The organism is Secundilactobacillus mixtipabuli (assembly GCF_002217925.1).
Taxonomy (GTDB): Bacteria; Bacillota; Bacilli; order Lactobacillales; family Lactobacillaceae; genus Secundilactobacillus; species Secundilactobacillus mixtipabuli.
Genome location: NZ_BCMF01000004.1, coordinates 1 through 57,671, shown reverse-complemented (window position 1 = coordinate 57,671; position 57,671 = coordinate 1). Strand labels below are relative to the sequence as shown.

Sequence of the window (57,671 nt, the reverse complement as noted above, 5' to 3'; positions counted from 1 at the left end):
CGGCCGGTTCATTTCACTCACGGCCATTGTGAGACCGAAAGCTAAAAAACCAAGGGAAGTAACGGCAAAGCCTGCCCGCCAGTTTAGCTTGTGCTCATCGGTCTTGATCCGTCTGGTCACCAAGAGGCCGACGATGATCACTAAATCAAGCCAGAAGAAAAGATCGTGGAAGCTGGTTAAGGCCACTGAACTGCCACTGAGCCCTTGATTGACTTTGTTGTATCCCAGCATCGTTGCCACAGTCATAAAGTCGGTAAACTCGCGGTAGTAAATGACATTGAGATAAAGCAGGACGGTATTGAGAATATCTAGTACAAGAATTGACGTGTAAAACAGTCGCGTACGTTTGATGTAAAGCGCTAGACTGTAGAAAATGATTGCAGTAGGTATTGGATTTAAGATATAGAGAATGAACTGCAACGGATCGTTTAAAGTTACCCGAAAATCAACGAAGTACGCTAGCAGTGTTTTTAACCAAAAACAGACCAGTAACAGGGTTGCGAAACCCAGCCGTGTATCCGTTTTTTGCCATAAGCGCTTTATGAACTGCAAAATAATGACTCCTTTTAACGATGTATTAATGTTCATTAGTTTAGCAGACTTTCAGGGGTTATGCCGAATTAGAAGCAAAATTTATTAAAATGTAAGAAGTCGAGCAGCTTCGTTAGCGCTTCCATTTTTGTCCTTTAGTTCGTTTCAGATGGTGATATACTGGAATTAACTAAAGAAATGAGGTGTCAATCAATGACTAAACTCAATTTGTACGTTGTGCGTCACGGACAAACCTATTTTAATATTTACAATAAATTACAGGGCTGGAGTAATTCGCCGTTGACTCAAAAGGGAATCGATGGTGCGGTTGCCACTGGTAAGCGGCTCGCTAACATTCACTTCGACGCGGCTTATTGCAGTGATACGACCCGGGCAATGGATACTGCTAAATTAATTTTGAAAGAAAATCAAGCTTCTGAGATTAAAGCACCGCAAACGGCGATGTTCTTTAGAGAAGAGTTTTATGGTTATTACGAAGGTAACGATATGGCCCAAGCTTGGTACTTAGCCGGGGCACCTCATGGCCTGCCAACGTTTAAGGACATTGTAACCAAGTATTCAATTGGCAAAGCCAAAGATTATCTGAAGGAAGCCGATCCGTTCCATCAAGCCGAAAATAATGACGAGTACTGGGCAAGAGTGGATCAAGGCTTTGATTTGATTCGGCACAATCCTGATTTGAAAGATGGCGATAACGTTTTACTGATCAGCCATGGGAACACGCTGTTAAGTTTGATGGAACGTTTTGGTGGCGGTAAGTACGACTTGACCGTGCGTCCAGCCAATGGCAGTTTGACTAACTTAACGCTGACGGATGATGATGTGATTGTGGAGAGCTATAACAAGTAAGAAATAGTGTTGAGCGTTTAGAGCATAAATACAAAAGGACGCCTGCCAGAATCCCATTTATTAGGGATTCTGGCAGGCGTCCTTCTGCGTTTGTTCTAGTTATCCGCCCAGCTCAAATCGCCATCATCACTGAAGTCAACGCCTTGCTTAGCGTAATAAGCCATGACTTCTGGCCGTAATGATTCAAATTTCGGTGGCAGTCCTAAGCTATTCCCCAACGTTAAGATGGGTTCGTCCAAGCTGAATCCTGGAGTAGGCGTTGCCAGTTCGATCCGGTTATCGCCTGGTTCGCGAATGTAAAGACTCTTGAACCAGCCACGATCGCGGTACATTTCAATATCCCAGCCCTGTTCTTCAGCCAAACTGTAATAACGTAACAGTTCAGCTTCGTCAGCAACCTTTAAGGCAACGTGGTCAATGGAGCCACGACCGAACCGCGTGATCTGGCTAAAGTCAGTTGTTGGCACGAGCTTGATTTGCTCAGCGCCTTCTAGCTCAACCACGTTGTTAGTGACAGTGAGGTTGAGCAGTTTTTCAAAGAAAGCTTGTGAGGCACTCACGTCTGGGACGTGCAGTTCAGTCCCGAGAAAACGGCTGATCTGATATTGCGGGTCGATGCCATTATTAGGGACGATTTGCCACTCTGTTAGTTGCTGATCAGTTTCAACCAGAGTAACCGGGATTTGATCGGGATCATCAAACTGAAGGCCATCGCTGGTTTCAGTCACCGTGATACCTGCATTAGATAAACGCTCATTCCAAAATGATTTGCTGCCCGTTGGAATTGCTAATCGAAAACCGTTAATAAAGTGGTTGCCATCGGTTCGGTGACCTAATAGGGGTAATACAAAGAAAGTAATAACGGAACCGGGTGTGCCTAAATAATCGCCGTAAAACAAGTGACGAATATGAATGTTTTCCTGATTAACAGAATTCTTGACCAGTCGCAAGCCTAGAATATGCGTATAAAAATGAATGTTTTGTTTAGCGTCTTTGGTTAAAAGTGAAATGTGATGTGTTTGCACGACTGTCGCCTACCTTCGTCTTATAATTGCCCCAAGTATAGCATAGTGATCCGCGATGTCTGAGTAATTCGCTTAGGGTATAATGGAGGACATATGAGGAGTGTGAATGATGAAAATTAAATCAGCAGATAACACCACTAGCCAGGTGTACGCGGATGCAGCCGGCATTCGTAAGGCTGTCTTTGTGAATGAACAGGGGATCTCAGCTCAGTTAGAATTTGATGGGCTGGATGATCAAGTGACCCATTACGTTGGTTACGTTGATGACCAGCCGGTGACGACGGCGCGAATCCGGCTTGACGGCCAAACGGCTCATATTCAGCGTGTCGCAACCTTAAAAGCGTTTCGGTATCACGGGTACGCCCTGGCACTATTAAAGCAGGTCATTGCACAAATAGACGCCAGCGTCAGTTTAGAACTAAACGCCCAGGCAACCGCGATTGGGTTGTATGAGCAGTTAGGTTTTAAGCAAACAGGGACCCCATTTGAAGAGGTCGGCATTAAGCACATCAAGATGGTTTTGAAACGTGCTTAGTGGGACGAAAAAAGCTTCATTACCAGTACTACTGGCAATGAAGCTTTTAGATTATGTGTGAATTAATTTTGATCAGTTGCGCTGAAATCAGTAACGTGTGCGTAACCAACAACGTGCCACCAAGGTGCATGAACTTTTTCAGTAACCACACCGCGGTTTTGGGCATCAATCATTTTACCGTTGCCAATGTATAGACCAACGTGGCTAATGCTGCGAGTGCTGTAACCGAAGAAGACTAAGTCACCTTTTTGAACGTTGGAACCACTAACATGCTTGTAAGCATTGTACTGTGCTTGTGCTGTTCGTGGAATGGTGATCTTGGCTGCTTTTTTGTAAACGTAGCCGGTAAAGCCGGAGCAATCAAATGCATAAGGACCAGTTGCGCCCCAAACATATGGCCGACCCAATTTACTCTTAGCTGTTGTGTAGACGGAACTGTAATCTGCGTTTGTACTTGCAGCGTGAGCAGTTGTTACTTGTGCGCCTGCAACCGCGAAACTAAAGAACGCTGCTACAGCAATCATACTTTTAACGATTAAATTCTTCATTGAATAACTAACCCCTAACTTATCCGGTTTTTATGTACAATAATTAGTGTACGTGTTAATTATTTCAGTTATGTAACAAAGTAATGTCAATGAGGTTAAACAATTATTTTTAAACTGTAATTTACGTAATAAATTCACAAATCGACTCAAATGGCTGATTATCTCAATAATTTAATCAGTGTTCTTTACTCGATAGGTGAAAATGTGGAATAATAAGGGAGCAAAACCTGAGAGGCGGTTATTAAATGAAGTATCGAATTCCTAATTTAGTTAACTTCGATAAATTTGTATTTCGGATCGGTGAATTAAGTCGAATGACTGGTGTCTCATCGCGTCAACTTCGTTACTGGGAGCAGCGCGATTATATCTCAGCCATCACTCGGGATGATCAAAACAAAGCACGCGTTTATGATTTTCACACCTTTATTCAGGTCAGTATTATTAAACGGCTGCAAGATGAGGGTTACCGGCTTCCAGCAGCGGTTGAGAAGATGCGGAGTATCCAAAAAGAAATCGCACTTTCGCGGGAATTCTTCAAGGCTGCATTTGATGGGGTTGAAGTTATCGATGGCCAGTTGTATTTAAACCTTGGTTACTTCGATAAAGCGAAGACTAAGGTCTTGTATGGCCGTTATGAAAATGGCGAAACAAGCTATGAAGTTCGGCCGGTTAATAAAGACTAACGAGGTTGTGTCATGAGTCTATATCGACAAATATTTCAATCAATTTTTTAATTAAAAATCGTTAGGATTATTCTTTGGTTCAACACTTCAATATAGACTAATCGTGCGTCAAAACTCAGATTCCGGCCATTTAAAGTAAAATATGCCTACCCCGACAAAGTTCGCCGGGATAGGCATATTTTACTTTAAATTCTGGAATCTACCGAGTTTTGTCACACACTCTAATTATCTAGCATGCCGCTTCAAATGAGGTCGCTTTGAAGGCAACGTGATCGTTAATTTACCAATGGCTGTCACAATGATTGGTAGGATAATATCAAAGATCGCCATTGCAAACACGATGATCAAGCCAGCTTGTGTCAGTGGTGCGAAGTTCGTACTGAACAAAACCAGGCAAATAATAATCGTGGTAAAGACTTGATAACGAATGATTTGACCAAGGGAGCTAACGCCTGGCAATAACCAATCCAGCATGCCGTTTTCTTTAAACCGGTAACTGATGGCGAGCTGAATTAGCAGACTGACACTGATCACTAGCAGGGGAACAAAAGCAATCAACGGCACCTGCCAGTTGAAACTTGGGTCGCCCGACATGAAGTGGTTGGTTAGCTGTGCTAATTGGGTACCACCCATGATAGCGAGTCCCAATGTCGTTAGCCAATAGATTGGTTGAAGAACCGAACCGCTTAAGAGTGCGACAATCAGGAAGGTAATCAGGCTAATGGTCAGGATAAGCCAACCGAGGTTTGCTTTCAGCGAATGCTCAATGGTGTCTTGGACCACTGGTTGCCCCGTATAAGCAACTTTAGCTTTACTGAGTGAAGTGCCTTGTAATTGCGTGTTAACTTCTGATTGCAGCTGTTTAATCGTTTTCGCATTGTTAGAAGTAGAAGCGGAGTTCTTCAGATAAACTTGTAGCTGAGTCGTTTTATAGTCTTGGCTAGTGTTGCTGAGCAACGATTGCTGGAACTGCACGCCAGTCAATTGCTCAGGAGTAATGTAGTAGACTTTAGCAGCATCAGAAGCCTGTAAAGCAGACAGATAGCTGTAGATATTGTTATAGGACTTGATCAAGCCCTTTAAGCTTGTGGTTGTTTTCTTTAAACTGCTTTGAACGGATGAAACTTGAGAAGCATAGTCTGAAACGCTGCTTTGAACGGCTTGGCCGTCGTTACCAGCAGCGGTGGCCTCATCGTTAAGGACCCGCATGTTACTGGCAACAGTTTGGAGCTGGCTGCTGACTAGGTTAAGTAACCGCTGGTAGTTTCGAACACGCGAAGAAGCTGAGGAACTCTGTGAAACACTCGCACGGCCGGCAACTTGTGAAACCTGTGACCGAACGGTGCTGGTATCATCTGACAACCGGGTTGCTTTTGAAACCAGACTGTCCAGTTTGTCAGCTGAATCGCTAAGTTTCACTTGGCTCAAGTCTGAACTGTTGCCTTTAAGATCTGATTGGAGCTGTGAAAGCTGATCCGTGGCACCCTTGAGTGTCATATTCATTTGACTTAATTGACTGTTAACGTAGTATTCATTCATTGGCTGGCCGTTGGGCTGTGTCAATGAAGTGACACCAGCAACACCGGGCATTGATTTTAATTTAGTAGTTAAATTATCAATCTGCAGTAATGCTTTTTCGTTGTCGACACGGTCTTTACTACGAACGTAGACCGTAACTGGCGTAGCTTTTCCTTCACCAAAGTGAGCGTTAAGGACCCGCATACCGGCGATGGCCTCGTTATTAGGCGTAACCGTCTTAGCAGCTGAGAAGTTCAAGTTATCCCGATACATAATGGCAAATGGACCAACAATGTAGAGGACAGCAATAATGGCAATGAATGGTTGCCAGAGGCCGAAACGAGCCATCCAGTTCCAAAAACGGTGTGGCCGTGAAGGCAAATCAACAGCTGGCCAGAAGAAGCGTTCGCCTAAAAGTTGCATGAAAATGGGTGCAATGGTGTAAAGCCCAATAACCGTAATGATCGTCACTAAGGCTAAACCGGACATTGCGCGCAGGGTTGAAAAACGAAAGGCGTAAAAACTGGCAAAGATGATGGTTAACGTGCCACCGAGAATCGCTAAGAAATTCCGAATCGAGTGAACGCTATGAGTGGTGGCGTCAGCTGGGTCTTGACCATCAGCGATGCTTTGTTTAAAGGCGTCAAAGAGGTAGTAGTGACCCAACGTGCCCAAAATCAAAGTTAGCAAAAGCGTTAATAATGGCAAATATTCAGAATATGGGAAGCTGGTATGACCGGCTAAGTTATTGATGAGTCCCAAGGACACGGCGTACATCATCAACATGGATAAAGTTGAGATCAGCGGTGCAATCAAGGACTTAAAAATAACCCCAATAATGAGTAGACTGAGAATGAACCCTAGAATTGCAGCCAAAGTTGTCACGTGGCTAATATTTTCGTTAGCCGCGTCGTTGACTAATTCAGGACTGGTCAGATAAGTTGATAGGCCAGCAGTTCGAATTTGGGACCGTAATTGTTTAGCGATGACCCGGGAGTTACCCTGATTTTGAGCAATCGCTAATTGAACGGTCTCTGTGGAGCCATCCTTAGAATAGAATTGACTTTTGGCCGTCGGGTTGGTGACCATGGTTTGAATGGACAAAATCCCATCAGCTTTTTCTTTTTCAGATAAACGCTGAACGGTTTTATCGATGCTGGCCTGTTGAGTTGCAGTCAGCTTACCATGAGGATTATTGAAAACCACTGTGACGCGGTTGGTACCCGAAAGGCTTCGTCCCCAAGTATTCTGCATACTTCGGGCGATCATTGGCTGGCTGTTGTTAGCCAGCTGTGGCTGACCCTTGGTTTGAATCAGATCAGAGGTGTTAGGCATCATGACGATAGCAACAAAGATTGCAATGAGCCAAAACAGCAATGAAAAGATTCGTTGGTTGTGTAACTGACGTATCCGCTCTTTCATTGAATAATATCTCCCTTAAAATGTCGCCTCAAAGGCGCATAACTATAACTACTATACTAACATAGCCGATAGGGGTTTGTATTTCAATTCCTAAAAATGAAATATTTAACAATTAAGCGCTTATTTTTAACGGAAAACGTTAACAAACTGAAATTGAATTCAAAATACTATTATTTCGGTCAAAGTTTGCTTATAATTAGGTTTCTTTAAATGAAGGGTGGCAGTGAATGTGTCGAATCAATATCAAAGTCCCTATGCCGGATTAAATACAAATCAGCGTTTTTCGATTGCGAAACAATTAGCTGGCGATTATCATTTAGATGTTAGCGAAGTTTTGTTTACCTATTTAAAGGTGGCGGAACCAATTCTTGCCAAAGCGCAGTCGACAAAACAAATCTCTTTAAAAAGTCAAAAACAAATCGATGAACAGTTTGAACAAACTTTAAAAAAGCTCAGTCAATCAAAGGAGCGGTGACAATATGTGTACGAGTATCTACCAAATTGCCTTGGATGGGACTCATGTGTTAGGCCGAACGATGGATTGGCACACCTTGGGTGCTGGCCCGGTCTTCGTGCCTCGGCAGTTTCAATGGCGTTCCGTTTATGACAACCAGGGTTATCAAAACAAGTATGCCATTATTGGCAGTGGCCGGCCTCACGATGATGAAATTGATATTTCGGATGGCATCAACGAGTTTGGCTTGAGTGTCCAGAAACTGACCTTTACTAATGGGGCTATCTTTGACCAGCAGCCTGACTTAAATAAGCACTCGATTGCACCATTTGAGTTGCCGTTATACCTGTTAGGGCACTACAAATCGATTGCGGACATTGAAGCTCACATCCATGAAATTCAGTTAATGAGCGGTGAGCACGCCTTTAAAACTTATGGCTATCCTGAGCTACACTATGTTGCTTCTGATGCAACTGGCCGGATCGTTGCCATTGAGACTTCGGCAAGACCGCTTAAAATCTACGAGAATCCGTTGGGTATCCTGACCAACGCCCATAATTTTGAACGCCAACTTAGCCAATTAAGAGATTACATGACGTTTACGCCCGCATTTGAGGCTGGTGAAGTCCCGTTGAATACGCCAAGAGTGACTACTGGCAGTTTTTCAGGGAAAAAAGTACCAGCTGGATCTTACACACCGGGTTCACGTTTTATTCGAGCTGCTTACTATAAAGAACGCACAGATCAGCCTGCCAATGAGACAGAAGGAATCATCAGTATGTGGCATCTATTAAACGGCGTTTGTGTGCCGAAAAGTCGAGCTTACCAGCAGAACTATTCGATTTATCGTGCTGCTACAGTCACGGATTCGCTTTCCTATTATTACGAGTCTTATAATCGATTGGGAACGGTTAAACTGCAGTTAACCAAAGCAATGCTTGAACGAACTGAGCCGGTGATTTATCAGGTTGCTGATGAATTACAGACAGTCAGTTTAAATTAATCAATTATTAATTCTTAGTCAAGACAATCGCATGTTAAACTAATTTTAGAGTCATAATTATTTTGATGAATGGAGACACATTTTTTGGCCAAGAAAAAACGCCGTACAAAAAAGAATAACTCACAGGGTGTGGCAACGATCATCTTTCTGTTAGCACTATTAGTAATTGGCGGTGGCATGGGCGTTCGTTATGTGATGAATCAGGTCATTGCTGACCGGCAAGTGCAAACGAGCCAGCCGGCGAATACAGAAACGCCTGAGCAGCGCCAGCAACACCGATTTATTAATTCGGTGGCACAGCCAGCGGTCAACGTGTATCAGGCTAATCATCAGGTTTTGCCTAGCATTGTGATTGCTCAAGCCATTGTTGAATCGAATTGGGGGCACTCCCAGCTCTATCAAGAGGCCAATAACCCGTTTGGCATCAAGGGTAGCTATAATGGGCACACGCGGTCCTTTCCAACAAATGAGTACATTAATGGTAAGGAGGAGCGGATCAACGCTAACTTCCGCGTTTATCCGAACCTTAAAGCAGCCATCTTAGACCATGACCAAGTGGTTGCCCAGCAGTTTTTGCCACCTCACGTGACGAACTATCGAACGGCGGCGAAGCTTTTGCAGCAAAATGGCTACGCAACTGATCCAACTTACGCCAAAAAATTAATCAACGTCATTAATACTTATACCTTAAACCGGTTTGATGGTTACTAAAAATTGGTGGTCCATCCTACTTGATACCGCGAATTGGTTTTTGTATGATACGATTGTGAAGATAACGAGGGGAGAGTTGCGCGGAATTGTTTGATCTGATTGGAAAACTTTATGGGCCCTTTTTTAGCCTGCATAATTGGGAAACGGTTATCAGCTCTGGAAGTGACTGGCTGGTCATCTTTTCATTAGTTCTGATTGAGTGTCTGCTTTCAGTGGATAACGCGGTGGTATTAGCGGCCCAGACACAGGCGCTGCCAACCAAGGAACTACGTGAAAAATCGCTATTCTATGGTATTTGGGGGGCCTATATTTTTCGCTTCCTGATTATTGGGATGGGTGTTTATCTGATTAATTTCTGGGAAATTAAGGTTCTGGGAGCCGGGTATTTACTCTTTTTGACCCTTCAGTATTTCTCTAAATCTCGTGTTAAGCATACGCGCAAATTAGTTTCCGATAAGAAGCGGCATATTCCGTTATTTTGGTCGGTGGTCATTCAAATTGAACTGATGGATATTGTTTTCTCAATTGATTCGGTTCTAGCTTCACTCGCCATTTCACCCAATCCAGTGATTGTGTTGATTGGTGGGATGATTGGGATTCTTGCCATGCGTGGGGTTGCCGAACTGATCATGAGGCTGATGCGGATCATTCCCGAGCTTGAACCCATGGCTTACGGATTGATTGGACTAATTGCGGTGAAACTCTTTATCAGTATTCCAGTCATTGACATTGAAATTCCTGCCGCTGGCTTTGGCCTGATCGTTTTAGCTGCGGTGGTTATCACATTGATCATTCATTTTTTGAGAAGAAAGGGGAGGCAAACAGCAGATGGCAGTCACAATAACAAAGGATAATTTAGCGACAGAAACTGCTTCGGGGTTAGTTCTTGTTGATTTCTGGGCCGACTGGTGCGCCCCTTGTAAGATGATGGATCCAGTCCTCGAACAGCTTGAAACCACGTATGGTGACCGGATCAAGTTTGGCAAATTGAACGTTGAAAATAACCAGGATTTGGCGATGAACTATAAAGTCATGAGCATTCCAAGTCTGGTTCTTTTCCGAGATGGGAAAGCCGTTGAAAAGGTCACCGGCGTTTACCCGAAGGAAAAATTAGCAAAGTATCTTGATAAAAAACTAGCAACCAATTAGGGGGCTTTTCAAATGAAATTAGGCTTTATCGGTACTGGTGTCATGGGTGGTGCGATTGCAGCACACTTACTTGATGCTGGTTATGAGTTAGTTGTTTACAACCGGACAAAAGCAAAGACGGATGCCTTAATCGCCAAGGGAGCGACATGGGCAGGCACACCAGCTGAAGTGGCTCAGCAATCAGACATCATTTTCTCCATGGTTGGTTACCCAACCGATGTGGAGGACATCTACTTCGGTAAACAGGGTATTTTTAGTGCCTTATCTGCGGGTAAAACCGTTGTTGATATGACCACTAGTACGCCAACGTTAGCTGAGAAAATTGCAGCGAGAGCAGAAGCGTTGAAGGCTCACGCACTGGATGCGCCCGTTTCGGGTGGTGACGTTGGTGCGAAGAATGCCACGTTAACGGTGATGGTCGGCGGTGATCAGGCTACCTATGATGCAGTGAAACCCTTGTTTGAACTGGTCGGTCAGAAGGTTCATTTATTCGGTCCTGCTGGTAAGGGGCAGCATACTAAAATGGCTAATCAAATCATGATTGCCGGCACAATGACGGGGACCGTTGAAATGATGGTTTATGCCCAGCATGCCGGTTTGAATATGACTGATGTCTTAGACACGCTTAGCAGCGGCGGTGCTGATAACTGGAGCATGGATAATTACGCGCCCAGAATCCTAAAGGGTGACTACACGCCTGGCTTCTTTGCTAAGCACTTCCTCAAGGACCTGCGCATTGCCCTTGATGAGGCGGACAAAATGAAACTAGACCTACCTGCAACTAAGCTTGCCAAGCAGCTTTACGAGACGATGGTTGATGAAAAGGGCCTTGGTGATGACGGCACTCAGGGCCTGATTAAATTGTATGAAAAGCTGTAATCTAAAATGAATCGCCAAAAAGGCGCATGAACATTTACTTGTTCATGCGCCTTTTGGCTAATCAAATAGGTTGTTAATCCTGTAAGTCTGAAAAGAAACTGTATAGTTTTTCCTGGGTTAATTGCTGTTTTTCTGCGCCAGACACGTCGTAAGTGATCTTGCCATCACTAATGACAACTAACCGGTTACCATACTTCAAAGCGTCATCCAAATGATGGGTGATCATTAAGCAGGTCAAGTTTTGAGCCATGATGCGCTCGTTAGTTGCAGTCATTAGTTCCTGCGAGGTCTTTGGATCCAACGCCGCTGTGTGTTCATCAAGAAGTAAGATGTCCGGCTTTTTCAGGGTGGCCATCAAGAAGCTTAAGGCTTGTCGCTGACCGCCAGAGAGGCTGCCAGTTGGCGTCTGTAACCGTTCGTCTAAGCCGTTGCCCATGCCGCTGGTCATTTCTTTAAAGTCGGCCATGTGCTGTTTAAGGTGGCGAGGGGTAAGGTGACGGTGTTCACCACGCTTAGTCGCTAATAACAGATTTTCGGCCACGGTCATCCGGGGAGCGGTGCCTAATTTAGGATCTTGGAAAACCCGGCTTAAAAAGCGGGTCCGGCGTTCCTCAGATTCGTTTTCGATGTGTTCACCGCGCAGCAGGATCTCACCGGCATCAATTGTCAGATTACCAGCGATAGTGTTGAACAAGGTTGACTTCCCAGCACCATTAGAACCCAAAATCGTAATGAAGTCGCCTTCGTTGATGGTCAGGTTTAAGTCTTTCAGTAAGGTTAATTCTTCCGGAGTATTCCGGTTAACTTTTGTAACAACGTGGCGTAATTCTAATATTGGTTTAGTCATGAGTTGTGATCCCCCGTTTCCAAACGCGCTTTAAGTCGAACATGTCTCTGAAGACGGGTACCATCATGCACAGAGCCAAGACAACTGAAGAGAACAGCTTCAAATCGTTGGTATTGAAGCCCAGTCTCAAAACGACCAGCAGAACAAAGCGGTAGAGAATTGACCCTAAAGTCACGGCAACTAATCGCTGGTTCATTGTTAATTCGCCGAAAGCCACTTCACCGATGATGATGGAAGCTAAGGCAATAACGATGACCCCGATCCCCATGTTGACGTCGGCGTAACCGTCGTTTTGAGCAACTAAAGCACCGCCTAAGCCAATCACCCCATTGGAGACCATCAGTCCCATGATTTTCATGTTATCGGTTTCGATTCCCAATGACCGAGCCATTTTTTCGTTATCACCAGTAGCGATGAAGGCTTGGCCAAGATCAGTTTGCAGGAAGTAAATCAAGACCAGTGTCAAAATGACGATAACGGTAAAGCCTAGGAACACACTGTCAAAGTACATTGGCGTGTGTGCAAAAATAGGCAGTTTTAATAGCGAAGGCTTATCTAACAACGTTAAGTTGGAACGGCCGTGCATAATTCGCAGGTTAACTGAATAAGCCGCCGTCATGACTAAAATCCCGGCTAATAAAATCGGAATACGCCCTTTAGTGTAAAGCAACCCAGTCGCTAAACCGCACAGCATGCCGACCCCGATGGCAATCAAGGTGGCCCAAATGGGATTGATCCCGTGATTGATTGCAGCAACACAAGCAGCAGCTCCCATTGGGAAGGTTCCTTCAACCGTCATATCAGGGAAGTCTAAGATTCTAAAGGTTAGGAATAATCCTAAACCAAGGGTGGCCCATAACAGGCCTTGACCGATGGCTGAAACGCCTAATCCAAATGTCATTTGATGATTTCCCCCTTCTTTTGAGCTTCTTTAACCAGTGAGCTAGGGAAGGTGATCCCAAGTCGATGAGCTTGTTTCATGTTTAAAATTAAATCACCATGGCGAATGAACTTCACCGGTGTTGTAGCGGGCTTTTTACCCTTTAAGATATCCGCCGTCATTTTCCCCGTCAGTACGCCCAACTTATATTGGTTAATACTGTAGGTTGCTAAGCCACCGCTCTTAACCATGGTGTCTACAGCAGGGAAAACGGGAACTTTGGCTGCGTTAGAATTTTTTACCAAGGTCTGCATCGCAGAAGCAACGGTGTTATCCGTTGGGACGTAAACGGCGTCAACGGTTTGAACCATTTGCTGTGAAACCTGATCGACGTCATTGGTGTTGGAAATGGAATAAGCTTTTAACGTGATGTTTTCTTGTTTGCATAGCTGTTTGAATTGCTTATACTGTGCGGATGCTGAGTCATCACTAGAAGTGTAGAAGATTCCCAGTGTCTTCATGTTAGGCATAACTTGCTTGATCAAGCCAAGCTGTTCTTTTAGCGGTGCCTGGTCTGAAACCCCTGTAATATTGTGTCCTGGTCGCTGGTTGTTCTTAACGAGCCCAGCACCTTGAGGGTCAGTGACTGCCCCTAAAACGATGGGGATCTTGGAAGTTGCGTTTGCTAAAGCTTGAGCTGAAGGTGTCGCGATTCCAATGGTAGCGTCCGCATCTTCGTTAACAAAACGGTTACTCATGGTCATCAGGTTACTTTGATCATTTTGAGCGTTTTGAAAATCGATTTTGATGTTCTTGCCAGAATGATAGCCCTCTTCCGCCAGTCCGTGGACGATTCCGTGATGGATCGCATCTAAAGCTGGGTGAGACATGAGCTGTAAAATACCAACGGTCGGTTTGGCGACTTTTGCTGGTTTACCGGTTCCACCTTCGTCAACGAAGGCAAAACCAAGAAAGATAACAATAATAGCGATTAGTGCATATAGTCGCTTCATGATTCGATTCCCCTATCTAAATGTAGAATAAATTAAACTAAAAAGACGACCCCTCACAGCAGTCGTCTAAAGCGGGCGACGTGCAAGGTTAGTCATGCAGCGTCACTCATTTGATAAAGTAACCGGCAAGACACGTGTATTGAACATGTTGTTCAAACCGCATCAGTAAGAGCGGCTTGGTTACCGGATGTGCCAATCATTAAACTGTTTGGCGAACTTTGTCATTTGAATTCCTCCGAATTAGAATATCTCTTATTATAAAGACCGCTTGGATGATTCGCAAGTGTCACTTGCCTTTCACTGGGGATCACTAAACTGTAAGTAAAGGTGAAACAAAAAGGCTCAATCCCGTAAACGAGATTGAGCCTTTCCGTGCTTGATAAGCTACATTAGTAGTTATCGTGTTTATATTATACACCATAGCTTGATAGATAGAAACAAGAATATCCTTTTTTTCACTTTTAAATGATTGCCCACAGATTATTCATGAAATGAAGCGCCATGCTGTATCTGATATCTTTAAAGTAGAGGTAAGTTCCAGCCAATAGCCAACCCAGTGAGGCATAAAACAGGGTTGTTACAGAAAACGCCAGCGTATGCAGATAGCCAAACAGCAATCCGCTGACTAGCAGGCCCAAAATATTGCTCCAGCGCGACTTTTTTGAAAAGAAGAAATTGAAAAAGAAGCCGCGGAAAAGGTACTCTTCAAAAACCGGGGCAACCGCAACCCCATAAGCAGAATTCCAAAACGGCAGCTGTTTAACGGAGTCGTTCACAGCGGACTGATTACTCGGCATGGGCAGGAAATGATGAACGATGAGTTGTGACCAGGTGATTTGGATAACGAGCATCAGTAAGAACAGGAGTAGCAGCTGGCCAATTCGTTGGCGATTAAAGGGTAAATGGCCAAAGTGACGCGGGTTATAGCGTTTAAGCTGACGTTGATACAGCCAGGTATACAAAACCAGGATCACTGCTATTGAGATCAGCATCGCGCCGATAAACTGTTCGGCCAGTGCAACCTTTGTACCGGCGTATTTAGTGGCTAATTCTAACAGGATTGAACTTGAAAGATAAGCAATCAGCAGCAAAATAAAAGCGCCGATACGTAAGCCTTGACGGCGAATATAAGTCATCTTTTCGGCACCTCGATTCTGATCGACTTAACTAATAGGTAATAATTTTGATGAGATTCTGATCTGGGTCGCGAACCCACAGTGCAGTTGCCGGACCCTTAGCACCAACATAAGGAACCGGGCCATCGGCAATTTCAACCGCGTAATTAGTGAGGTGAGACAGCGTGTTTTCCAGTGGATCATGCGTTTCTAATGCCAGCTCTGCGCTACCGGGAGCAACAACTGCAGCAGTGATGGCAGCCTGATCTTCAGCCGTTCGAAACTCTAGACGGTGATGGCCCAGACGTAAGCTGGGTTGATCGGCATTTTTAATGATCGGCAGGTCAAATACTTCATGGTAAAAACGTACGGCGTGATTGATATCACTGACGGTAAGCGTCAGACTATCAATATCTTTAATATTCAAATTTGTCATCCTTTTTTGATTATTGTATGGCAGTTATTATACCACATGCTAATGCAGGCCAATGAGGAACATCTGGTTAGGGCGTGATGACAAAAATATTCTCCAAGGGCAGATGGAAAATTATAAATCATTTTGCAAGCGCCACCATCTCATTCGCCATCCTCATCAAACAATTTTTGAACGATGTTTTAGAAACGCCGAGATACTGCCTGATTTCGGTCGCCTTTCTTGCTATTAAAAAAGTTTCGTGATAGGGTAAAGTGTTGTAAAAAAATGAAAATGAACTTAAATTTAGCCTTTAAAGGCAGTTTAAATGATGGTGTTCCGGCAAGCTGACAGTTGTAGCTAAGGGACTTTTGACAAACGGATTCGTCGTTGGTTTGTTGAAAGTCCCTTAGATATGCTATAAAAGCCTACCTCTGCACAAGATTAAGGGAGGTAAATATAAAATGTCTTTACTAGAAGTTGAAAACCTTAGTATGGCTTTTGCTGATAAACGGCTGTACGATGATGCGAGTTTTCAGCTAAATAAGGGTGAACACATGGGGATCGTCGGCCAAAATGGTGTGGGTAAATCAACCCTGATCAAGGTTTTGACTGGTGATGAATTGCCATTGTCCGGTTCGGTTAAGTGGCAAAAAGGGATCCACGTGGGTTACCTGGATCAATATGCTGACATTCCTGACGGGATGACGCTGATCGACTTTTTACATACGGCGTTTCAAGATCTGTATGATAAAAATGACCGGATGACGCAACTGTATACTGACTATGCAGAAACAGCGGATGATAAGTTACTGGAACGGGCTGGCCGAATTCAAGAAGAATTGGAAGCCAGCAGTTTCTACGATATCGAGACTGAAATCGAACGGATTATTACGGGCCTTGGTCTAGATGACATTGGCCGTGATCATGAAGTGGCACAAATGTCTGGTGGTCAGCGTTCTAAGATCATCTTAGCTAAGCTGTTACTGCAAAACCCCGACGTGATTTTACTCGATGAACCGACCAACTATTTGGATGTGGCTCATATTGCCTGGCTTGTTGATTATTTGAACGGTTTTGACGGTGCTGCCATGGTCATTTCCCATGATTATGATTTTCTGGAACAGGTCACTAACTGTATTATCAACGTTGCTTTCGGTAAGATCACTAAGTACCGGGGCAGTTTCAAGTCAGCTATGCGTCAACGGGCTGAACGTGAAGAAGCGCAGCGTAGAGAGTACGAAAAACAACAAGTTCAAATTGAGAAAACCGAAAAGTTTATTGCCAAGTTTAAAGCTGGTACCCGGTCCAAACAGGCTAAGTCCCGTGAAAAACAACTGTCCCGGATGGAATTGGTGGATCCGCCTTCGAGTAACATTCAGGCGACGTTCAACTTTCCATATGAGGATACCGGTTCTCAAAATGCACTGGTGGTTGATCACCTGTCAGTAGGCTATAACCGGCCATTATTAAAACCGGTCACTTTCTCTGTGAATACCGGTGAAAAGGTTGGCTTTGAAGGCTTCAACGGGGTTGGTAAGTCAACGCTGATCAAATCAATCTTAGGGCTGATTAAATCTAAGGGTGGTTCAGCTCAATTTTCTCCTTCTGCAAAGATCAGTTACTTCAGTCAAGATCTGGAATGGGACAATGATCAGGAGACCCCACTTAAGATTATCCAAGCCAAGTACGAAAAGCTGCCCCAAAAAGCAATTCGGACTAAGTTAGCCAAGTGCGGTCTTGACGCTGCTAACGCAATGAAGCCGATCGGCCAGCTTTCTGGTGGTGAACAGACGAAAGTCAAGTTAGCCATGATGGAATTTGAACCAAGCAACTTCTTGATTTTGGACGAACCGACGAACCATTTGGACGAAGAAACTAAGGAAGCCCTCAAGGACGCCATTAACAAGTTCCCTGGTAACGCCATTGTGGTCAGCCATGAGGTCAGCTTTTACGATGGTTTAGCCGATAAAGTGCTGAACGTTGAGAAGCTAAGTCTTAAGAATCAGTAATAATCTTTTACAAAAAGCTTAAATGTTATTTCCTTGCAACATTCACATGCTACAATAATACTTACTAAGTCATGTTTGGAGATAGATTTATGAAGCGGGTCTTGCAGCTAATTGCTGTCATTATTGCAATCTTTGTGTTGGGCATCACGGCTAATCATTTGATGACGCCCGATACGCATAATCAGGCAGCAACGCAAACAACCAAAAAAGTAAAGAAAGCAGCACCAGTTCAAATCAACTGGCGTCAGCCTTCAGAAGATAAACCATATCCCAAATGGGATCAGTTACAGCATCCTTGGATTCGCGTTTCGGTAAGTAAGCAGCGGGTCTTTATTATGGATGGTCATAAAAAGGCGTATACCATGTACGCCTCGACTGGTGCTGATAATTCCACACCAACAGGGACCTTTCATATTCAAGGCGAGCGTGGTGCCTTTTTCTACAATGCTGAGTCTAAGGAGGGTGCTAAAGATTGGGTATCCTTTAAGGATCATGGCACCTATCTTTTCCACACCGTACCAACGGATCAAAACGGTAACTTTAACGTTAAAGAAGCCAATATGCTGGGAAAGGAAGCCCATTCTCACGGCTGCGTGAGATTAGCGGTTCCTGACGCCAAGTGGTTCTACGATAACGTTACTTATGGTACTAAAGTTGTTATTCATTAGTTAACGGCACAAAAAAAGCTGACTTTTAATAAAGTCAGCTTTTTTTGTGCCGTTAACTTAAACGAATTGTTCCAGTTTGACAAATTAATCGTTAAAATTATCGCTTTCCACGTCGCGGATGAAGGTTGCTAAATGATCGTAATAAACCGGCGCGTTATCGATCATGTGGTGGTGGCCACCTTCAGGCGTAGTGACTAGCCGGGCATGTGGGATTTCCTTGGCCATCCGTTTGGCGGTGGTAATTGGCATGGTTTCGTGTTCACCAAAGGTCAGTAAAGTTGGCACTTTGATTTCCTTCAAATGAGGTTCAAACATCCATTCCTTTAATTTACCGGTGATGACAAATTCGTTGTCACCTTGGAAGGCACCGTAAACGGGACGCGACATGGTTGGAATCAAGTGGGAGATGGCAGCTGGCTTTTTACGGTCAACGTAGCCGTCGTTCAAAACATCTACATACTTCTGGTACTGCGGATCGTCGTAGTTGTTAGCAGCTTCCTGCTTCTTCATGTAAGCCACAGCGTCTGCTGGTAAGGCTTCTTCACGGACTTGGTTGATGTGGGTCACGTATTCATCGATGTTATCGACCATTGATGAAATGATGGCACCCTTCAAATGCTGGCCGTATTTAGCAGCGTACATTTGAACTAAGGCACCGCCCCATGATTGACCGATCAGGTAGAAATTGTCTAAGCCTAATTTTTGACGGACTTCTTCAACTTCTTCTAGGTAGTAGTCATAGGTCAGGTACTTTTCAGCAATTTTAGGATCGCTGTAGTCGGGCTGGTCAGAATACCAAGAACCCAATTGGTCGTACATATGAACTTGAACGTTCAAGCCCTGTTTTTTGAGCTGTTGAGCGGTATCTTCCCAGTATTCGTGGTTGCCACCGGGGCCACCGTGTAATGCCAGTAGGTGAATATCGCCTTCACCCTGTGTATTGGTCCACAGATGGTAGCCGTTATCTAGCGTGATGATCGTGGTGCCTTGTTTCATGTGAATTACCTCGTTTCAAATTGAAGTTAATTACCATCATATCACGAAGTCTATAGGTGGGGAAGCTCTAAACAGCTATCCGCTAATGAGAGGGTATAGGTGATATTTTGATTGCCACGGACAGTCATACCAAAGTCGGTGGCGTAGACTACCAGGCCTAATTGGTGACCCGCTGTGAGCCGATAATGAGTGGGCTGTAATTCCAGGGTGACCGGATAACTTTGGTGAGGTGTAATGGGGTCAACTTGGGTCAGCGAGGTCCGATTTTGAAGATTTAGGTGTGCCTTTGAAATCAGCTGATAAGCAGTCTCTTTTTTAGCGATCTCGTATTCACGCAGATCTTCTTTGCGGAAATGATAGCCCAGTGCCATCGCTTGTCTTGCCAGCGTTGTTGGCAATGGATTGAGTCGTTTAAAGTGACCCAAGTCAACAAGTTCAGCACTGATAAGACCAATGGGCTGGTCACTGGCAACGCTGAGGTGCAAAACGGGACAGCCGTCAAGTATCAGCTCGTCAGTTTGTGCCGGAGCGGCAAAGAGTTGTCGGTGCCCTTCCATGGGCGAAGCAGCTTTGACTAAGTCTTGTTGCCATTGACGATTATCTTTGGCGTATTTTTGGAAGGCGAGGTCGGTTAGCTGGTCGGCAAATTGAACGGTGTCTTGACTGAGGTTGTCAGTTGACAGGCTGTTTGCCGTTAAATGATATCGGGTGCGTTGATTGGTGGCAGCACCCCAGTCAGGATAAGCCTGCCAGTTTTCAGCAGTGGCGTTATCTTGAATCAACACGTCAGGCAGAATGGTTTCAGCGTGGTTATCTAAGTTGTAGAGTTCGTGAGACAACCACAAATTGACCATGTCGGTAAAGTCCAATGAGCGAAAATTATTGATGTAGATGTGCGGCCCTTGGTGCAGGATGATTTTATGGTTAATGGGTAAGTTACTGATCGCCCGCCATAGTTTTTCGGCGTTCCTTGGCTTGACGTTCCAGTCGTTGAGACCATGCACAATCATCACATCTGCCTTAATCTTCTTGGCATTTTTGCGGTAGTTGCGGGCATCCCAGAAATCGTTATAGTTGCCGGTAGTACGATCCTGACCGTCGTTAATGGCACTTAGCTGGGCCTGCCACTTGGACTGAATCCTGCTGTAATCGCCGGCTTGCTGTTGGCGGGAGAAGGTTTCTTCAGCCAGAACATCGGCATCTTCGCCAGGAAAACCGCCAGGCGCAATGACTAAACCATTTTCGCGGTAGTAGTCGTACCAGCTGGAGATACCGGCTTCGCAAATAATGGTTTTAAGGCCGTCAACGCCGGTTGTGGCAGCGGCGGTGGCTAACGTCCCTAGATAAGAACGGCCGGTCATCGCCACTTGGTGGTTTGACCAAGTAGCCTCAATTGCCGTGTTTGATGTCCGGTTGGTAAAGGCGGTCCGCTTGCCAGTTAACCATTCAATAATGGCAGTGGTTGACGTTGTTTCTTCGGGATCACCAGTGGTGCGCAGGCCATCGGATTCTTTGGTCCCAATACCGGCCGCGTAGACGACGGCAAAACCGCGGGCAAGAAAGTAATCGTTCAAACTGTAATCAAAAGTGTTGCCAAAACTTTCATCAGCCTGTTGTGTGCGGGTATTGATGACGCGTGGATCGGGTATTTTTGCGGGCTTTGGTTCGCGGTGGCTCAGGGTATCTGACGTTACTGGCTTTTCGGTTAGCGGCACGTTGACGTTATGCGTCAATGCCTCACCTTCAGCATCGTTAGTACCCTGATTATAGGGTGACGCTGTGTAAAGGACGGGCACCGGCTGCTGATTCGACTCAGCCGGCCGCGTGATTTCAGCTTTCAGCAGGTCTCGCATGCCGTCGTGGTCGGTGTCCTGTGAAGATTCCACGTAGACGACTTCGTGAATCAGCTGAGTAGTATCAAACACCGGCTGGGCTTTACCATTGAAAAATAATGGTTTAGGCAGATCAGGCCGACGATGAAAATAGCCACGCCCAGCAAGCTGATCCAGAAAAGTCTGCCCGGTGGTGGTGTGGGTAATCAGCAGCTGATACCAGGCGTGAACTAAATCGTCGTTAGTGAGGGCAGCGTGATCAAACTTTGGCAGGTTAACGTGAGCAGCCAGTTTTTCTGGTGCGTCGATTTGGAAATCACTGCCAATTTGAAAACCGAGTAATTGTAGGATTAAATTATCGAGATGTAACGGTTGAATGGCGCCACCAATTTGAGTTAGTGACAGGGCATCCAGCTGGGGTGCAGCCAGTAAATTCGCGATTTTGCTGTCCGCGGCTTCATTGCTGGTAACTTCTGGAAAACTTTGCTGGAGCAGGTGCCGTAATAGCCGGTGCGGGTCTAACTGTAAGTCAGATTGACGGATGAACTGAATTTGTTGTAATTCTTTCTTTTCATCGGCCAAGTTGGTGGGTGCAATGGCAAATTGATTGATGTTCATTAACGCAAAACCTCCTGCAAGTTCATAATGGTTCCATTATAACGCAGGCCATTGCTGTCAGCCGAACCGTTAGCCAGGTGGGCACGGTTCATGATACACTAGGAGTAATTTAATTGCGGACACGGACAGAAAGGAACATTTTATTTGAACTATATCGGGATTATTGCACTGATATTATTTGCAACAACGATTGCTGGGGCGCTTAGCCAGCGGATCGGTATCCCAAGCGTGATCGGCCAGTTGCTGGTTGGCATATTACTGGGTCCAGCTTTACTCAATTGGGTTCGGCCAGGAGAATTATTGACCGCCGGTGCTGAGATCGGCGTGATTATTTTGATGTTTATGGCTGGGCTGGAAAGTGACCTGAAGTTATTAAAAAAGTATTTTAAGCCGGCCATTAGCGTGGCAACTTTGGGTGTTATTTTGCCGATGGTCTGCTTCTACTTTTATGGGGTCATCATGCACCAAAACTTTGAACGGGCGGTTTTCTGGGGCGTCGTTTTCGCTGCTACCTCAGTCTCCATTTCGGTGGAAGTGCTGCGTGAATTCGGTAAATTAAATACTAAAGAAGGGGCAACCATTTTGGGTGCTGCCGTTGTGGACGACATTATGGCAGTCTTAATTTTAAGTATCTTTGTCAGTATGTTTTCTAGCGGCAGCCGCGGAGAACCTCATTTAGCACTCAGCATTATTGAACAGCTAGCTTACTTTGTCATGGTTTACGTGCTGATTCGCTGGATCGCACCGTTTTTGATTCGATTATTCGAACGTTTGCCCATTCCGCAGTCGGTGCCGATTATGTCCCTGATTATTTGTTTGGGAATGGCCTACCTCGCTGATTTGACAGGCTTAAGCGCCGTGATTGGCGCGTTCTTTGCAGGGATTGCGGTGGCACAGACCAGTGCCCAAAAAGAAGTTACCGCTAATATCAGTCCCATTGGTTACGCATTTTTCGTTCCCATCTTCTTCGTTAGCATTGGGGTCGAAATGCGATTTGATCATTTCTGGAGTAATCTGTTGCTCATATTGGGCATGACAATCGTGGCCGTGCTGTCAAAGCTGATTGGTGGCGGATTGGGTGCCAGAGTCTTAGGCTTCAGTTTTAATAGTGCCTACGTGGTTGGTGCCGGGATGGTGTCACGAGGGGAAATGGCATTGATCATCGCTCAAATTGGCTACCAAGCAAAGCTGTTGGCGCCTGAACTGTATTCAGAGCTGATCGTTGTCATCATTTTAAGTACGGTGATTGCACCGCTGCTGTTAAAGCATGCTATAGCGCGGCTGGAATAAGAGCGGACGCAAAAGGCCACAGAAGTCCAACGACTTCTGTGGCCTTTTATTAACTTCAAGATGACTTATTCAGCATTATCCGGGTTATTCAACCGGCTGTGATGCATACCGTAACCGAAATACAGGATCAATCCAAACAGGAACCAGACCCCAGAGGCAATCCAGGTTTCAGCCTGCAGCTGAGTCAGCATAAACAGGCACAGGAAGCCTGATACAACGGGCAGAACTGGGTACCAAGGAACTTGAAAACCTTGGTTGTTCTCGATTTCCTTGTTGTGGCGAAGAGGAATGATACCAAATGAGACGAATAAGAAGGCAATCAACGTCCCGATGTTAACCAAGTTGGTCAGCTGATCCAGTGGCACGAAACCACCCATGACGGCAATAATCACCGTAATGGTCCGTAAACTGTTGATTGGATTACCATGACGATCCAATTTACCCAAGAACTTTGGCAACAGGCCGTCACGGCCAACAGAGTAGATCAACCGTGATGAACTATAGATCATGGTGACCATCATGGTAAACATTCCGGCTAAGGCGCCGAGGGCGATGACGCCGGCAGCCCAGTTTTGGTGAACGACTTGTAACGCAAAGGAAACTGGGTCAGCAACGTCTAGTTTGGTGTAGCTGATCATCCCGGTGAGAACGATCGCCACTAAGACGTAAAGTAAGGTGGCAATGATCAGCGTACCGATAATACCGATCGGCATGTTCTTTTTAGCGTTTTTAACTTCCGCTGCGGAACTAGAAACCGCATCGAAACCAAGGTAGGCGAAGAAGACCGCCGATGAACCAGCTAAAACACCGTGGAAGCCGAACGGCATGAAGGGATGCCAGTTACCCGGCTTGACGAAGAAGGCACCGACGACTACAAACAGCAAAATAATAGCAATTTTAACAAAAACGATAAAGTTGTTTAGACGGACAGATGACTTCACCCCGTGAGCCAGCATGGTGGAAATAATCAAAACGATAATAATGGCGATCCAGTTGCCGTAAGAACCATGGGCGATATCTAGCGGGCCAACGATTGAAGCAGGAATGTTAACGCCAAAGCCGCTCATAAAGGACTTAAAGTAGGCCCCCCAAGCGCTGGAAACAGCGGCAACGGCCAGTACGTACTCCAAGATCAAAGCCCAGCCAAGGATCCAGCCGATGATTTCACCGTAAACTAGGTTACCATACGAGTAGGCACTCCCGGCAACGGGCAGCGCGGAAGCAAATTCGGCGTAGCACATTGCAGCAGTTGAACAAACGACGGCGGCTAATATAAAGGATAAAATAATGCCGGGACCGGCTTTAGTAGCCGCAACGGTACCTGGCAGAATGAAGATACCAGTTCCGATGACGGCACCGATCCCAAGGGAAATCAAATCGACAGCTGACATGGTCTTGATGAATTTCTTGTCAGTTTCCAAGTAACGGTCGACTTTTTCCCGACGAAACAGACGTGAAGTAAGTGATGACATAGAGGTTCCTCCAAAATTAAATATTGAAAAGAATTTTAAGTCTATCTTAACGATATTAATCTTTAAAAGCAATGCAGCTTCGACAGTAATCGGTCTTAATGAGCGAAAATTTTTTACAGAAATTTGACTAAAACAGAGATTTCACAGTTTGCTTGCACCGGCGATTAGGCTAAAATAAGAAGTATTAACAATTGCGGAAGGATGATTTTTAAAATGACAACTGAAGTGGCTAGCGGTGCAGTCGTTTATCGGGTTCAAAACGGCAAACCAGAGTACCTGCTCCTTAAGAGCGCAACCAGTAATTTTTGGGGCTTTCCCAAGGGACACGTTGAAGGTAACGAAAAATTAGATGAAACGGCTATTCGAGAAATTCGCGAGGAAACGCAGCTTCACGTTAGCCTTGATACCAGTTATCACGATGAGCTAAAGTATGAGTTGCCAAACGGTAATCATAAGGAAGTTCACTTGTTTGTGAGCGAAGTCCCTGCGGATGTCCAAATTAAAAAGCAGGACGTTGAAATCAGTGATTTTGGCTGGTTTGATGAGGACCAAGCAGTTGAGCGATTAACTTATGATAATTTAAAGCAGTTGATGAAGCGGGCGCACCAGTATATTTCAGCTAAGATTGCAGCTAACTAATGGGGGAAGTCATGAAACACGTCATTGTCATTACGGGTGCAACGGGAACCGGTAAAACAACGGTGAGTACCTATTTAAAAACTAAATATCAGATTCCACGCATTATTACGCATACCACTCGGCCCATGCGGCCAGGGGAGAAAAACGGCGTTGATTATTACTTTGAAACACCCGAAAGCTTTGCTGAGAACCACTATCTTGAATCGGTGACCTATGCCGGCTATCAATACGGGTCGTCGTACGAGGGCCTGGAACGGGCCTTTGAAAAGTCTGACCTGGTTAGTATCGTTTTAGATACTAAGGGTGCTGAGACCTATGTGCAGGAATTAAAACAGCAGGCGTTTATTTTGTTCTTAACGGTTGGCCAATCAGGTATTTTGCATGAACGCCTTAAAGACCGCGGGGATCAGCTAGAAATGATTCAGTCCCGAATCAAAAGTAAGGAGTACACCCGTGATTTAACCCTTCCAGAGGATTTGATCGGCGTGGCAACCGTGATCCAAAATGATGATTGGCACCGGACTGAAGAAAAATTGGGCGAGATCGTTACCAAGTTGCAGCCAGCTTCTTTGTGAAAATAGTGGACATATGTGTCATTGTTCATATATTTGTGATACACTATCTTAAGCGTAATCATTATTGTTTAAAACGGATGTCATAGTCAAAGAGGTGCCTAAATATGCCAGCAGAACTCGCACAGGCGTTAACAGAATTAAAAAAGAACCATCTAAAAGTCACGAAACAGCGAAAAGCCCTTTTAGGTTATTTACTGCAAAATCAAGATCACTATCATGATGTGACGTTGGTTGACGACTACATGCGCAAGCAATTTCCAGGCATGAGTCATAATACGATTTATCGTAATATCAAAGAATTTGAAGAAGCTGGGATGGTGGAACAGCAGGTTCAGGGCGATCAGGCACGGGTCAAATACCAGTGCGACTTCAGCCATCTGCACCACCACCACTTTATTTGTCAAAACTGCGGTAAGGTGACCGAACTCAAAGAGTGTCCATTGGACGTTTTTAAGGCGCAGTTACCGGGTTATGATATTATTGGCCACCGAATTGAACTCTATGGTATTTGTCCCGATTGTCAAAAATTACTTGCGAAGTGACAGCCGTAAACAAACCTTATTTAATATTTAAGGTTTGTTTTGTTGTTTATTAATAATAATTTGAGATACTAATGGTTAATAAAGAAGTTTTAAGGAGGCATTTAACATGGCATACCGGACACCGCCCTTTATCACCCCGTTTGCGATTGTTTCAATCGCGCTAGCCTTGGGGGCGACCAATGTGGTGGTCAACTCAGTGAGTCACTCGAATGAAGGCAAGCCAGCAAGTGCACGCGTGGTTTCTAATTCAGTGATCGATTCAAATAAGCAGTCATCTGATTCTGAGCGTAAATCATCAGATAAGAAGGACTCAAGCAGCGATAGCTCTAAGAAGAAGGATTCAAGTTCTCAAAACGATCAAAACAACGATAATCAAACGACTAGTCCAGAAACAGGGACTAGCAATGCCAATACAACTTCTAACAAGTCAAAATCAAACGGTGGGGAAACAACGGACAACGGCACAACGAATGGTTCTAAGTCCGCAACCACCTCTTCACAAACCAACAACACGCAGACCAATAACGCTTCAGACGCCACTGGTGATTCAGGTAATACTGATAACACTGGTCAAGTTACGGCTAAATAAGGAGGTGCTAGCAAGTGTTTAGTTTCTTAGATATGATCAATCACTACCTAGGATATGTGAATTTAAACGTCAAACTGAAGAACCGCATTTACACCATTCTTGGTGTGATTGGGGTAGTTTATTTATTGTACGTTTCAGTTCGCTGGATTCAAAACGGCTATGCGATGCGCGGCAGCTTGATCCTGCTAGTTGCCATTATCCTAGCGTACTTTTCAGTGATGAATATCTTCTATTACTTTACTGATAAGCAGGCACCACTGGATATTTCACCTAAAATTGAAAAAATGCTGGGGAAAACCCTTGGCGGCACTGATCCGATGACGGAAAACCGGCAACAGATGAGGGAACAACGTGGCAACGGTTTGCTGAACGGGACAACGATTCCAGCCAATGGCTATTTTGATAGTAAAAAAATCTTGCCTGGCAAAGTAACGGTTAGTCCGGAACAAAGCGCCAATATTGCCCAGCTTGCTAACCAGCTTCAGCAAATGCGACTGATGACGCCTGATTATGGCGGCCTTGGGTCACGCGAAATTGCTCAGCAGCTAAATCAGAATAAGAAGCCGGTCTACGCGATTGGTTTAGGAGTCAATATTCCGTACTTTGAATTAAAACAGGACGGTCAGCAGATGATCGTCTACGCCGGTATGAACCAAGCACAAAAGGCACCCATGGGTCGAATCACAACGGTTGGCCTTCAGCCCATTGAAGATGTCTATGATAAGGTGAAACTCTACTTGGCTAACGTGATTTTGGTTGGTGGTCCCTATATGGAAATGGGCCGGAATGAGCCGATTGAAAAACAGGCGCCCTATATGATTCGGGTGCAGTTAGCTTATGAACGGGAAAACCACGCGCAACAACTGCAAAAAACTGCTGCAGACATGAGACAGTCAAGCTTTTCGCAATCAAGTGTGCCGACTGATACGCCCGCTTCGCGGATGAAACGTTATCACTAAGTGAATAATAGATTAAGAATAGGCGCCGAGTTGGGTACCTATTCTTTTTATTTTCTCTTAAAAGTCGGATTGAATTCCTATGAGAAAGCGATTTATATTATTTATGTTCTAATGGTAATCTCATAAAGCGTGAATGAATATTTTAAAAATAATGAATATTCTACCGTTTGATGAAAAAATTATCGTGAGCAATTAGACTTGATTTACCGCTGTTTCTGCTTCTATACAAGCCGTTATGACGGACTTTAAGCGTTCTATTGCTTTGACCAATCAGTGAATATGGTTTAATATTTATAGTGAGTTAAAATTAGAAGCGTATGAAATTGGTCAGGCATTTCGGTGCTTTTAGACGTACACTTTCAACCAAGCGCAACTCAAGCGAACCAATTATCATATGATTTTCAGCCATTAAAGCGAGCGGGCTGTATGCCTCTATCGGATCATGCAGCCTGTTCGCTTATCTTTGTTGTCAATTGTATGAGAACTCGGTCGCTATTTTTCATAAGGCGGAGGGGAAAAACATGTCAATGATTGAATTTCACAATGTTCAAAAGTATTACGGCGAGTTCCATGCTTTGCATGACATCAACCTAACCATTGATACTGGTGAAACTGTGGTGCTGATTGGCCCATCTGGGTCTGGTAAGTCAACTTTGATTCGGACGGTCAACGGACTGGAACGAATTCAAGAAGGTCAGCTGATCGTTAATGGTCAAGACTTGGCCGACAAGAAGACGGATATGAACCGGATCCGTAAGAACGTTGGGATGGTGTTCCAACACTTTAATTTGTATGCGAATAAGACCATTTTGGAAAATATTATGCTGGCACCTCGACTGGTTTTGAAACGGCCAGAAGAGGAAAACAAGAAGATTGCCATGAATATGCTGGACCGAGTTGGGTTAGCTGATCAGGCACCTAAGATGCCATCACAGCTTTCCGGTGGTCAGCAGCAACGGATCGCGATTGCCCGTTCACTTGCAATGAAGCCTAAAGCGCTCTTGTTTGATGAACCAACGAGTGCGTTGGACCCAGAAATGATTGATGATGTTTTGAACGTTATGAAAGATATCGCTCGAGACTCATCCATGACCATGCTAGTGGTGACCCACGAAATGGGCTTTGCCCGTGAAGTGGCCAACCGGGTTATTTTTATGGCCGACGGACGGGTTCTTGAAGATGACAGTAAAGAGAAATTCTTTGACGGGCAGCCAAGTAATGAACGTGCACGTCAGTTCCTAAGCAAGATTATTACACATTAAAGTCAGGAGATGTGAGCATGAAGAAATTATTCCGATTGGTCAGCGTTATCGTCTCTAGTCTTGCTTTACTGCTGGTGCTCACTGCTTGCGGCTCAAAACCGCTGGCGGAACAAAACGTGGTCACACGTGCCAAGCAGAGCAACACGATTACTTGGGGTGTTAAAGCTGATACAAAATTGTTTGGTTTAATGGACGTGAGGAACAGCCAGATCAAAGGCTTTGAAGTTGATATGGCTAAAGCGCTCACGAAGCAGATTTTAGGACCCAAAGGAAAAGCGGACTTCGTTCAAGTTACGAGTTCCACCCGGATGCCGTTACTGAAAAATGGGAACATTGATGCCATTATGGCGACGATGACCATTACACCTGAGCGGTTAAAGCAGGTTGATTTTTCCCGGTCGTACTTCGATGCCGGACAGTCGCTGCTGGTTAAAGAGGGCAGTCCAATCAAAAGTGTGAAAGATTTAAATCATAAGGGTGCAACTGTCTTGGGCGTGGTTGGGTCTAACTCCGTTCAAAACGTTGCCAAGTTTGCTCCTAAGGCACGAGTGCTGCAACTTTCTGATTACGCTCAAGCCATGACCGCGTTGAAATCCGGCCAAGGTGAAGCGTTGACCACTGATAACGGTATTTTAGCCGGGATGTCAGTGGAAAACCCAGGTTATGTGTTAACCGGCGGGGCCTTCACCAAGGAACCATACGGGATCGCCATCAATAAGGATCAGCCTCAGTTTAAGCACGATCTTAATCACGCGCTTACGAAGGTTGAACGAAGCGGTCAATATAACCGGATTTTGAAGAAGTGGTTTGGCAACGTACCAGGCATGAATGTTAAGGAGATGGAACGATGATAGCTATTTTTCATAATTATGGCAGTCTATTGCTCCAAGGATTCGGTCAAACCTTATTATGTAGTGTGATTGCACTGATCTTTAGTTTGATCATTGGGTCAATGTTTGCCATTTTCGAAACCACACCAAGCAAGTTTCTGCGAGTGATCGCACGGATTTACATTGAAGTTTTCCGGAACATTCCGTTGCTGGTTATCACCATGTTCTTCTTTGTGGTTATTCCCATGTTTGTCGCCAAGATCAACGGGTTTACCGCCGGAACAATTGGCTTAACTATTTATACGTCAGCCTTTATTGCTGAAACGGTGCGTTCAGGGATCAATTCAGTGGATCCTGGTCAAATGGAAGGTGCCCGTGCTAACGGGTTATCTTGGTGGCAAGCTATGCGTTACGTTGTTTTGCCACAGGCCTTTCGTTACGTGATTCCACCACTTGGCAACCAATTCATTAACTTAGTTAAAAATTCATCAGTGCTGGCCTTCGTTGCTGGTTTTGATCTGATGTATCAAGGAAACGTGATTGCGTCTGATTCATTGAATACCATGAGCACTTACATCTGCATCGGTATCTTATATTTGATCATCACATTGCCGCTAAGTTACTGGATGCGTTATCTCGAAAAGAAATTAGCCTAAGGGGGTGCAGTCATGAAAGACTTTATTGATGCTTATTCATGGATCAACATACATTATTTGCTTCAAGGCCTTTGGATCACAGTGATTGTATCCGTTGTTTCGATTCTCGGCAGTTACATTCTGGGATCGATCTTAGGTATTATTCGCTACGTGAACATTAAGGTCGTTTCGCCAATCGTTGGTTTGTTTATTGATATTATCCGTAACTTACCGCTACTGCTGATCATCTTCTTTACCTATTTTGGTCTACCAAACCTAGGCTTTAGACCAAGCAGTGTTTGGGCAACGATTCTTGCGATGACAGTCTTTGAATCAACGATGATTGCAGAAATTGTCCGTTCAGGGATTGCGGCAGTTGACCCCGGTCAAATGGAAGGGGCCCGTGCTAATGGATTAACTTATGGTCAAGCCATGTATCACGTTATTTTGCCGCAAGCCATGAAAAAGATGATTCCGGCACTGGTCAGTCAGTTTATTTCATTGATCAAGGATACGTCACTGGCAACCATCATCGTGTTACCAGATTTGATGCACAATGCGCAAATTGTTTACGGTCAAAATTCGACCTACATTTTACCAATGTTCTTGATGATCGCGATTATGTACTTCATTGTATGTTATGCATTGTCGCTGTTATCACGGTCATTGGATAGAAGAATGAGTTAATTGTGAGAGTGTGAAAACAAGCGTTTAAAGAGTGGAGTCTAAGGGCTCGTAACGGAAATTCCCTGAACTTGGGGAATTTTTGTTGCGAGCCCTTAGATGCAACTCTTTGCTTGTTTGAACAGGATTAATTTATATGTTTGAAATAGTTAAACCTAATTAGCAATTTTCTTAAATTTTGGCAAGGAAACCTGTTCTTTTAAGGACGTGATGAATTGTCTTTTTTGACGTTGTTTGTTGGCAACCGGTTGGGAATATTGTATAATAAGAACATACGTTTGCTAATGACAAAATCAAAGGATGTTACCGCTTATGATGCTAAAAGCGATTAAAACCCGCATCTATCCCACGGCACAACAGCAGGAAAAAATCACGGCTAACTTCGGTTACTGCCGTTTCGTTTGGAATCAGCTGCTCGACATGCAGAAGCAGCGCTACGCTAACGGTGGCAGTTACGTTAATGAGTTTGGTATGAACTACCTTATTAAGTGTTTGAAACAGGAATATCCGTTTCTCAAAGCAGCTGAATCAACGTCACTGCTGCATGTGAGTCGCGACTTACATCATGCTTATCAAAAATTGTTCAAAGAACACAAAGGGTTTCCGAAGTTCAAGGCCCGTAAGTTTCCTAAACAAAGCTATCAATGTAATGCGGTTAATCACAATATTCAATTGGTTGATCAGCATCACCTTAAGTTACCCAAGCTGGGATGCCTGAGATTTAAAGCTGGACGACAACCAGTTGGCAAGATTAAGAACGTCACGATTCGACGCTCTGCTACTGGCAAGTTCTACGCCGTTATTTTGGTTGATACTGATATTGAGTCATTAATCAAGACTACTAAGGCTATCGGCGTTGATATGGGTGTTGCTGATCTCATGATTACTTCCGATGGGGTCAAATATCCCACCATCCGATTTGATAAACGGCTCAGTAAAAGGAAACATTACTGGGAAAAACGTTTAGCGAGACGTCGCCATCAGGCCCAAGCAGCGATTGCTTGGGATCACCACAATAAAGTAATTGAGCCACGTGAGCTGACAGACTTTAAAAATTATCAGAAGGCTAAACACATGGTCGCTAGATATAATGAAAAGATTGCCAATCAACGGGATAACTATCTGCATAACGTCACTAAAGAACTGGTTGAACAATATGACGTGATTAAAATTGAAGATTTGAAAACCAAAAATCTGATGAAAAATCACAAGTTATCCAGAGCAATTGCCAACCAATCTTGGCGAAAACTTCGCATAATGCTGGAATATAAATGTGCCTGGTATGGTAAAAAGCTGGTCACTGTTAATCCCAGAAAGACTTCCCAGCTCTGTTCAGTCTGTGGCTATGATGATGGTAAACACGCCTTGGATATTCGCCAGTGGACGTGTCCCAACTGCAGGATTAACCATGATCGCGATATTAACGCCGCAGTCAACATTTTAAAAGCGACAGCATAATAAAAAAAGACCACCTGGGCTGGAACAGTCCTTAGTCAATAACCGTAACCTCTGCGCACCATTCTTTGAATGATGCGTAAGTCAGCGGTGTTCCTAGAAGCTCGTTACTTTAATGATGAGTAGTTCACGGTATTCTAGATAGAAAGCCACTTTGTTTTTGGGAGAGGATGTCGTGTGATATGAGTAAACCAATGAAATTAATATTAGGAGCTATCACTTTTGGACTTGCGATGAGCTTCGGGGTAGCACAACTTGGACAAAATAGTTTGAGTTTTGAACAGGTCACTGTGGCCCATGCGGATCAGACCATTAACGTGCAGAGTCAAGGGATGGTCGGAAACGGCAAAACCGATAATAGTGCCAAGCTTCAAGAGATTATCGACAATTCCAATGAGAACGTCACAATTCACGTTCCGAAGGGCAACTACTTATTTACGGATTCTAAGCTAGATGCAATCGTGCTGCATTCACATATGACCTTTGATTTTGATAAGGGTGCCGAATTTACCATTAAAAATGGTGACCGGATGGCGTTTGTTTATCCTAGTCCCAAAAGTGGTTACAACGGCGGGATCAGCAACATTACGTGGAATAACGCCTCCTTCCGCGGCGATTACAATAAGTCGGCTGGACAAAGTGTTTTTGTCCAATCAATTCATCATGCTCAGCATGTGAACTTCAATAACTGTACCTTTGATAACGCCGAATCACCAACAGGGCATTATCTTGATATTGATGGCAGTCACGATGTTAACGTTAAGAATTCAACCTTTACCGGGTTTAACGCGCAAACTGACTATAAAGAAGCGATTCAAGTGGATTATTCTAACCATAAAGCCATGTCGTATCACGAACCAGGGGATGTGTATGATAACTTACCGTCTTACGATATTAACGTGACTAAAAATAAATTTGTACCGCTTTCCAATAAGTCAGGTTCAGTGAAGTCATTTGCACCAAACCCAATCGGACAGCACGCACTTTACGCCAACGGTGCAGGTGGCATTATTCACGATATCCACTTTACCAACAATTACGTTCAGGATGCTAAACCACTATTGAGTGCTGATGGGGCGAACATTCACTTCGTTTGTGTTTCAAACTTATATATCAGCAATAATACCTTTGAAAATAAAGGTGCTTTAGGATCAGGTAACTACATTCGGATTTACAACCTTTCACCAATTGTGAAGATGTCGAACATTCAGATTACGAATAATAAATTCGTCAACCTTAATCCCAATAACCGGTATGTTTACTTTGATAATTCAAAGGGCGATGGCATCACCGGTGTGAAGGTCACGGGGAATAAAATCACCAGCTCAAAGAGTAAGATTCCCTTTGTGTTAAGTGCTGGAATGAATGCTAGTGATATGACAGTCAGTGCCAACACCAACAATAAAAATGTCGCAGTGAAACCCTCTGACATGACGAACACCTCAAAATTACAAAAATTGACGGGTAAGTACAAGGGGCACAAAGCCACTAATAAGAAAGAATCATATGCTGCGGGTTATAACGGTCAGTACGCTAAGTTAACGACTCAGGCAGCCCAAAAGTATAGTTTGTATAATCATATTCGTGGCCACGCCGGCTGGTACATTTATAGTCAGCATGATGGCTGGTCTAATGCCAAGCAATCGGGCATCGTCTACGTTGATATGCGGGCCACGGCTGACAGCGGCAAATGGTACCGAATTCGTTTCAGTTCTAATCCAAACGCCCGGAAGTACTGGGTCCGTTCAGGGGCACTGAAATTTGATTCAATCAAGTACGCCACGTATGTCCGGTCATTGAGTCCAATCAAGAATTATTTGATGTATACTAAGGTATTTAATGATCCGCAGTTGGCTAAGCTAGCCGGAACAACGGCTGATTTGGGTTCTAAGCCAGTTACTATCACGCAACGGGCAACCCGAGTATCTGTGTTAAATGGGAAGGCTTCGACCTACTATTTGGTTAATAATAAGTACTGGACTCGGTCGAGTGCCTTTTATTAGAAATATGTAACGAGTCTGATAGGTATTTTGAGGAAGCTGAAGCATAAGTGTATATTGATAAAAATTTCATCTGGTTTCTTGACTGAAAGACCACTTAAAGTTTGCTTTTGTTCAATACTTTAATTTAGTCTAAATATGCTCTACAACTCAGATTCCGGCCATGTAACGAAAAACAAGCCACTCCGACAAAAAAACGTCGAAATGGCTTGTTTTCGTTACATTCTGGAATCTACCGAGTTGTGTCGCACTCTCTTGCATAAAAAAAATAGTGCTGATGATTTCTCATCAACACTAAATATCACTGAATCATTATTGTTCCAAAACGTATTTTTCGAATCGCTGATAATCAACATTGGTGACTTCAGCTTCGATCTTTGTACCGTTTTCCAGATAATCCGTTGATTTAACGCTGGCGTGTTCGTTTAAATACGAAACCACGTCACCCTTTTCAAACGGAATGAGGAAGGTTGCAGTGACATAGTTCTTGAAGACTTTTTCTCTGATGACTTGTACCAGCAAGTCGATTGAGGCAGTGTCCTTAGCGGAAACCACAATTTCATCACCAGCACGAGAAGGGAAGTCGTTGTCAGTTAAATCAGCTTTGTTGTAAACGGTAATCATTGGCAAATCCGGCACGCCAATATCAGCCAAGGTTTTCTTGGTGGTTGCCATCATATCGATTCGGTTAGGACTGGAGTAATCAACGACTTGAACCAGCAGGTCAGCATTGGCAGCCTCATACAGAGTCGACTTGAAAGCTTCCACTAAAGTTGTCGGTAATTGGGAAACAAAACCAACCGTATCGCTAAGCAGCAATTTCTTGGAATCGTCAAACTGCAGCTGGCGCACGCTGGTGTCCAAAGTCGCAAACAGCATGTTTTTAACCATGACTTGTTTGTCGTCATTCATCCCGTAACGTTTGATCAGTTCGTTCATGATCGTGGATTTACCGGCGTTAGTATAACCAATTAACGCAACGTTGGGTAACTGAATCTTTTCGCGTTGCTGGCGTTTGACTTCAGCTGACTTGTCAACATCTTTGAGTTCGTGACGAACGTGGTTGATCTGCCGCTGAACCGTCCGACGATTTAATTCGATCTGTGCTTCACCAGCACCACGGTTGGTGAAACCACCACCGGCACTAGTGCCTGTTTGTTGGTCTAAACGCTGATTCATGGCGGTGTGCAGTCGTGGCATTTGATACTGCAGCTTGGCCAGCTGCACTTGCAGTTTGGCTTCTCGGCTTTGTGCCCGATTAGCAAAGATTGCTAGAATGAGGCCGGTACGGTCCATAACGGGAACCTTGACAACTTTTTCTAAGTTTCTGATTTGGCTAGGGGTCAGTTCATCGTTAGCGACAACGATTTCAGCACCGTTATCAACGACAATATCGCGAAGTTCTTCTACTTTACCAGTCCCAAAATAAGTTCCGGAAACTGGCTGACTCAGATTCTGCACAGTGGTTTCTACCACGTTCATGTTATTAGCTTCCGACAAAGCCTTTAACTCTTCCATGGCATAATCAAAGTTATAGCGTCCTGTATTAAGGCCAATGTTAATGACCGGCACAAGTTCGCTGTTATCCATGTTGTCACCATCCTTAGTTGTTTAGCCTCAGTATAACATACGCTATCAGCATGGGACTGAGCAGATCAGCAGATTAAATGTGTTTTGCACAATTGATTTTTAAACAGTGAAAGTTTAAACTGAAAAGAGCCTGCTGACGCATAGTCAATGCGTTAAGTTAAGGTTTATTGAACGAAAAGATATTCTATTGAGCGAAAATATATGCACCCTTTTTTGATAAATTTTCCCAAGGTTCGCTGGGTTAGACGTGTAAAATGATAAAGTGCCATTGATTTTAATGCTTTTCTAATATACAATATTCAATAAATATTCGTGCACGTTTACGCGAAAATTAAAGGGAGCTGGCTGGCTATGAAGTTTAAAAAAACGATAGCATTTGGAACTATTTCAGGCGCGTCATTGCTGTTATTAGCCTCTTGCGGTCATCAAAATCGACCGCGTTTGGATAGTGACCAAACGCTCCACTGGGTGGAGACAGCTGACTTACCGACAATGGATCCTTCAAAGTCAACGGATGTCGTCAGTGGTGGTGCACTAAACAACGTTGACGAAGGGCTGCTCAGGATTGGTCAGGGGTCGAAACTTCGCCCTGGTGTTGCCAAATCCTATGAGGTTTCAAAGGACGGTAAAACTTGGACCTTTAACCTGCGGCATTCTAAGTGGAGCAATGGTACGCCAGTAACGGCGGCCGACTTCGTTTATGGCTGGCGACGGACGGTAACGCCTAAAACAGCTGCCCAATACGCTTATCTTTACAGCCACGTGGCCAATTTTGAAGCCGTTAATAAGGGTAAAAAATCGCCTTCCAGTCTGGGAGTCAAAGCACATGGCAAGCATCAACTGATTGTGACACTGTCGAAGCCACAGGGCTATTTCAAGTACTTAGTTGCTTCTCAAGCGTTCTTGCCGCAGAATCAGCAGGTGGTTAAGAAGTATGGCGCTAAATATGCCACTGCAGCCGATAAAGCGGTCTATAACGGGCCGTTTAAGCTGACAGACTGGAACGGGACCAATGATACTTGGACACTGAAAAAGAACAATCGTTATTGGGATGCGAAAGCTACCAAGCTGAAAGCCGTTAAGTATCAGGTAATCAAGGATCCAGGGACCTGGTTGAGCCTGTATCAAAGCGGCAAAGTGGATGAGTTAATGACTGATGGCCTGCAGTATCGTCACTTGAAGAATTCACCTGACATGCACGTTAGGGAGTCGGCATCGATGTTTTATCTTGAATTTAACCAGCGTAATGGCTTCTTCAAAAATAACGTTGATGCCAGAAAAGCCATTTCGTTAGCGATTAACAGGCAGTCATTTACACATAATATTTTGGCGGATGGCTCCCACAAACCAAAGGGCTTCGTACCAGCTGGACTAGCTAAAAAAGGACACACTGATTTTGCTGATGCAGCCTACGTCAAATCTGGAACGGCGTATAACTTGACCGAGGCACGGGCACTTTGGAAGAAAGCCCTGCAGCAGTCTGGTCAATCCAGCATCACGCTGAACTTACTTGCGGATGATACGCCAAACGGTAAAAAGACGATTGAATTTATTCAGAGTCAATTAGATAAACTGCCTGGATTGAAACTCACGACTACCGCGGTTCCATTTAATGTTCGGCTCACACGTTCGAACGATGGGGACTTTGATATGGTGGTCGGTGGCTGGATCGCTGATTTTCCGGATGCAATCTCCTTTAGCTCGTTATTTACTTCCAATAATGCTTACAATCGTGGCCGTTGGCAGAATAAGGCTTATGATACCGCGATCAAGAACGCTGAGGGCAAGGATGCTAACAATCCGGATTCCCGTTGGAATGATTTGGTGAGTGCCGAAAAGACCTTGATGGAACAGCAAGGGGTTGCACCCATTTATCAACGCTCACAACCACAGATGCTGAAACCTTATGTTCACGGTCTTCAGTACTTCCCAACGGGCGCACAATGGGACTTCAGTCGAGCTTATATTTCAAGCCATCAATAAAGAAACGAGAAGTTGTCTACGTGATTGCAAAGCTTGGTTTGACGCCATGCTTTGTTTTTACATAATTAAGAACCGTATCGAGATGTTAAATAGTTAGTAGAATGGAGAGGTATTTTCATGGCGAAATATTTATTAAAGCGGGTCTTTTACCTGCTGTTAACCTTATTCATCGTCATCACGGTCACGTTTTTTCTGATGAAATTATTGCCAGGGACACCATTGCAAAACCAGCAAAAGCTGTCACCGGCACAGCAACATTTAATTTTGAAACAGTATGGCTTAACTAAGCCCATCTGGCAGCAGTACTTGATTTACGTTGGCGGTGTGTTCCAAGGTAACTTTGGGACCTCCTTCCAGTTTAGTGACCAGCCGGTTTCCTACTTGATTTCAAGCCGGATCGGACCGTCGCTACTGTTGGGATTACAAGCGATGATTTTAGGGGTCGTTCCCGGGATCTTAGTTGGTGCGTTAGGTGCCATCAAGAAAAACACTTGGGTCGATACAACCACGACCATTATTTCAATTCTTGGGATTTCCATTCCTAGTTTCGTGTTGGCGGTTTTGCTTCAATATTTCCTTGGCTTAAAATTACACTTGTTCCCGATTGCTGATTGGGGCGGTTTTGCCTACACCGTTTTGCCAACCCTTGCGTTGGCCGCGTCGCCGTTCGCGGATACGGCGCGGTTCACCCGGACAGAAATGGTGGATGTTTTAAATTCAGACTATATTGAGCTGGCTAGGGCTAAAGGGCTGAGCAAGTGGGGCGTGATTTATCACCATGCGCTGCGGAACAGTTTGATTCCAGTCGTCACGATCATTGGCCCGTTGGCGGTTAACATCATGACCGGTTCAATGGTCATTGAAAACATCTTCTCAATTCCTGGTATCGGGGAACAATTTGTCAAGTCGATTCTGACCAACGATTATCCAACCATCATGGCCGTCACGATTGTTTACAGTGTCATGCTGATGGTGGTTCTGCTGATCACCGATATCGTATACGGAATTATTGATCCACGAATTCGAATCTCTGGCAGAAGTAATTAATTAGGAGGCAAAAAAATGGCTGACGAAGTAAAGCTTCCTGCAGATAGTTTTGAACCTCTTGATAAGTCAAAACATCTCGACAGTGAAAAAATTGCGGCACCTAATCTGACTTTCATGCAAGATGCATGGCGTCGCTTAAAAATGAATAAAAGTGCGATTATTGCAATGATCATCCTCGTGGTCTTCTTTGTATTAGCGTTTGGATCGGCGTTCTTTTCACCGCATAACCCTAACGCCGTCAATCCGCAATTTGCAAACTTACCACCTAAGTGGCCCGGCATTAATATTAATGGTGTCAACGGGACGTTGATGCAAGCGGGGACCCGAGTCAATGCTTACCAGGCTGCTGGTGCAGGTGCTGGTGTGCACTACTTGCTGGGAACCGATTATCTCGGTCGTGATATGTTATCCAGAATCCTCTTTGGGACACGGATTTCATTGACGGTTGCGGTGGTTGCCACAGCGGTTGACCTGTTGATCGGCGTTACTTTCGGTCTGTTTTCTGGCTGGAAGGGTGGCTGGATCGATAACTTCATGCAACGTGTCATTGAAATTATCATGTCGATTCCAACGCTGGTTGTCGTCGTGCTGCTGATTTTGATTCTGAAACCAGGCATGATGTCCATTACGCTAGCAATCGCGTTTTCTAGCTGGACGACGATGGCCCGTCTGATCCGGGCGCAAACCTTGGAGTTAAAGGAACAAGAGTACGTTTTGGCGGCGAAAACGTTAGGTGAAAGTTCACTTAAAATTGCCTTCAAACACTTGCTGCCGAACCTATCGAGTATCATTATTATTCAAACCATGTTCACGATTCCAAGTGCCATCTTCTTCGAGGCTTTCCTGTCCTTCGTCGGGATCGGGATCAGCGCGCCGCAAGCCTCACTTGGGACGTTGCTGAACGATGGTCAAAAGAACTTCCAATTTTTGCCATATCAAATGTGGTATCCAGCCATTGTGCTGTCAGTGATTATGATTGCCTTTAACATTTTTGCCGATGGTCTGCGCGATGCCTTTGATCCGCAAACGAAAGGGTAGGTGAAGCGACACTATGCAGAGTAAAGAAACCATTTTGGATGTCAATCATCTCAAAATCAACTTCAACACCTACGCGGGAACTGTTAAGGCGATTCGAGACGTTAGTTTTAGTTTAAAAAAAGGTGAAACCCTCGCCATTGTCGGTGAATCTGGTTCTGGTAAGACGGTCACTACCCGTTCGATTATGGGCTTATTGGCTAATAATGCGGTTGTGGCTGGCGGCAGTATTCAATTTCATGGTCAAGATGTTTTAAAAATGTCGCAGAAACAGCTGGAAGGGTTACGGGGCGCAAAGATTGCCCAAATTTTCCAAGATCCGATGACGTCACTTGACCCAACGATGCGCATTGGTCGGCAAATTGCTGAACCACTGATCATTCACAAGGGTGTTAAGAAAGAAAAGGCCATGGCGCAAGCTTTGGAAATGATGAAGTTAGTTGGCATCACGGACGCTGAAAATCGGATCAACGATTATCCGCACCAATTTTCAGGTGGGATGCGGCAACGGATCGTCATCGCCATTGCCCTGATCAACTATCCAGAAATTCTGATTGCTGACGAACCAACCACGGCGTTGGATGTCACGATTCAAGCACAGATTTTGGATTTGATGCGTGAGCTTCAGGATAAAATCTCAACTTCAATTATCTTCATTACCCATGACCTTGGTGTCGTTGCCGGTATGGCCGACCGAGTAGCCGTGATGTATGCTGGCAAGATCGTTGAATACGGGACCGTTGATGAAATCTTTTATAACCCCAAGCACCCTTATACCTGGGGCTTGCTGAGTTCAATGCCAACGCTGGACACACACGGTGATGAATTGGCTTCCATTCCTGGGACACCGCCAGACTTGCTGGATCCACCAAAGGGTGATGCATTTGCTCCTCGGAATCCGTATGCCTTAAAGATTGACACGGAGCAGGAACCACCATTTTTCAAGGTCTCGGATACTCACTACGCGGCAACGTGGTTACTGCATCCCGATGCGCCTAAGGTGACACCGCCGGAGCAGATCATCGAACGGCAAAAGAAGTTTGCAGTGATGCAAAAGGAAGCTGAAGCCAAGGAACAGCATCGAATTGAAGAAGAGGAGGAACAGCAATAATGGAGCTTGATAACGCTAAAAAAGTGCTTGAAGTCAGCCATTTGAAACAGTACTTCAACGTTGGCAAACGCGATGAAGTTAGAGCTGTTGACGATATCTCTTTTGATATTTATGAGGGTGAAACCTTTGGCTTGGTTGGTGAATCTGGTTCTGGTAAAACCACGACTGGTCGGGCGATTATTCACCTGTACCAACCAACTAGCGGTTCCATTAAATTTAATGGTCAAGAAATCATTGGCATGAAAGTTGCCAAAAAAATGCAGCAGTTTCGCCGCGACATGCAGATGATTTTTCAGGATCCCTATGCGTCTTTGAATCCCCGCATGAAGGTCAAGGATATCGTGGCTGAAGGTATCGATATTAACCATTTGGCAAAAAATGATACTGATCGTAGCAAGCAGGTTGCCGATTTATTAGCCACCGTTGGTTTGAACCGCGACCATGCCAGTCGTTATCCCCACGAATTTTCTGGTGGGCAGCGGCAACGGATTGGGATTGCGCGGGCATTGGCTGTGCAACCGAAGTTTATTATTGCGGATGAACCCATTTCTGCTTTGGATGTTTCCATTCAAGCACAAGTGGTGAACTTGCTGAAACAATTGCAGCGTGAACGAAAATTAACCTTCTTGTTCATCGCCCATGATTTGTCGATGGTGAAGTACATTTCTGACCGTATTGGGGTTATGCACTATGGCCGGATGCTGGAAGTGGGAACGTCGGATGAAGTCTACAACCACCCGTTGCATGACTACACCAAAAGTCTGCTGTCGGCGGTGCCGGTGCCAGATCCAGAGTATGAGCGCACGCGAAAACAGATTAAGTACGATCCGAAGTTTGAAGACGGCTCTAAGAAACGTGAATTAGTAGAAATTGTCCCGCATCACTTTGTCCAATGCAGTCAGGATGAAATCCCGATGTATCAGGAGAGGGCGAAGAAAATGGGACTGAGTGTGAAAGAATAGAGCGTGAAAAGACTCGGGTAGAGCCCAGAGCGTAACGAAAAAATCAGGTAAGTCCTTGAACTTGAGGACTTACCTGATTTTTTTGTTACGTGGCCGGGCTCTGAGTCTTTGAACGCGTTTCAGCTACGTAAAATCCAAGCACGTACATGACCAGGCTCTGAGCTCTTGAACGCGTTTCAGCAACAGAACAGGCAACTACCTATTCAAACTGCGCATCATACAACTTCTTATAAGCACCATCCGCTTTTAACAGATTCTCATGCGTACCAGTTTCCACCACCCGTCCATTTTCCAGGACGATAATTTGGTCAGCATCGTGAATCGTGGATAACCGGTGGGCAATAACCAGTGACGTTCGAGAGGCCAGTAAATTATTCAAAGCGTGCTGAATCGCTTTTTCTGATTGGTTATCTAAGCTGGCGGTGGCTTCATCCAAAATGATAATCGGGGCATTTTTCAGGAGCGCACGGGCAATTGAAACCCGCTGCTTCTGGCCGCCGGAGAGTTTGACGCCACGTTCACCAACTTGGGTGTCTAATTGGTCAGGCAGTTCTCGGATGAAAGTTTCTAGATCGGCTAATCTGGCAACTTCCCAGACTTCTTCATCGGTGGCATTTGGCCGGCCGTACAGAATATTGTTACGAATACTGCCGTCAATGATAAAGATGTCCTGAGAAACAATCGCGATGTTTTGGCGTAGCGAAGAGATGTCGATGGACTGAATTGGCAGGCCGTCAAAGGTAATGCTGCCACTTTCAATATCATAGAAGCGGTCGATCAGACGGGTGATCGTAGTCTTGCCAGACCCTGAACGGCCAACCAGTGCCGTCGTTTTACCATATGGAATCGTGAAGCTGACGTCTTTGAGGGTGGCGTCATGGCTGTCCGGTTGCAAATGGGCGTTATACGTGAAGTTCACGTGGCTAAGGACAATTCCCTTAGTGAACTTCGGGAACGGCTTAGGGTCAGCTGCATTTAAGACCTGAGGCTGTTCCTGCAGGATGGATTGGATTCGACCGTATGAAACCAGGGATTGCTGCAGCTGGTTGAGCAGTCGAGTGAAAGCCTGAATCGGTGACTGCACCATGGCGACGTAGCTTAAGTAGGCAACCAGTGCACCCACCGTGAGCTGTCCTTTGATGATAAAGTAAGCGCCTAACGCCAGGACAATGGCGATTCCCAGCGTATTGATGCCGTCAATCAAGGGGGAGAAGATTGCTTGGTTGCGGCCAGCAGTGATCATATCTTTTCGGTTGGTATCAGCAAAATGATCAAACCGCTGTGCTTCGGTATCTTCACTATTAAAACTCTTGATGAGGTCGATTTGAGTTAGGGTTTGCTGCATTTGATTGGACATCCGTGATTGTGATCGGCGGGCATTCATAAAGGCGGTGCGAATTCGGACCCGAAAGACCCGGTAGACGATAAACATCAGTGGAAAGGTCAGGCTGACGGCTAATGCCATTTGCCAGTTAATGTAGAAAATCAGTGCCAGTACGCCAATGAAGGTGAACAGGTTGCCAATCATGTTTAACATGTTAGCTGAAATGAGACTTTGCAGGTTGTTGATATCACTGGTAAGCCGGGTCATCAAGTCACCGGTTTTGCTGGCTTCAAAAAAGGTGGTATCTAACTTTAATAAGTACTCGTAAAGCTGATTTCGCAGTTCCGTGATGGCATTTTGACTCATCACGGTCATGTAGTAGGTTGAAATGTAAGTGAAGGCGCCTAACACGACAGCTGTCAGCAGAAGAACGGTAACCGCACCAACTAACCACTGAAAATTACGTTGCGGAATGACTTTATCAATGATGAACTGTTCGATTTGCGGCATGACGAACTGCAGCAAGGTAATGACGGTTAACGCCAGAATATTTAACACTAATAGCCAGCGCTTCTTAAGAACTTTACTGAAGACAAACCGGAACATGGCCATCAGTGACCCGTTAGCCTTGGATTCAGCCTGTTTATCTGCCATGGAACTCACCCCCATTATGCGTGTTATTTTAATCCGTCCGCTAATGTAGCACGGCAGACAACTGGTTGCAACTAAAAGGATTGCGTGAGGAATAGTAAATAACGTTGATGTTTAGATTGATTGGGGTTGACGTTCTAATGATTTTCTAATATTATTTTAATCATACATAAAAGGAGTGATCAAATGGATTTATTACCGATGCATCAGTTTACAGTGAGTGATGGCGCAACGTTAGAGTATTTTGACGAAGGTGAGGGCCAGCCCTTAGTCTTCATTGCTGGTTATCGAGCCAGTGCGCAGACGTGGCTGCCCCAAGCGAAATACTATCGGGACCGTTATCGTGTGATTGGGTTAGAGCGTCGTTTTAATGGCAATACCGTATCACCTACATATAATAAAACGATGGCACGACAAGGCGAGGACCTGCATGACCTACTGACGACCCTACATTTAAAACGGCCAATCGTTGTGGGCCATTCCATGGGTGGTTCAACCGTGATGGCTTATCTTTCTCTATTTGGCGACGCGCAGTTGGGTGCTTTTGTGAACGTGGACCAAACACCGAAAATGGTCAATGATGGTGATTGGCAAACAGGGATGTATGAGTTGACCATGACAAATATGGGGACCTTTTTTGACACGCCACTAGCGAGTCCCTTTTATAGGGACGTTACCCCAGAAGTGATGACCATTATGAAGGCGGTAGCTGCGGAAACTAACGATAATGCCTACACGCTGGAGATGACTAAGCCATTACTATTAGACCATGCATGGGCTGATTGGCGTGGGATTCTCCAAACGGTGACGGTGCCGACCTTGTTCATGGCGGCTGATCACAGTCCATTTTGGCCGAGCACGCACGCAACTGAATCAGCGAAGTTAGTTAAGCATGGCCAGGCGGCAGTTTTAAAGAATGTCGGCCACGGGATGGAATATGAAGATCCAGAACAGTTCCAGACCGTGCTGGATCAATTCTTAGCGACGTTATAAAGTGTCAAAAAGGAGTACCTTCAAAGTTATTATCAACTTTGAGGGTACCCTTTTTACTTAATCCCGTTTTTCATGGATGGTTTGAAACTGCTGTTGCGCCAGCTCAATAAACCCTTTGGCCTGACTTGAACAATTACGTTGCGTTGGATAGGCAATAGCAATATCACACTGAAACGTGGTTGGCAGGATGCTGACCATCCGCATTTTTTTCTTTGTTAAGGGTGAAATCGCTGACGTTGGAATGATTGTTGCACCCAGTCCTCCCAGTGATAGGCTAGCTGCCGTATCAATATTAGCAGTTCTTAGGACAACGTTTGGTGTGATGTGATACTTGGTCAGGTAACTATTGACGAGACGCTGAAAGCCGCTGGTATCCGTTTCGACGATAAAGTCGTGCCCGTTGACCAACGGACTGATATCGGCAATCGGTTCGGTGGGCAGCTCTCGAGCTTTGAAAGTCGCTGGTATCAGCAGTGTGCCACTGTCGGTATACAGGCGCTTATAGCCAAGTTGGGGACTATAGGCGGGAGTAATACCCAGGTATAAGTCTAATTCTTGATTGATAACGGCAGCTTCCATTTCAGCAGAGGATCTTTCAATCAAGCGAATTTCGATTTGCGGGAAACGTTGGTGAAATGCTGGTAACAATGGCGGTAAAATGATCTGCGCTAAAGATGGATTGACACCGATCGTGAGGCGACCCACCTGATTGCTGGCAAACTGCTGCAGCTCATGGCTCATAACCTGATAAGATTGGACGAGCTGTTTGATTTGACTCAAGTAGTATTCACCAGCATAAGTTAACTTTAACGGGTGCTGTGTACGGTCGAGCAAGTCAACACCGTACTGCTGTTCCTGGTTACGAATAAGCTTGCTGACGGTGGGCTGCGTTAGGAATAATTGATCAGCTACCACCGAAATGTTGCCGTACTTAGCAACCGCTTCCAATATCTGTATCATCTGGTGTTCTCGGGTCAGAGTTTTCATGATCAAACCTTCTTCTTTTAAGATCGATAAAGCTAGTATGCCATTTTTGGCATACTTTTTCAATTAATAATCTATTTCACAAGCCGTGAAAACGGATAGATAATAATAGCGAATTAAAAGTTGCTCAGTTGGTCACTTGACGGTCACGTCAACTATCAAATGATTGACCAACGATTAAACCAAGGAGGCAGATTTCATGCATTTCGTTGCTCTGGTCGGCACTAACGCCGATCAATCTTATAACCGTCAATTATTGGCTTACATGCAGCGCCATTTTAAACAACAAGCTAAGATCACTATTTGCGATATCTCTAATATCCCGCTATTTCGGGAAGGGGCTAAAATACCCGTCAATGTACAGCAGCTAGCCGACGCCATTACAGCGACGGATGGATTGATTATTGCAACGCCAGAATATGATCACTCAATTCCAGCCGCGTTAAAGAGCGTTTTAGAGTGGTTATCCTGTGAGATTCATCCCCTAGAAAAGAAACCGATCATGATCGTGGGTGCTTCTTTAGGTATCCAAGGAACTTCCAGAGCACAGCAAAACTTGCGGCAGATTCTGGATGCGCCAGGCGTGAATGCCATCGTGATGCCAGGAGACGAATTTATGTTGAGCTTCGCCACTAAGGCTTTCGATGAGCAGGGCGACTTGAAAGACGCGCAAACGATTCAATTCTTAGAAAGTTGTTTTAACGATTACGTGCAATTTTGTACCAAAGTTAACGGAGAGGGGTCAGTGAAGATGAAAACGAGTCAGAGACAGCCAGTCAAGTGGGCCAGTGCCTACGATGTTGTTGTATTGGGTTTTGGGGCAGTCGGCGCCACAGCCGCACGGTTTGCTGCGGATAACGGCGCCAAAGTTTTATTGGCGGATGCAGCACCTGATGGTCACGAAGGCGGTAATACACGGTACGCAGGTCAGGTTGTTTTGACTGGCCACGATTACAACAAGACTAAGGCCTACTTTAAACAGCTATTTGGCAGTATCGACATTGACGAAGAAATCTTGGATACCTATGTCAAAGGGATTTCAAATATGCCAGCCTACTTTAAACAGTATTTGGAAATTGAAGAACCAGTTAGCTACAATAAAGTTCACCGTGATCCAGACTTTGAAGCTTTTGCGAATGGTCTATCACCAGAATACCCAGAATTTGACGGCTCAGACGCAATTGATCTGACCACCGTTCACGACGGTTACTTCGATGCGTCACTTTGGAAGACGTTACGTGCTCAAGTGACGAAACGGCCAAAGCAGATCGACATCTGGTTGTCTTCCCCTGCTAAACACCTCATCCAAAATACGGATACGGGTGTCATTGAAGGGGTTCAAATCGAGCGGAATGGCCAATTAGTTAACATTCAGGCTCGTAACGGTGTTGTCATGGCAATGGGCGGCTTCGAAAACAATCCCGAATACATTCAAAACTTTATTGGTGTCCCTAAGTTAAAGGTCATCGGCACGCTGTATAACAAGGGTGATGGGATTAGCATGGCGCAAGAAGTTGGCGCCAAGTTTTGGCACATGAAGAGTTTTGAAGGCTATGGTTTTAATACCAGCTTTACCTTTGAGAACCCTGAGGAACAACGGGGCAAGTTTATCTTAGCCGCTTGGCCAGAACTCTCACATGGCAGCATTTTTATTGCCGCAGATGATGGTAGCCGTTACGTTCGCGAAGATGAGAACGGCCGTCATGGTCATGCATACGAACACGGTAGCTGGCACAATCCAACGGTTTACAACCACCCACACTTAATCTTTGATCAGACCCAATATGATAAGATCAAGGCGCAAAGCAAATTACCTTATCCTGATTTCTTTAAGATCACGATCAAAGCAGCTAGTCTCGCAGAATTGGCAGCCAAAATTGATGCCGATCCTGAAACGCTGAAACAAACGGTCAACCAGTTTAACCAGTTCGCGGAACAGGGTACTGATTTCGCGTTAGGCCGTGCAGGCGATTCACTAGCAGCGTTTGGTGACGGTCCGTTTTACGCCACACCATTAGCAACTGCCATGCTTAATACTCAGGGTGGTGCGCAACGAAATGCCAAAGCAGAAGTGTTAGATGCTGCTGGTCAGCCGATTCCACACCTTTACAGCGCAGGCGAATTTGGCGGGATCAACGCTAACCAGTATAACGGTGGCGGTAACCTGGCAGAATGCTTGATTTTCGGTAAGATTGCTGGTGAAAATGCCGCAGCCGTTAAGACGGATTCGTTGATTACGACAACGGAAACGGCGCCCATAGCCGATTTAGGCCGTAACGACTTGGACGGCGAAAACGTATTGAGTCAGTTTGAAGTTGGCCCAGACCAGTACTTGGGGGTTTCTGAAGCCGGCATCGGTGGTCAAATTGTCGTGCGGGTAACCTACTCGAATGGGACCTTGAGTGAGGTTGAGGTGCTCAAAGAGTCTGAAAGTGAAGATGTTGGTCAACAAGCGATGGCGGAATTACCTCAAACCATGGTGGCCGCTAACACCTATGACGTCGACGGAGTTTCTGGTGCTTCTTCATCCAGCCGTGCGTTGAAGAGTGCGGTTAAAAACGCCTTGTCGAAGGTTAAGGCAACGGTTTAATTGCCAAGCTGTGACAAAACTCGGTAGATTCCAGAATTTAACGTGAAAAATGCCTATTCCGCGATTTTTGCGGGATAGGCATTTTTTGCGTTAAATGGCCGGAATCTGAGTTTTGGCACGTAATTAATCTATCTTAGCGATCAGAACCAAAGGACAATAACACTCATTTTGATAAGAATTGATTGAAATACTTACCAAGTATAGGCTTACTTTAGGTGGTCATCAACCCGATTATAGTAAGCCACGGTAATCTCATTACCGCGCACTTCTAACTTCGTGACGGAGCCGTTAAGTGCTGAAACAGCAATGTTAATGTCTGGCTGAAAACGGGAAACGATACTGCGGATGGTGGTGCCATGACTAGCCACCAGGACCTTGTCGCCATCGACACATTCGGCCATCAGACGGTCAAATCCCGGTTGTAATCTAGCCCAATAAGTGGCGTTATCTTCGGCATCGTTGAAGGGGTCTAGGGCAGCAATGCGGTCCTTTACACCTTCAATGGAATAGGCGGTGATCATGTCGTTAAACGTATCGTGGCCTTCGGGACCGCCAATCATATGCCAAGCCTGAAGATCATCGTTACCTTCAAAGTAGCCGAAGTTTTCTTCCCGAAAGGCGGTTTCAACGGTGGCCTGCTTCACGTTACCTGAATTGGCTGCCAAAATGAAACGGGCGGTTCGTTGCGCTCTTGGTGCGTCGCTGGTATAGGCTTTGGTAAACGGAATGTGTGCCAATCGCTGACCGGCAGCTTTGGCGTCGGCCACGCCCTTATCCGTTAGGGGAGCATCGATCCAGCCCTGAATCCGGTGGTACTTGTTCAAAACAGTCTGTCCGTGACGGACGAAATAGATATCAAAATTTGCCAAATTGTTGCCTCCAAATAATGTCTGAGTTTAGTTTAGTTTGCCGAGTTCGCGGCGAATGCGAGCTGATTCCTGCTTGCTACCGGTAAAGAGGATCCGGTCATTCAGTTTTAATGGTGTGTCGCCACTAGGCCGGACAAAACGGTGTTCGCGGTAAATCTGGGCAATCGTAATGTTGTCGATAAACGGTAAATTGCGAATCTGAATATCGGCGTACTTGTGGTTGCGTAACTGGACTTCGTAAACGGCCGCATCGGTGGAAGTGAGCAGTTCCAGTGTCGATGGTGTTTCAATTAAACTGCGCAGCATACTGATCTGCACGTCTGGTGTGCTGTAAACCTCAACGCCCATTTTCATCAGCGTGTCTTTACGCTCATCGAGAATGTTGGGGTCCTCAAAACGGGCGATGACACGGGGGACGCCGTACTGCTTCGCTGACTTAGCTAAGCGGTAATTTTCCTTCGAATTACTTTGACCCAGGACAATGATGTCAGTATCGAAAACCGCTTGTTCCACTAAATCATCAGGCACGAGATTAGCCAGCAAGTGAACGTCAATTTCACTGTTAAACGCCCGGTAGTTACGTTCCTGATCGGTATACATATGAATATCGTAACCGTTTTTGGTTAGTTGCTGGGCCACGGGAACGGTCAGCAAGTTGGTTCCGATAAAGTGCACGTTCAGCGGTTTGGCGTCAGCAGCTTCAGTGCTGTAAAGGCGGTTAAAGGTGACTGGGCCAATGATACACGTTAGGATGGCGGCGAGTAGAAACGCGCCAGATTGCTGAGCGGTAATCCGGTGCAGGTGTTCCGCAACCTGTAAAACGGCTAAAACCACGGTCAAAGTCGTTGTGGTCATCGCAGTCCCCGCAAAGGCATTGGCATTCTTAAACCGTAACCGCAGAATAGGGTAAATCGCGGCTTTCGCGAGCAGGTAGGCCACTAAAAACGCCGGAATTAAAATCAGCGTGTTGCGGTCAGCCAGTAATGTTCGCAGGTTCAATCCCACGCCACTCATGATAAAGAAGATCGGGATAAAGAAGCCGTAGCCAATGGAGTCTAGCCGCACTTTGGTTTCCTCGTGAGGCTGCAGCAACTTAATGACGATCCCCGCCAAGAAAGCCCCGAGGATGCCTTCAGCACCAACGGATTCAGCAATGGTCACCAGTAGCACGATCACGAAGAACGACAGGCGGACATCCAATTGCGTTGTGGATTTATTGATCCGGTCGAAGAACTTGAAGAAGGCTTTGAAGCGCCAAACTAACAGACCCGCCGCTAACAGAATTAATAATAATAGCCACAATGATTTAGCAGTTGGACTATAGGCCGAAGCGTAGAAGGTTAACCCAATCATGGGGACCACTTCGCCTAACGCTGAAATCAGTAAAATGGTTTGGCCGAAAGGTTTACTCAGCAGTTCTTTTTCCTTCAACGCAGCGATGACGATTCCCAGTGAAATGGTCATAAACAGGATCATCGCCAGCCAGATATCCGTGAACATGCCGGTAGCATTCAGCAAGACAGCAATGATTGCGGACATGATCACGATTGACCCATAACTAATGAAGGCCAGCGCTACCGCTGAATACTTGGGTGCGTTCAGTGATTGTTTTTGTTCCAGCGGTGTCAGGTCATTGCGTTTACGGCTAAAGAGGCTGAAGTCAATTTCAAGCCCGCTGAGAAACAACAAGACGATGACCCCAACGTCCTTTAACATGCTCAACGTTGCGTTAGCGTGAATGAGGTTGAACAGGCTAGGGCCTAAAACCACCCCGACGATAATTTCCACCACCGCTGTGGGCAGCAGTGTTAACTGAAACCGCGCCATAATGAGGGGAATGGCTAAAGCACTTAATAAGATAATAACCAGCGATATTTGATCCATATTCATACCTCGAATGATTTAAAGGGATTAATGAAGCTATTTTGTTCTTATCAGTAGCATTTAGTGATATACTAGACTATCGAATTTACGACTGGAGGGCGCTATGGTAGAGACGATAAAACAGCAAGAACAAACACATTTAAATGCGGTTATTGATAAAATCAAAATTGCTCAGGTTAAGTCGCAAGAACGCATCGATAAAGCGAAGTCAGATGAGTCTGGTATCCGTGACAACCTCGTTAACGAACTGCGGCTAAAAACCGATTCGTACGAAGGTATCATGGAAACCGGTCTGTCCGTTCACCAGCAGCAACAGCAGCTGAATGAACGCCAAAATAGCTGGCAGCACGCTACCGATGAACTCAATACGCTCAAGAAAATGGAGAAGACACCGTACTTTGCACGGATCGATTTCCATGAAGTTGGCGAGCCAAAAACCGAGTCGATTTACATTGGCTTGGCTTCATTTTCGGACGAACCTGATCGTTTTCTAGTATATGACTGGCGTGCGCCGATTTCTAGTGTTTATTACGACGGCGGTTTAGGCAACGTGACCTACCAAACGCCCGATGGGGAGCAGACGGTCGATTTAAAACTGAAGCGGCAGTTCCAGATTGAAGACGGCACCATTAAAACGGTTTTCGATACCGAAGAAGCCGTTGGTGACCAGATGCTGCTGGATGCCTTGAGTGAACAGTCTGATACGAAGATGAAGAGTATCGTGACCACCATTCAAAAAGAGCAAAACCAGATTATTCGGGATACCAAGTCCGATCTGCTGTTCGTCCAAGGGGCAGCTGTTTCAGGGAAGACCGCGGCTGTTTTGCAACGGGTCGCCTATCTGCTGTATCGTTACCGGGGGAAATTAACGTCGGCTCAGGTCATCTTATTCTCGCCTAACCAGTTATTTAACGACTACATCGACCAGGTGCTGCCTGAATTAGGGGAGCAAAACATGGTTCAGATGACGTATTACCAATATACGGGGCACCGTTTGCCTAAGATGGCAGTGGAGACGCTGGCACAGCGCTTTGGTGAAGACTATACGGCTGCTGAAAAGCGGATCGACGCCTTAAAAGGCAGCTTAGTGTTCTACAACGCCGTTACAGCCTACGCCAACCATTTGGAAAAGGAAGACATGATTTTCCGGAACATTAATTTTAAGGGGAAACCGTTCTTTACCAAGGAAAAAATTCACGAAATTTACTACAGTTTTAACGAAAATTATCGCTTATTCAACCGGCTTGACGGCACCCGCGAGCAGCTGATCAAGATGCTGAATCGGCGAATTAGCTCGGAAATGCGGGCTAAGTGGGTTGAAGAAGCCGTTCAGGATCTGAGCCAAGAAGAAATGAACCAGATGAAGGGTGAAGATCCGCAAGAAATTGAAGATGCCGATAAGGAATACAAATTCTACGCGCGCAAAATTGTCATGAAGGCTTTTGCACCCATTCGGCAAGCAGTGGTCCGCAACCGGTTCTTGAGTATCAACGGTCAAATGGTTCACATGCTGCGCAGCATTCCCGCCATCATTAACCTAGACGACTACGGGATCAGCAAGGCTGACTGGAAAGCCAGCGTTGAACGCACCATTGCGGATATCAAGCAATCTAAGATGACCTTGAGCAACATCTCACCTTATCTCTATTTGTATGACAAGATGAGCGGTCATAAGGGCGAAAAGGACATGCGCTACGTCTTTATTGATGAAATTCAGGACTACACGCCATTCCAGTTAGCTTATCTCAAGTTTAGTTTCCCACGGGCGAAGTTCACGCTGTTGGGCGATCTGAACCAAGCCATTTTCACTAAGGAAAACAGTAAGACCTTGCTGAGTGAGCTGAGTACCATGTTTGATCCGGAAAAGACCCGCGTTGTGCAATTAACCCAGTCTTACCGGTCAACCGAACAGATCACTGACTTCACCCGCCACATTTTGGTCAATGGTGAAGCGGTGAAGGCCTTCGACCGTGCCGGTGCGCTACCGGTAATGAGCGTTCAGCCTGATCGCCAAGCAACGTTGAAACGGCTGATTAAACAGCTACGGGCTAACAATAACGCTGAGGAAAGCACGGCAATCATTGGCAAATCATTGGCCGACTGCCGCAAGCTTTCTGAAGAGCTGAATGAGGCGGGTGTTAAGGCCACGTTGATTCAGTCCGAAAATCAGCGGCTGGCACCTGGCGTCATCATCGTGCCATCCTTCCTAGCTAAGGGACTGGAATTCGATGCCGTGATCGTCTGGGAAGCTTCTGAAAAGAACTACCACGACGATGATGAACGGCAGCTGCTGTACACCATTTGCTCACGGGCCATGCATCAATTAACGGTTTTGGCGACTGAGAAGCTGTCACCGCTGTTTGATACGGTGCCTGAAGAAGAATATGTCAAAGAGTAATTTAATGAAGCGATTGTGTCCGTTAATGGGCCAATCGCTTTTTCTATATTGTAGTTATTCAGCCTAGATATAGCGCTTACGAGATGGCTCGTGTATAATAGTATCAATTTAGTATTTACGGAATATGATGAGGCTGAATCGAATGACAGATTTGATGAATTACGATGTATTTAGCAAAAATGAATGGCGTGACTTTTATCAAGAGGCGTCAGTTCCGCTGACACAGGCGAGTCTGAAACAGATCAAGGCGTTTAACGACCAAATCTCGGTGCAGGATGTGCAGGATATTTACATTCCACTGATTCACTATCTGGGTCTTCTGATTCACCATTTTGACGAGTGGCAAAATTCCAAAGCCCACTTCTTGCGGCAGACACCCCGGCACGTGCCCTATATCATTGGAATTGCTGGTAGTGTGGCAGTGGGGAAGAGTACCACGGCGCGGCTCTTAAAAGTGCTGATGAACCACTTCTTCTCGGATCAGCGGATCGAAATGCTGACGACGGATGGTTTCTTGTACCCGACATCTGAACTGAAAAAACGCGGCCTTTTAACCCGTAAAGGTTTCCCTGAAAGCTATGACATGAAGGCGCTGATCACGTTCTTAAATGACGTTAAATCGGGTAAGGAACTAATGGAAGTTCCCGTGTACTCCCATAAGAATTACGATATCGTACCGGACGAAGTACAGGAAATTGAGCGGCCGGATGTGCTGATCATTGAAGGCATCAATACGTTACAATTGCCAAGTTCCGAACAGATTTACGTATCTGACTTTACCGACTTCTCAATTTACGTGGATGCACGGCCGAAGCTGATTGAGGAATGGTATTTGGAGCGGTTTAAGGCCCTGCTGAAGCTGGCGAAGAACGATCCGGATAACTACTACCATTCGTATACCAAGGTGCCGCTGGAGCACGCGGTCGAGTCAGCTAAGAATATCTGGTACAGCGTGGATCTGCCAAATTTGGAAGACTATATTTTACCGACTCGGAACCGGGCAAATATGATTATCCATAAAGGCGAGCAGCATATTATCGATCAGGTCATGCTGCGCAAGTCATAATTGGTTTGCCTGACCAGATGAGAATGGTTAGTGAAATCCACTTTTGATGAAGTTAAATGACTTGATTTAACGGCTGATATCCGTTAAAATCCGAACAATTAAACTTTCCTCATTTTGATTGACCGTGATTGGAAGAATCTGTATAGTATAACTAATGGTTTCAAGTTCTGTTTGATATTAAGAAAGGTGTGAATGGATTGGCAAAGGTGGATTTATCGTCCTTTGATAAGATCATTGTGCTGGACTTCGGTTCACAGTACAATCAGCTCATTACCCGTCGGATCCGTGATTTAGGCGTTTACTCAGAGTTAATGTCCCACGAGATCACGGCTGACGAAGTTAAGGCTCTTAATCCCAAGGGAATCATCTTTTCTGGTGGTCCCGACAGTGTGTATGCTAAAGATGCGCTACGGGTCGACCCAGAAATCTTCAAGTTAGGTATTCCAATTCTGGGAATTTGTTATGGCATGCAGTTGATGGCTTACAACCTTGGTGGCCAAGTGAAGTCTGATAACGGCCAGTACGGTCGTGCAGCCATTACGGTAACCAGCGATGATGCCAAATTATTTGCCAACACGCCTAAGGAACAAAACGTGTGGATGAGTCATGGTGACTTAGTGACCAAGGTGCCTGAAGGCTTTACTGCAGTTGCTACAAGTCCGGAATGCCCAATTGCTGCGATGCAGGATACCGCACGGAACTTCTATGGCATTCAATTCCATGCCGAAGTGCGGAACACTGATTACGGTAACGATATTTTGAAGCACTTCGCCTTTGATGTTTGCCACGCTGAGGCGAACTGGTCCATGGATGATTTCATCGACCTGCAGATTCAGCATATTCGCGAAACTGTTGGTGACAAGAAGGTCCTGCTGGGCCTTTCTGGCGGTGTTGATTCATCTGTTGTGGGTGTGCTGTTACACAAAGCCATCGGCACTCAGCTGACGTCAATCTTCGTCGACCATGGCCTGCTTCGTAAAGGTGAAGCTGAACAAGTGATGAATAGTCTGAAAGGCAAGTTTGGCTTGAATATTATTCAAGTCAATGCTGCTGATCGGTTCTTATCCAAGCTGAAAGGTGTTAGCGAGCCTGAAAAGAAGCGAAAGATCATCGGTAACGAGTTTATCCAAGTGTTTAACGATGAAGCTCAAAAGCTGGATGGTATCGACTTCTTGGCTCAGGGCACGCTATATACTGACGTGGTTGAATCAGGTACTGATACAGCTCAAACCATCAAGTCTCACCATAACGTTGGTGGCTTGCCAGAAGACATGCATTTCCAATTGATCGAACCATTACGGACCCTGTTTAAGGACGAAGCCCGTGAATTAGGTGAGAAGCTGGGTATGCCTTCAGACCTCGTTTGGCGTCAGCCATTCCCAGGCCCTGGTTTAGGGATTCGGGTGATTGGCGAAATCACTCCCGAAAAACTCGAAATTGTCCGTGAAAGTGACTTTATCCTCCGTGACGAAATCAAAAAGGCCGGCTTAGACCGCGACATCTGGCAATACTTTACCGTTCTGCCAGGTATCCGTTCAGTCGGTGTCATGGGTGACGGCCGGACATACGACTACACTGTTGGTATCCGTGCCGTAACTTCTATCGATGGGATGACTGCGGATTTTGCACACATTCCATATGAAGTGTTAGCTCAAATCTCGACACGAATCGTAAACGAAGTAAAGCATGTTAACCGGATTGTGTATGATGTTACGAGTAAGCCGCCGTCGACAATTGAGTGGGAATAGGTTCCTGCTCGGTAAAGTGAAGCCGTAATGTGGATTTAACTATATTTGTGACGTTGTAAAAGGGTTATATTTATGACGATCCCAACCAAAAACACGACTACCATATGGTAGTCGTGTTTTTTGATGTCGTTTACAGAAAAATGAACTTAGAGCAACCTGATGTTCTGTATAATTGTTTAGAAAATTATTAAAAGCGTTTTGAGTAAGTCATGAAAGCTGAGTGTGATATATTTAATACATGGTTATTTCAATCTCTCTGTAGTAGGACTGATTAAATTTGCCAAATGGTCAATTTAAGATTGCTGTTATATAGGGATTCTTTTAGTCTATTCCCCGCATGAGCGGGGGTGATCCCCAGGGGCTAAGAAACCCGAAATCTCAGAACTTCTATTCCCCGCACGAGCGGGGGGCGATCCCCTCCACGGATAATAATGGGATATTGAAGGTTGGAAAATACAGCATTCATTACACTCTAAATGATCACTCAGTCACATTCCTGCCATGGAAGGAATCGGATGGTCAAGGAGGAACTATTACTTATCGGTTTATGAGTAACAGTAACTAGGTTCGGAAAAATTAAAACAAAAAGTAGAGACATACATTGGACTAAGCTGTCCTTGTATGTCTCTACTTTTTTGATCTATTGCCAACTAACCCGTTTAAACGGCTCTTTGACAACTGTTGTTGGTAAATTTCTTAAATTAGTTCTAATCACTATTTTGTGATTAGGACTTTTTTAGTTTTGATGTGCAAGGTATAAAGTACTCTTACTCTAAATTTCCG

50 protein-coding genes (1 of these 50 running past the window's edge) are annotated in these 57,671 nt (G+C 45.1%); 33 read left to right on the top strand and 17 right to left on the bottom strand.

The features are described from left to right. A protein-coding gene (locus IWT5_RS04150; protein WP_191981285.1) for an LTA synthase family protein crosses the window boundary here: on the bottom strand, positions 1–543 show its start. The gene continues 1,593 nt to the left of window position 1, outside the view; 543 of the gene's 2,136 nt are visible here — the first part of the coding sequence; the start codon lies at positions 541–543; its stop codon lies off the left edge, out of view. Positions 544–744: 201 nt separating this feature from the next. Between IWT5_RS04150 and IWT5_RS04145 the strand changes: the two genes are divergently transcribed. Then, positions 745–1,401, top strand: coding sequence for a histidine phosphatase family protein (locus IWT5_RS04145; RefSeq protein WP_089108701.1), 657 nt, complete (start codon positions 745–747; stop codon positions 1,399–1,401). A 95-nt stretch (positions 1,402–1,496) separates the two neighbouring features. Here IWT5_RS04145 and IWT5_RS04140 read toward each other — a convergent pair whose 3' ends face one another. Continuing rightward, positions 1,497–2,426 carry a VOC family protein gene (locus IWT5_RS04140; RefSeq protein WP_089108700.1) on the bottom strand — a complete coding sequence of 310 codons (930 nt, stop codon included), beginning with the start codon at positions 2,424–2,426 and terminating at the stop codon, positions 1,497–1,499. A 109-nt stretch (positions 2,427–2,535) separates the two neighbouring features. Between IWT5_RS04140 and IWT5_RS04135 the strand changes: the two genes are divergently transcribed. Then, positions 2,536–2,961: a GNAT family N-acetyltransferase gene (locus IWT5_RS04135; protein ID WP_191981278.1), complete on the top strand. Its 426-nt coding sequence runs from the start codon at positions 2,536–2,538 to the stop codon at positions 2,959–2,961. A gap of 62 nt (positions 2,962–3,023) precedes the next feature. Here IWT5_RS04135 and IWT5_RS04130 read toward each other — a convergent pair whose 3' ends face one another. Next, positions 3,024–3,509: a C40 family peptidase gene (locus IWT5_RS04130; protein ID WP_089108698.1), complete on the bottom strand. Its 486-nt coding sequence runs from the start codon at positions 3,507–3,509 to the stop codon at positions 3,024–3,026. Between the two features lie 245 nt (positions 3,510–3,754). Between IWT5_RS04130 and IWT5_RS04125 the strand changes: the two genes are divergently transcribed. After that, positions 3,755–4,192, top strand: a complete 438-nt coding sequence (locus IWT5_RS04125) for a MerR family transcriptional regulator (RefSeq protein WP_089108697.1) — start codon at positions 3,755–3,757, stop codon at positions 4,190–4,192. 225 nt (positions 4,193–4,417) lie between these two features. Here the strand turns inward: IWT5_RS04125 and IWT5_RS04120 are convergent, their stop codons facing one another. After that, a complete protein-coding gene (locus IWT5_RS04120; RefSeq protein ID WP_089108696.1) occupies positions 4,418–7,132 on the bottom strand; it encodes an MMPL family transporter in 2,715 nt (904 codons plus the stop codon). A gap of 229 nt (positions 7,133–7,361) precedes the next feature. On the opposite strand from IWT5_RS04120, the gene IWT5_RS04115 reads away from it, so the two are divergent. The 6 genes from IWT5_RS04115 (at position 7,362) to IWT5_RS04090 (ending at position 11,328) form a co-directional block, all read left to right on the top strand. Then, positions 7,362–7,607 (top strand): hypothetical protein, encoded by a 246-nt coding sequence (locus IWT5_RS04115; RefSeq protein WP_225360217.1) that lies wholly within the window; start codon positions 7,362–7,364, stop codon positions 7,605–7,607. A 4-nt stretch (positions 7,608–7,611) separates the two neighbouring features. Beyond that, a complete protein-coding gene (locus IWT5_RS04110) occupies positions 7,612–8,589 on the top strand; it encodes a linear amide C-N hydrolase (protein WP_089108694.1) in 978 nt (325 codons plus the stop codon). 69 nt (positions 8,590–8,658) lie between these two features. After that, positions 8,659–9,300: a glycoside hydrolase family 73 protein gene (locus IWT5_RS04105; protein WP_089108693.1), complete on the top strand. Its 642-nt coding sequence runs from the start codon at positions 8,659–8,661 to the stop codon at positions 9,298–9,300. A gap of 86 nt (positions 9,301–9,386) precedes the next feature. Beyond that, positions 9,387–10,154 (top strand): TerC family protein, encoded by a 768-nt coding sequence (locus IWT5_RS04100; RefSeq protein WP_089108692.1) that lies wholly within the window; start codon positions 9,387–9,389, stop codon positions 10,152–10,154. Beyond that, entirely contained in the window at positions 10,129–10,449 is a 321-nt protein-coding gene (gene trxA, locus IWT5_RS04095) for a thioredoxin (RefSeq protein WP_089108691.1), read from the top strand. The genes IWT5_RS04100 and trxA overlap by 26 nt, the downstream gene beginning before the upstream one ends. Positions 10,450–10,461: 12 nt before the next feature. After that, on the top strand, positions 10,462–11,328 hold the full coding sequence (locus tag IWT5_RS04090) for an NAD(P)-dependent oxidoreductase (protein ID WP_089108690.1): 867 nt from the start codon (positions 10,462–10,464) through the stop codon (positions 11,326–11,328). Between the two features lie 73 nt (positions 11,329–11,401). Here the strand turns inward: IWT5_RS04090 and IWT5_RS04085 are convergent, their stop codons facing one another. The 5 genes from IWT5_RS04085 to IWT5_RS04065 all read right to left on the bottom strand — a co-directional run bounded on the left by IWT5_RS04085 (position 11,402) and on the right by IWT5_RS04065 (position 15,619). Continuing rightward, entirely contained in the window at positions 11,402–12,175 is a 774-nt protein-coding gene (locus IWT5_RS04085; RefSeq protein WP_089108689.1) for an ABC transporter ATP-binding protein, read from the bottom strand. Further along, positions 12,168–13,076 (bottom strand): ABC transporter permease, encoded by a 909-nt coding sequence (locus tag IWT5_RS04080; protein ID WP_089108688.1) that lies wholly within the window; start codon positions 13,074–13,076, stop codon positions 12,168–12,170. The genes IWT5_RS04085 and IWT5_RS04080 overlap by 8 nt, the downstream gene beginning before the upstream one ends. After that, entirely contained in the window at positions 13,073–14,068 is a 996-nt protein-coding gene (gene trpX, locus IWT5_RS04075) for a tryptophan ABC transporter substrate-binding protein (protein ID WP_089108687.1), read from the bottom strand. Before trpX ends, IWT5_RS04080 begins: the two co-directional genes overlap by 4 nt. A gap of 461 nt (positions 14,069–14,529) precedes the next feature. Then, positions 14,530–15,204 (bottom strand): CPBP family intramembrane glutamic endopeptidase, encoded by a 675-nt coding sequence (locus tag IWT5_RS04070; protein ID WP_089108686.1) that lies wholly within the window; start codon positions 15,202–15,204, stop codon positions 14,530–14,532. Between the two features lie 31 nt (positions 15,205–15,235). Beyond that, complete coding sequence (locus IWT5_RS04065) at positions 15,236–15,619, bottom strand: VOC family protein (protein WP_225360216.1); 384 nt, start codon at positions 15,617–15,619, stop codon at positions 15,236–15,238. A gap of 440 nt (positions 15,620–16,059) precedes the next feature. Here IWT5_RS04065 and IWT5_RS04060 point away from each other — a divergent pair, with 440 nt between their 5' ends. Next, positions 16,060–17,607, top strand: a complete 1,548-nt coding sequence (locus IWT5_RS04060; RefSeq protein ID WP_089108684.1) for an ABC-F family ATP-binding cassette domain-containing protein — start codon at positions 16,060–16,062, stop codon at positions 17,605–17,607. An 89-nt stretch (positions 17,608–17,696) separates the two neighbouring features. Beyond that, complete coding sequence (locus IWT5_RS04055) at positions 17,697–18,275, top strand: L,D-transpeptidase (RefSeq protein WP_089108683.1); 579 nt, start codon at positions 17,697–17,699, stop codon at positions 18,273–18,275. Between the two features lie 84 nt (positions 18,276–18,359). Here IWT5_RS04055 and IWT5_RS04050 read toward each other — a convergent pair whose 3' ends face one another. Further along, positions 18,360–19,271: a proline-specific peptidase family protein gene (locus tag IWT5_RS04050; protein WP_089108682.1), complete on the bottom strand. Its 912-nt coding sequence runs from the start codon at positions 19,269–19,271 to the stop codon at positions 18,360–18,362. A gap of 50 nt (positions 19,272–19,321) precedes the next feature. Next, positions 19,322–21,721, bottom strand: coding sequence for a Xaa-Pro dipeptidyl-peptidase (locus IWT5_RS04045; protein ID WP_089108681.1), 2,400 nt, complete (start codon positions 21,719–21,721; stop codon positions 19,322–19,324). A 144-nt stretch (positions 21,722–21,865) separates the two neighbouring features. Here IWT5_RS04045 and IWT5_RS04040 point away from each other — a divergent pair, with 144 nt between their 5' ends. Then, a complete protein-coding gene (locus IWT5_RS04040; RefSeq protein WP_089108680.1) occupies positions 21,866–23,011 on the top strand; it encodes a cation:proton antiporter in 1,146 nt (381 codons plus the stop codon). A 65-nt stretch (positions 23,012–23,076) separates the two neighbouring features. Here the strand turns inward: IWT5_RS04040 and IWT5_RS04035 are convergent, their stop codons facing one another. Further along, complete coding sequence (locus IWT5_RS04035) at positions 23,077–24,483, bottom strand: APC family permease (protein ID WP_089108679.1); 1,407 nt, start codon at positions 24,481–24,483, stop codon at positions 23,077–23,079. A 213-nt stretch (positions 24,484–24,696) separates the two neighbouring features. Here IWT5_RS04035 and IWT5_RS04030 point away from each other — a divergent pair, with 213 nt between their 5' ends. The 11 genes from IWT5_RS04030 to IWT5_RS03980 all read left to right on the top strand — a co-directional run bounded on the left by IWT5_RS04030 (position 24,697) and on the right by IWT5_RS03980 (position 34,656). Then, on the top strand, positions 24,697–25,122 hold the full coding sequence (locus IWT5_RS04030) for a bis(5'-nucleosyl)-tetraphosphatase (protein ID WP_089108678.1): 426 nt from the start codon (positions 24,697–24,699) through the stop codon (positions 25,120–25,122). Positions 25,123–25,133: 11 nt separating this feature from the next. Further along, positions 25,134–25,697: a nucleoside/nucleotide kinase family protein gene (locus IWT5_RS04025; protein WP_089108677.1), complete on the top strand. Its 564-nt coding sequence runs from the start codon at positions 25,134–25,136 to the stop codon at positions 25,695–25,697. A gap of 104 nt (positions 25,698–25,801) precedes the next feature. After that, positions 25,802–26,239, top strand: coding sequence for a Fur family transcriptional regulator (locus IWT5_RS04020; RefSeq protein WP_089108676.1), 438 nt, complete (start codon positions 25,802–25,804; stop codon positions 26,237–26,239). A gap of 106 nt (positions 26,240–26,345) precedes the next feature. Beyond that, on the top strand, positions 26,346–26,828 hold the full coding sequence (locus IWT5_RS04015; protein WP_089108675.1) for a hypothetical protein: 483 nt from the start codon (positions 26,346–26,348) through the stop codon (positions 26,826–26,828). Positions 26,829–26,842: 14 nt separating this feature from the next. Then, entirely contained in the window at positions 26,843–27,787 is a 945-nt protein-coding gene (locus IWT5_RS04010; RefSeq protein WP_089108674.1) for a DUF6681 family protein, read from the top strand. Positions 27,788–28,308: 521 nt separating this feature from the next. Then, a complete protein-coding gene (locus IWT5_RS04005; protein ID WP_089108673.1) occupies positions 28,309–29,049 on the top strand; it encodes an amino acid ABC transporter ATP-binding protein in 741 nt (246 codons plus the stop codon). Between the two features lie 17 nt (positions 29,050–29,066). Further along, positions 29,067–29,900, top strand: coding sequence for a transporter substrate-binding domain-containing protein (locus IWT5_RS04000; RefSeq protein WP_089108672.1), 834 nt, complete (start codon positions 29,067–29,069; stop codon positions 29,898–29,900). Then, positions 29,897–30,535 carry an amino acid ABC transporter permease gene (locus tag IWT5_RS03995; protein WP_089108671.1) on the top strand — a complete coding sequence of 213 codons (639 nt, stop codon included), beginning with the start codon at positions 29,897–29,899 and terminating at the stop codon, positions 30,533–30,535. Before IWT5_RS04000 ends, IWT5_RS03995 begins: the two co-directional genes overlap by 4 nt. Before the next feature lie 12 nt (positions 30,536–30,547). After that, a complete protein-coding gene (locus tag IWT5_RS03990; RefSeq protein WP_089108670.1) occupies positions 30,548–31,201 on the top strand; it encodes an amino acid ABC transporter permease in 654 nt (217 codons plus the stop codon). Positions 31,202–31,510: 309 nt separating this feature from the next. After that, a complete protein-coding gene (locus IWT5_RS03985; RefSeq protein WP_089108669.1) occupies positions 31,511–32,656 on the top strand; it encodes an RNA-guided endonuclease TnpB family protein in 1,146 nt (381 codons plus the stop codon). Positions 32,657–32,835: 179 nt separating this feature from the next. Continuing rightward, complete coding sequence (locus IWT5_RS03980) at positions 32,836–34,656, top strand: pectate lyase family protein (RefSeq protein ID WP_089108668.1); 1,821 nt, start codon at positions 32,836–32,838, stop codon at positions 34,654–34,656. A gap of 309 nt (positions 34,657–34,965) precedes the next feature. On the opposite strand, the gene hflX is transcribed toward IWT5_RS03980, so the two are convergent. Then, on the bottom strand, positions 34,966–36,243 hold the full coding sequence (hflX, locus tag IWT5_RS03975; protein WP_089108667.1) for a GTPase HflX: 1,278 nt from the start codon (positions 36,241–36,243) through the stop codon (positions 34,966–34,968). 351 nt (positions 36,244–36,594) lie between these two features. On the opposite strand from hflX, the gene IWT5_RS03970 reads away from it, so the two are divergent. From IWT5_RS03970 to IWT5_RS03950, 5 genes are all read left to right on the top strand, one after another. Next, the gene (locus IWT5_RS03970; RefSeq protein WP_089108666.1) at positions 36,595–38,226 is read left to right on the top strand and encodes a peptide ABC transporter substrate-binding protein; all 1,632 of its coding nucleotides are present in this window, start codon (positions 36,595–36,597) and stop codon (positions 38,224–38,226) included. Between the two features lie 117 nt (positions 38,227–38,343). Next, the gene (gene opp3b / locus IWT5_RS03965) at positions 38,344–39,273 is read left to right on the top strand and encodes an oligopeptide ABC transporter permease (protein ID WP_089108665.1); all 930 of its coding nucleotides are present in this window, start codon (positions 38,344–38,346) and stop codon (positions 39,271–39,273) included. Between the two features lie 15 nt (positions 39,274–39,288). Next, positions 39,289–40,311 (top strand): ABC transporter permease, encoded by a 1,023-nt coding sequence (locus IWT5_RS03960; protein ID WP_089108664.1) that lies wholly within the window; start codon positions 39,289–39,291, stop codon positions 40,309–40,311. 13 nt (positions 40,312–40,324) lie between these two features. Next, on the top strand, positions 40,325–41,419 hold the full coding sequence (locus IWT5_RS03955) for an ABC transporter ATP-binding protein (RefSeq protein WP_089108663.1): 1,095 nt from the start codon (positions 40,325–40,327) through the stop codon (positions 41,417–41,419). Further along, entirely contained in the window at positions 41,419–42,381 is a 963-nt protein-coding gene (locus tag IWT5_RS03950) for an ABC transporter ATP-binding protein (RefSeq protein WP_089108662.1), read from the top strand. The genes IWT5_RS03955 and IWT5_RS03950 overlap by 1 nt, the downstream gene beginning before the upstream one ends. 199 nt (positions 42,382–42,580) lie before the next feature. On the opposite strand, the gene IWT5_RS03945 is transcribed toward IWT5_RS03950, so the two are convergent. Further along, positions 42,581–44,359, bottom strand: coding sequence for an ABC transporter ATP-binding protein (locus tag IWT5_RS03945; RefSeq protein ID WP_191981277.1), 1,779 nt, complete (start codon positions 44,357–44,359; stop codon positions 42,581–42,583). Between the two features lie 183 nt (positions 44,360–44,542). Here IWT5_RS03945 and IWT5_RS03940 point away from each other — a divergent pair, with 183 nt between their 5' ends. Beyond that, entirely contained in the window at positions 44,543–45,349 is an 807-nt protein-coding gene (locus IWT5_RS03940) for an alpha/beta fold hydrolase (protein WP_089108660.1), read from the top strand. Between the two features lie 57 nt (positions 45,350–45,406). Here the strand turns inward: IWT5_RS03940 and IWT5_RS03935 are convergent, their stop codons facing one another. Beyond that, positions 45,407–46,336, bottom strand: coding sequence for a LysR family transcriptional regulator (locus tag IWT5_RS03935; protein WP_089108659.1), 930 nt, complete (start codon positions 46,334–46,336; stop codon positions 45,407–45,409). Between the two features lie 196 nt (positions 46,337–46,532). Here IWT5_RS03935 and IWT5_RS03930 point away from each other — a divergent pair, with 196 nt between their 5' ends. Then, positions 46,533–48,923 (top strand): NAD(P)H-dependent oxidoreductase, encoded by a 2,391-nt coding sequence (locus tag IWT5_RS03930; protein WP_089108658.1) that lies wholly within the window; start codon positions 46,533–46,535, stop codon positions 48,921–48,923. A 206-nt stretch (positions 48,924–49,129) separates the two neighbouring features. On the opposite strand, the gene IWT5_RS03925 is transcribed toward IWT5_RS03930, so the two are convergent. Both IWT5_RS03925 and IWT5_RS03920 read right to left on the bottom strand, forming a co-directional pair. Then, a complete protein-coding gene (locus IWT5_RS03925) occupies positions 49,130–49,792 on the bottom strand; it encodes a histidine phosphatase family protein (RefSeq protein WP_089108657.1) in 663 nt (220 codons plus the stop codon). 27 nt (positions 49,793–49,819) lie between these two features. Continuing rightward, entirely contained in the window at positions 49,820–51,676 is a 1,857-nt protein-coding gene (locus tag IWT5_RS03920; protein ID WP_089108656.1) for a cation:proton antiporter family protein, read from the bottom strand. 103 nt (positions 51,677–51,779) lie between these two features. On the opposite strand from IWT5_RS03920, the gene helD reads away from it, so the two are divergent. From helD to guaA, 3 genes are all read left to right on the top strand, one after another. Continuing rightward, positions 51,780–54,074, top strand: coding sequence for an RNA polymerase recycling motor HelD (gene helD / locus IWT5_RS03915; RefSeq protein WP_089108655.1), 2,295 nt, complete (start codon positions 51,780–51,782; stop codon positions 54,072–54,074). Between the two features lie 142 nt (positions 54,075–54,216). Then, a complete protein-coding gene (coaA, locus tag IWT5_RS03910) occupies positions 54,217–55,140 on the top strand; it encodes a type I pantothenate kinase (protein WP_089108654.1) in 924 nt (307 codons plus the stop codon). 197 nt (positions 55,141–55,337) lie between these two features. Next, on the top strand, positions 55,338–56,888 hold the full coding sequence (gene guaA, locus IWT5_RS03905; RefSeq protein ID WP_089108653.1) for a glutamine-hydrolyzing GMP synthase: 1,551 nt from the start codon (positions 55,338–55,340) through the stop codon (positions 56,886–56,888). Positions 56,889–57,671 lie beyond the last annotated feature (783 nt).

Excerpts from the sequence above, each read along its gene's own strand:
- trpX (WP_089108687.1), bottom strand. The coding sequence starts at position 14,068 with ATGAAGCGACTATATGCACTAATCGCTATTATTGTTATCTTTCTTGGT.
- IWT5_RS03960 (WP_089108664.1), top strand. The coding sequence starts at position 39,289 with ATGGCTGACGAAGTAAAGCTTCCTGCAGATAGTTTTGAACCTCTTGAT.
- trxA (WP_089108691.1), top strand. The coding sequence starts at position 10,129 with ATGGCAGTCACAATAACAAAGGATAATTTAGCGACAGAAACTGCTTCG.
- helD (WP_089108655.1), top strand. The coding sequence starts at position 51,780 with ATGGTAGAGACGATAAAACAGCAAGAACAAACACATTTAAATGCGGTT.
- IWT5_RS04050 (WP_089108682.1), bottom strand. The coding sequence starts at position 19,271 with ATGAAACAAGGCACCACGATCATCACGCTAGATAACGGCTACCATCTG.
- IWT5_RS04080 (WP_089108688.1), bottom strand. The coding sequence starts at position 13,076 with ATGACATTTGGATTAGGCGTTTCAGCCATCGGTCAAGGCCTGTTATGG.
- IWT5_RS04070 (WP_089108686.1), bottom strand. The coding sequence starts at position 15,204 with ATGACTTATATTCGCCGTCAAGGCTTACGTATCGGCGCTTTTATTTTG.
- IWT5_RS04055 (WP_089108683.1), top strand. The coding sequence starts at position 17,697 with ATGAAGCGGGTCTTGCAGCTAATTGCTGTCATTATTGCAATCTTTGTG.
- IWT5_RS04015 (WP_089108675.1), top strand. The coding sequence starts at position 26,346 with ATGGCATACCGGACACCGCCCTTTATCACCCCGTTTGCGATTGTTTCA.
- IWT5_RS04090 (WP_089108690.1), top strand. The coding sequence starts at position 10,462 with ATGAAATTAGGCTTTATCGGTACTGGTGTCATGGGTGGTGCGATTGCA.
- IWT5_RS04105 (WP_089108693.1), top strand. The coding sequence starts at position 8,659 with ATGGAGACACATTTTTTGGCCAAGAAAAAACGCCGTACAAAAAAGAAT.
- IWT5_RS04020 (WP_089108676.1), top strand. The coding sequence starts at position 25,802 with ATGCCAGCAGAACTCGCACAGGCGTTAACAGAATTAAAAAAGAACCAT.
- IWT5_RS03995 (WP_089108671.1), top strand. The coding sequence starts at position 29,897 with ATGATAGCTATTTTTCATAATTATGGCAGTCTATTGCTCCAAGGATTC.
- coaA (WP_089108654.1), top strand. The coding sequence starts at position 54,217 with ATGACAGATTTGATGAATTACGATGTATTTAGCAAAAATGAATGGCGT.
- IWT5_RS03930 (WP_089108658.1), top strand. The coding sequence starts at position 46,533 with ATGCATTTCGTTGCTCTGGTCGGCACTAACGCCGATCAATCTTATAAC.
- IWT5_RS03935 (WP_089108659.1), bottom strand. The coding sequence starts at position 46,336 with ATGAAAACTCTGACCCGAGAACACCAGATGATACAGATATTGGAAGCG.
- IWT5_RS03945 (WP_191981277.1), bottom strand. The coding sequence starts at position 44,359 with ATGGCAGATAAACAGGCTGAATCCAAGGCTAACGGGTCACTGATGGCC.
- IWT5_RS03950 (WP_089108662.1), top strand. The coding sequence starts at position 41,419 with ATGGAGCTTGATAACGCTAAAAAAGTGCTTGAAGTCAGCCATTTGAAA.
- IWT5_RS03990 (WP_089108670.1), top strand. The coding sequence starts at position 30,548 with ATGAAAGACTTTATTGATGCTTATTCATGGATCAACATACATTATTTG.
- IWT5_RS04130 (WP_089108698.1), bottom strand. The coding sequence starts at position 3,509 with ATGAAGAATTTAATCGTTAAAAGTATGATTGCTGTAGCAGCGTTCTTT.
- IWT5_RS04085 (WP_089108689.1), bottom strand. The coding sequence starts at position 12,175 with ATGACTAAACCAATATTAGAATTACGCCACGTTGTTACAAAAGTTAAC.
- IWT5_RS04120 (WP_089108696.1), bottom strand. The coding sequence starts at position 7,132 with ATGAAAGAGCGGATACGTCAGTTACACAACCAACGAATCTTTTCATTG.
- hflX (WP_089108667.1), bottom strand. The coding sequence starts at position 36,243 with ATGGATAACAGCGAACTTGTGCCGGTCATTAACATTGGCCTTAATACA.
- IWT5_RS03940 (WP_089108660.1), top strand. The coding sequence starts at position 44,543 with ATGGATTTATTACCGATGCATCAGTTTACAGTGAGTGATGGCGCAACG.
- IWT5_RS04035 (WP_089108679.1), bottom strand. The coding sequence starts at position 24,483 with ATGTCATCACTTACTTCACGTCTGTTTCGTCGGGAAAAAGTCGACCGT.
- IWT5_RS04135 (WP_191981278.1), top strand. The coding sequence starts at position 2,536 with ATGAAAATTAAATCAGCAGATAACACCACTAGCCAGGTGTACGCGGAT.
- IWT5_RS04060 (WP_089108684.1), top strand. The coding sequence starts at position 16,060 with ATGTCTTTACTAGAAGTTGAAAACCTTAGTATGGCTTTTGCTGATAAA.
- opp3b (WP_089108665.1), top strand. The coding sequence starts at position 38,344 with ATGGCGAAATATTTATTAAAGCGGGTCTTTTACCTGCTGTTAACCTTA.
- IWT5_RS04000 (WP_089108672.1), top strand. The coding sequence starts at position 29,067 with ATGAAGAAATTATTCCGATTGGTCAGCGTTATCGTCTCTAGTCTTGCT.
- IWT5_RS04110 (WP_089108694.1), top strand. The coding sequence starts at position 7,612 with ATGTGTACGAGTATCTACCAAATTGCCTTGGATGGGACTCATGTGTTA.
- IWT5_RS04005 (WP_089108673.1), top strand. The coding sequence starts at position 28,309 with ATGTCAATGATTGAATTTCACAATGTTCAAAAGTATTACGGCGAGTTC.
- IWT5_RS04065 (WP_225360216.1), bottom strand. The coding sequence starts at position 15,619 with ATGACAAATTTGAATATTAAAGATATTGATAGTCTGACGCTTACCGTC.
- IWT5_RS03970 (WP_089108666.1), top strand. The coding sequence starts at position 36,595 with ATGAAGTTTAAAAAAACGATAGCATTTGGAACTATTTCAGGCGCGTCA.
- IWT5_RS03985 (WP_089108669.1), top strand. The coding sequence starts at position 31,511 with ATGATGCTAAAAGCGATTAAAACCCGCATCTATCCCACGGCACAACAG.
- IWT5_RS04145 (WP_089108701.1), top strand. The coding sequence starts at position 745 with ATGACTAAACTCAATTTGTACGTTGTGCGTCACGGACAAACCTATTTT.
- IWT5_RS03955 (WP_089108663.1), top strand. The coding sequence starts at position 40,325 with ATGCAGAGTAAAGAAACCATTTTGGATGTCAATCATCTCAAAATCAAC.
- IWT5_RS04025 (WP_089108677.1), top strand. The coding sequence starts at position 25,134 with ATGAAACACGTCATTGTCATTACGGGTGCAACGGGAACCGGTAAAACA.
- IWT5_RS04030 (WP_089108678.1), top strand. The coding sequence starts at position 24,697 with ATGACAACTGAAGTGGCTAGCGGTGCAGTCGTTTATCGGGTTCAAAAC.
- IWT5_RS04045 (WP_089108681.1), bottom strand. The coding sequence starts at position 21,721 with ATGAACATCAATCAATTTGCCATTGCACCCACCAACTTGGCCGATGAA.
- IWT5_RS04125 (WP_089108697.1), top strand. The coding sequence starts at position 3,755 with ATGAAGTATCGAATTCCTAATTTAGTTAACTTCGATAAATTTGTATTT.
- IWT5_RS03920 (WP_089108656.1), bottom strand. The coding sequence starts at position 51,676 with ATGGATCAAATATCGCTGGTTATTATCTTATTAAGTGCTTTAGCCATT.
- IWT5_RS03980 (WP_089108668.1), top strand. The coding sequence starts at position 32,836 with ATGAGTAAACCAATGAAATTAATATTAGGAGCTATCACTTTTGGACTT.